Origin of the sequence: Streptomyces sp. NPDC048604 (assembly GCF_043199435.1) — a bacterium.
In the GTDB taxonomy this organism is placed as follows: Bacteria; Actinomycetota; Actinomycetes; order Streptomycetales; family Streptomycetaceae; genus Streptomyces.
This window is the reverse complement of sequence record NZ_JBICVX010000002.1, coordinates 398,730-455,729: the sequence shown is the minus strand read 5'-3', so window position 1 is coordinate 455,729 and position 57,000 is coordinate 398,730. Positions and strand designations below refer to the sequence as shown.

The window sequence follows — 57,000 nt, the reverse complement described above, 5'->3', positions numbered from 1 at the left end:
CCCCGGGCACGGGGCGGCCACGCACTACGTGGTCGGCAAGGACGGCCGGATCGCGCAGCTGATCCGGGAGCTCGACGTGGCGTTCCACGCGGGGAACCGGGACATGAACGAGCGCAGCGTCGGGATCGAGCACGAGGGCTTCGTGGACCGCCCCGAGGGCTTCACGCCCGCGATGTACGCGGCGTCGGCGACGCTGACGGCCGGGATATGCGCGCGGTACGGCATCCCCGTGGACCGCAGGCACATCATCGGCCACGTGGAGGTCGAGGGCTCCGACCACACGGACCCGGGCCCGCACTGGGACTGGGACCGGTACATACCGATGGTGCGGGCGGCGAGGGCGAAGCTGGGCTGAGCGGGGGCGCGGGCCGGCCGCCGGGCTCAGCTGAGGCCGGCGGTGCGGGCGCGTTCCACCGCGGGGCCGATCGCCTCGGCGACGGCGGCGACGTCCTCCTTGGTGGAGGTGTGGCCGAGGGTGAAGCGCAGGGTGCCGCGGGCCAGTTCCGGGTCGACGCCGGCGGCGAGCAGGACATGGCTGGGCTGGGCGACGCCGGCGGTGCAGGCGGAGCCGGTGGAGCATTCGATGCCGGCCGCGTCCAGGAGCAGGAGCAGCGAGTCGCCCTCGCAGCCGGGGAAGGTGAAGTGGGCGTTGGCGGGGAGCCGGTCGACCGGGTCGCCGCCGAGGATCGCGTCGGGGACGGCGGCGCGGACGGCGGCGACCAGCTCGTCGCGCAGGGCGCCGACCTCGCGGGCGTACGCCTCGCGGCCCTCGGCGGCGAGCCGGCCGGCGACGGCGAAGGCGGCCACGGCGGGGACGTCGAGGGTGCCGGAGCGGACATGGCGCTCCTGGCCGCCGCCGTGCAGCACGGGCACCGGGCTGTACTCGCGGCCGAGGAGCAGCGCGCCGATGCCGTACGGGCCGCCGATCTTGTGGCCGGAGACGGTCAGCGCGGCGAGTCCGGAGGCGGCGAAGTCGACCGGGACCTGCCCGAAGGCCTGCACCGCGTCGGCGTGCAGCGGCACGTCGAACTCGGCGGCGGCGTCGGCGAGTTCGCGGACCGGCATGATCGTGCCGATCTCGTTGTTCGCCCACATCACGGTGGCGAGGGCGACGGACTCGGGCTCGCGGGCGATGGCCTCGCGCAGCGCGTCGGCGTGCACCCGGCCGTACCGGTCGACGGGCAGGTACTCGACGGTGGCGCCCTCGTGCGTGCCGAGCCAGTCGACGGCGTCGAGCACGGCGTGGTGCTCGACGGGGCTGGCCAGCACGCGGGTGCGGCGCGGGTCGGCGTCGCGGCGGGCCCAGTACAGGCCCTTCACCGCGAGGTTGTCGGCCTCGGTGCCGCCGGAGGTGAGGACCACCTCGCTGGGGCGCGCGCCGAGCGCGGCGGCGAGAGTCTCGCGGCCCTCCTCGACGACGCGCCGGGCGCGCCGGCCGGCCGCGTGCAGCGAGGAGGCGTTGCCGGTCACGGCGAGCTGGGCGGTCATCGCCTCGATCGCCTCCGGCAGCATCGGAGTGGTCGCGGCGTGGTCGAGGTAAGCCATGGTGGGTCGATTCTACGAGCCCGCCGGGGGCTCCTCGGCTCCCCCTGGCCGGTTCGGGCCGTACCGGGCGAGCACCTGGGCCGCGGGCGCGAGGCGGTGGGCACGAGTCGGTGGGGCCACCCGGGCTTCTCCCCGGGCTCCGAACGAGTGGACTCGACGGGTTCGGAGGCCGGGGCGCAGGCCCGGCGGGAGCGCGGGTGGTGGTGTGGCGTCCGTTTCCCCCACCCGAGAAGAAGGCGTCCCGTCATGCGACGTGCTCGTACCCGCCGTCTGTTCGCCGCCGCGGTGCTCGTGGCGTCCGTCCTCGCACCGCTGGCGACGGCCCCCGCCTCCGCTCTGCCGTCCGCCGTGCCCGCCGCCGCGAGCGCCGACTGTCCGCCGGGCGGGCTGGGGCCCGAGCTGACCGCGCGGCTCGACAAGGCGATCGAGGACGTACGCGTCCAGGCCGGCATCCCGGGTGTCGTCGTCGGGGTGTGGATGCCCGGCAAGGGCAGCTACGTACGGGCGACCGGCGTCGCGAACACCGCCACCCGCGAGCCGATGTCCACCCGCGGCCTGGTGCGGATCGGCAGCGAGACCAAGACGTTCACCGTCACGGCGCTGCTCCAGCTCGTGGACCAGGGGCGGGTCGGACTCGACGACCCGATCGCCAAGTACATCGACGGCGTTCCAGGCGGCGCGAACATCACGCTGCGCCAGCTCGCCGAGATGCGCAGCGGCCTGTTCCCGTACACCTCCGACGAGGAGTTCTCACACACGCTGCTGAGCAGTCCGGAGCGGTACTTCACGCCGAAGGAGGTGCTGGCGTACGGGTACCGGCACGACAACACCTTCGATCCCGGTGCGCAGTTCGAGTACTCGAACTCCAACCTGGTCCTGCTCGGTCTTGTGATCGAGAAGGTCACCGGCCACCGGCTCGCCGACGTGATCCACAAGCGGGTGCTCCGGCCCGCCGGGCTGCACCGCACGCTCTTCCCCGGCGGGCCCGAGTTCCCCGAGCCGCACCCGCGGGGCTACAGCGACCAGACGCTGAGCGGTGCGGTCGAGGACGTCACGGACTGGAACCCCAGCTGGGCGTGGGCGGCCGGCGCGATGATCTCGGACCTGCAGGATCTGCGCCGCTGGGCCGAGGTGCTCGCCACCGGGAAGCTGCTCAGCCCCGAGACCCAGGCCGAGCGCCTGAAGACCCTGCCGACGGGCTTCCCGGGCACCACCTACGGCCTCGGCATCCTGGAGACCAGCGGCTGGATCGGGCACAACGGCTCGATCCCGGGGTACGAGACGGTGACGGTCTACCTGCCGTCGAAGAAGGCCACGCTGGTGCTGATGCTGAACACCGACACGAGAAGCCAGGGACAGGAGCCGTCCACGCTGCTCGCCCGGGCGGTGACGCAGGTGATCACCCCGGACAACGTCTACGACAGCTCCGTCACCCCGACCTGAGCCGTCCGTCAGCTCCGCGGCGCGCGGGCCAGCTGGCGGGACTGGGCGACGAGCCGGTCCGCGCTGTCCCAGACCTCGGCGTCCTCCTCCAGGAAGCCGCCGGCCAGGTTGCGCGTTGTGATCGAGACCCGCAGCGGTCCGGGGGCCGGACGGCAGCGGATGTGCGTGGTGAGCTCGACGGTCGGCGTCCAGCCCTTCAGGCCCAGCTCGAACGAGGTGGGCGGCAGGGCGTCGACGGTCAGCAGCAGGGACAGCGGGTCGGCGTCGCGGCCGTCGGCGAGGCCGAACCAGGCCCGCATCTCGCCCTTGCCGGACGGCGCGCCGACCGCCCAGCCGACGGTCGCCGGGTCCAGCTTGATGTCCAGCCGGTCGGTGATCTCGGAGGAGCCGGGGATCGCCGGCCGGGCCGGTCCGTCGGACGGCCCGAAGCACTGCTCGCGCGGCGGGATCGCCGGGGGCGTGGCGGTGGTGCGGACCTCGTCCGGGAGCGCGTCGAGGTCTCCGTACGAGGCGAGCACGCGGATGCGCTCGACCTCGGTGCCGTCCTCGGCGTACTGGAACAGCGACGCCTGGCCGGTGGAGAGGGTGCGGCCGGTGCGCACGACCTGCGTCCGGACGACCGCCGGGCCGGGGACGGACGGGGTCAGGTAGTGCGCGGAGACCGAGAACGGGTCCGGGTGCGGCAGGGCGTCGCCGAGGGCGCGGCCCAGCAGGGCCAGCAGATAGCCGCCGTTGACGGCGTGGATGATGGTCCAGCCGGCGGAGAGTTCGGCGTCGTACACGCCGGGCTCGCGAAGGGTGACGGCGGTGTCGCGGTCGAATTCGCTCGCGCCGATGAGGGCGGGGGTCGCCTGAGGTGCTGCCTGTGCCATGTCGTGCACGGTACAACAAACAATTACTGAGCGGTAGCTTTCCTGGAGGCGGCGGCCTCCTCCTCACGGGCGCTGGACCGGCGGTTCCACGCACGCGGGGCGCGCCAGTGGTAGCGCATGGCGAGCAGCCGCAGGGCGAAGGCGGTCAGCACGGCGAGGCCGCTGGTGAGGGCGTTCAGCACGTCGAAGCGGAGGAACAGTACGACCATCGTCGCGCCGACCATGGCCGGGACGGCGTACAGGTCGCGGTCCCAGCGGAGCAGCGAGGGCACCTCGTTGGCGAGCACGTCGCGCAGCACACCGCCGCCGACGGCGGTGGCCAGGCCCATCACGGCGGAGGCGGTGAGACCGAGGCCGTAGTCGTACGCCTTGGTGGTGCCGGTGACGCAGAACAGGCCGAGCCCGGCGGCGTCGAAGACGTTCACCCCGGTCTGGATGCGCTCGACCTCCGGGTGCAGGAAGAAGACGATCGCGGTCGCGGCCAGCGGGGTCAGGAAGTAGCCGAGGTCCGTGAACGCGGCGGGCGGGACGGCGCCGATGACCAGGTCCCGGAAGAGTCCGCCGCCGAGGGCCGTGACCTCGGCGAGCACGGCGATGCCGAAGACGTCGAAGTTCTTGCGCACGGCGAGCAGGGCCCCGGACATGGCGAAGACGAAGATCCCGACGAGATCGAGCGAGTGCTGGACGGACGGGGTGAACAATTCGTGGAACACGCGCCCCATTGTGACGGTGCGCAACGCCGGGACCCGCCTCGCCCGGCCCGGGGCCCGGGGGAAGCCGGAGCGGTGCCGCAGGCGCGCCGGCCCGGCGGGCGCGTCCGGCGTCGGCGCGGACGGCACCGCCCGGAAACGCCGAAGACCCGCCTCCCCCGGCCCGATGGGCGGGGGAGGCGGGTCTTCGAGGTCACTTCCCGGCAGCCTCGGGCGCCGCGTCCTCCGGCTCCGCGCCTTCGCCGGACTCGCCGGACTCGGCAGCCTCCGCCTCGACCTCGTCCGCCACGGTCACGTCGGCCTTCGCGGGCTCCTCCGGCTTCGCGAGAGCCACCGCGTCCACCGCCTCCACCGCGTCCACCGGCTCCGCCTGGGCCGGGACGGTCGCCTTCGGCGACTCGCCCTCCCGCACGATCGTGCCCTCGTGGATCTCACGGGCGAAGTGGCAGGCGACCTTGTGGCCGTCGCCCATGTCCGTCAGCGACGGGCGCTCGGTGGCGCACAGGGTGTCCTGCTTCCACGGGCAGCGCGTGTGGAAGCGGCAGCCCGCCGGCGGGTTCGCCGGGGACGGCAGGTCGCCGTGGAGCAGGATCCGCTCGCGGCGCTCCTCGACCTCCGGGTCCGGGACCGGCACCGCCGACATCAGCGCCTTGGTGTATGGGTGCATCGGCTCCGCGTACAGCGCGTCGCTCGGCGCCTCCTCGACCAGCGAGCCGAGGTACATCACGCCGATGACGTCCGAGATGTGCCGCACCACCGCCAGGTCGTGGGCGATGACCAGATAGGTCAGGCCCATCGACTCCTGGAGCTCCTCGAGCAGGTTGATGACCTGGGCCTGGATGGAGACGTCCAGGGCGGAGACCGGCTCGTCGCAGATGATGACGTCCGGCTCCAGGACCAGGGCGCGCGCGATGCCGATGCGCTGGCGCTGGCCGCCGGAGAACTCGTGCGGGTAGCGGGAGAGGGCGTTGGCGGGCAGGCCCACCTTCGCGAGGATCTCCTTGATCTTCTCCCGCCGCTCGTCCTGGTCCGCGCCGATCCCGTGCGCGGCCATGCCCTCGCTGAGGATCGACTCGATGTTCTGCCGCGGGTTGAGGCTGCCCAGCGGGTCCTGGAAGACCATCTGGAGCCGGCGGCGGAAGGAGCGCAGCTCCTTCTCGGACAGCTTGGCGACGTCCGTGCCGTCCAGCACCACCGAGCCGTCCGTGACGTCGACCAGGCGCAGCACCGCGCGCCCGAGCGTCGTCTTGCCGCAGCCCGATTCGCCGACCAGGCCGTACGTCTGGCCCGCCTCGACGGACAGCGAGATGCCGTCGACCGCGTAGACGTGCCCGACCGTGCGGTCGAAGAGGACGCCCTTCCGGACGGGGAAGTGGACCTTCACTCCCTCGAGTTCGAGCAGGCTCATGCCGGGACCTCCGTCGTGGCCAGGACCGGGTTGGCACAGCGGGCGCGGTGTCCGGCCTCGCGGGGTTCGGTCAGTTCGGGCGTGCCGGTCAGGCACTCCAGTTCGTACCGGTCGCAGCGGGGCGCGAAGGCGCAGCCGTCGGCCCAGGCGATCTGGTCGTTGATGGACCCGCGGATCGGGTGCAGCGCCTCGCCGCGCGGGGCGTCGAGCCGGGGGATGGAGCCGAGCAGCCCGTGGGTGTACGGGTGCGTCGGGTGGGCGAACAGCTCGCGCCGGCCGGCCGATTCGACGACCTTGCCCGCGTACAGCACGTTCACCTCGTCGCACAGGCCGGCGACGACACCCAGGTCGTGGGTGATCATCAGCAGCGCGGTGCCCTCCTGGTCGACCAGGTCCTTGAGCAGTTCGAGGATCTGGGCCTGGATGGTGACGTCGAGCGCGGTGGTCGGCTCGTCGGCGATGAGCAGGCGCGGGGCGCAGGCCACCGCCATGGCGATGAGCGCGCGCTGCCGCATGCCGCCGGAGAGCTGGTGCGGGTACTCCTTCAGGCGCCGGTCCGGGTCGGGGATGCCGACCCGGTCGAGCAGCTGGGCGGCCTCCTTGCGGGCGGCCTCGCCCTTCATGCCCCGGTGCCGCTGGAGGATCTCGGTGACCTGGATGCCGATGGGGACGACCGGGTTCAGCGAGGACAGCGGGTCCTGGAAGATCATCGCCAGGTCGCGTCCGCGCAGGTCCCGCATCTTGCCCGGGGACAGGTCAAGCAGGTCGGTGCCGTCGAAGTCGGCCCGGCCGCCGAGCGTGACGCCCTTGCGCGGGAGCAGGCCCATCAGGGCGAGCGAGGTGACGGACTTGCCGCAGCCCGACTCGCCGACCAGGCCCACGACCTGGCCCTGGTCGACGCTGAAGGAGACGCCGTTGACCGCACGGACGTCCTTGCGGCCGCGGCCGCCGAAGGTGACGGTCAGTTCGTCCACGGTGAGCAGTGGCATGACATCAACCTCGCAGCTTCGGGTCGAGGGCTTCGCGCATGGCCTCGCCGAGCAGGGTGAAGCCGAGGGCCGTGATGATGATGCCGACCGCCGGATACACGGACATCATGGGCGCGTTGTCGAAGAAACGCTGTGCCTGGGAGAGCATGACGCCCCACTCCGGCACGGCCGGGTCGGGGTTGCCGAGTCCGAGGTACGACAGCGCGGCCGCCTCGATGATGGCGGTGGCCAGGCTCAGCGTGGCCTGGACGATCACCGGGCTCAGCGAGTTCGGCATGATCTGGGTGAGCACGATCCGCCGCTTGCGGATGCCGAGCGCCCGCGCGGCGAGCACGTAGTCGCTGCCGCCCTGGGCGAGCATCGAGCCGCGCAGCAGCCGGGCGAAGATCGGCACCTGCACGACGCCGACGGCGATCATCACGGTGGTGAGCGACTGGCCCATCACCGCGGCGATGGACACGGCGAGCAGCAGCGAGGGCAGCGCCAGCATGATGTCGGTGACGCGCATGATGACGGAGTCGATCCGCCTGCCGGTACGTCCGCCGAGGGTGGCGGCGGCGCCGGAGACGGCGCCGACGACCGCGCCCGCGATCAGGCCGATGAGCATGGAGACGACGCCGACGAGCAGCGTCTGGCGGGCGCCGACGAGGAACCGGGAGAACATGTCCCGGCCCAGGTGGTCGAGGCCGAACCAGTTGTCGCCGCGCGGTCCGACGAACTTGCCCTGGTTGGGGAAGACTTCGCCGCGCCAGGTCTGGGCGGTGGGCCCGTGCGGCGCGACCCACGGTCCGATGACGGCGACGACGACGAACAGCGCGATGACCACGGCGCCGATGACGGCCATCTTGCTGGACCGCAGCCGGCGGAACGCCTCGCGCCACAGGCTGGCGCCGCTGGAGCTCTCGGTCTTCGCCGTGAGTTCGGCGAGCCGGTCGAGCTTCGACGTGTTGGTGGATACCAGGCTCATCAGTGCACCCGCACCCTCGGATCGATGACGCTGTACGCGAGGTCCACCAGGAGGTTGATCAGCACGTACACCATCGCGATGAACATGATGAAGCCGACCAGGACCGGGTAGTCGCGGGCGTCGATGGCGGTACGGATGAAGGAGCCGATGCCGCCGAAGGAGAACACCGACTCGGTGAGAACGGCGCCGGACAGCAGGCTGCCGGTGAGCAGACCCACTGCCGTCACCACGGGCAGCATCGCGTTGCGCAGGATGTGCCGGCCGCGGACGACCCGGCGCTCCAGGCCCTTGGACTCGGCGGTGCGGATGTAGTCCTCGCCGAGGACCTCCAGGACGCTGGCGCGGGTCATCCGGACGATGACGGCGAGCGGGATGGAGGAGAGGGCGACGGCGGGCAGCACCAGGTGCATGAGCGCGTCCCACGACGCGTCGAACTCACCGGTGAGGACGCCGTCGAGGACGGCGAAGCCGGTCACCTCGGTGGCGTCGAGGCCGGTGGACAGGCGGCCGAAGCTGGGGAAGAGGCCGAGCTCGACGGCGAAGACGCCCTTGAGCAGCAGGGCGAGGAAGAAGACCGGGATGCAGATCCCGATCAGCGAGCCCGACACCGACGCCACGTCGAGCCAGCCGCCGCGCTTGCGGGCCGCCAGGTAGCCGAGCGGGATGCCGACGGCGGTGGCGAGCAGCATGGCGGCGAGGCTGAGCTCCACCGTGGCGGGGAAGCGCAGCACGAACTCGTCCCAGACGGGCGTGCCCGTCTGCACCGAGGTGCCCAGGTCGAGTTCGAAGAGCCGCTTGAGGAAGCGTCCGTACTGGACGTAGAGCGGCTGGTCGAGTCCCAGCGCGCGGTTGATGCGTGCCACATCGGCTTCGGTCGCCCGCTCGCCCAGGATCGCTGAGGCGGGTCCGCCGGGCAGCCGGTTCAGCCAGATGAAGAGCAGAACCGACAGGCCGAGCAGGGTGGGTATCAGCTGGAGAAGTCGTCGTACGACGAGTCGCAACACCCCGCGTGCCCCTTTCTTGCGTGGAGGGTGGATGTGCGGACGCCCGGTCACGGCAGGAACGCGTGACCGGGCGGACCGCTTACGGGTGTGTTACTTGAAGGAGACCTCGGCGAAGTTCTCCTGCGTCAGCGGGGAGACCTTCGGCGGGTTGACGTCCTTGCCGAACGCGATGGCCGGCGGCGAGGAGGACAGCGGGAGACCCGGCAGGTACTCCATGATCGTCTCGTTGGCCTTCTTGTACAGGTCGGTGCGCTTGGTCGGGTCGCCCTGGAGCGAGCCCGCCTTCACCGCGGCGAAGACCTTGTCGTCCTTGAAGCCCCACTGCTTGTCGTACTCGGCGAACCAGGTGCCGATGAAGTTGTAGCCGTCGTTGAAGTCACCGGTCCAGCCGAGCATGTGCAGGGCGCAGGAGCCGGCCTCGGTGGCGTCCAGGTAGTCCGGGTTCCACTTCATCGGCTTCGGGGTGACCTTGACGCCGGCCTTCTCCAGGTCGGCCTTGATCAGCTCGAAGATGTCCTGCGGGGCCGGCATGTACGGCCGGGTGACCTCGGTCGGGTAGCAGAACTCGACGGAGAGGGCGCTCTCGCCGGCGGAGGCGAGGAGCTGCTTGGCCTTGGCCGTGTCGAAGTTGTACTTCTTCACGTTCTCGGAGTGGCCGGCGATGGTGTCGGGCATGAACTGGGTCGCGACCTTGCCGCCCTCGGGCAGCTGGGTCTTGACGATGTTCTCCCGGTCGATGGCGTGCGCGATGGCCTGGCGGACCGCGGGCTTCTTCAGCGCGGGGTTCTTCTCCTGCGACATGCCGACGTACAGCAGGTTGAAGACGTCGCGGGTCGGCACCTTGAAGCCGGCGCCCTCGAGGGTCTTGATGTCGGCGGGCGCGACCAGGTCGTAGCCGTTGATGTCACCGGCCTGCAGCGCCTGACGGCGGCCGTCCTCGGTGTCGATCGTGCGGAAGACCAGGTTCTTCACCTTGGCCTTCTCGCCCCAGTAGTCGTCGAAGCGGGTCAGGCTGACTTCCTTGTTGCCCTTGTTCCACTTCGTGACCTTGTACGGGCCGGTGCCGGCGACCGTGCCGGCCTCCTGGCTGTACTTGGGGTACGTGATGGCGTCGCCCTTGGCGGTCGCCGACTGCTTCGCGTACTCCTTGAGCGCCTTCGGCGAGTGGATCGCGAGGGCCTGCAGCGAGAAGCCGCCGGGCAGGTTGGCGGAGGGCTCGAGGACCTCGATGACCGCCGTGTTCGCGTCCTTGACCGTGCAGGACTTGTAGTTCGGCTTGGGGGCTTCCTTGTCCTCGTTGGCCTTGAAGCCGCCCATGATGGTCTGCCAGTAGTAGGAGACCGCGCTCGACTGGTAGGTGCCCTTCCAGTTGAACCAGTGGTCGTAGTTCGCGCAGACCGCGGTGGCGTCGAACTTCTCGCCGTCGTGGAACTTCACGTCCTTGCGCAGGTTGAACGTCCAGACCGTGCCCGCGGGGTTGCTGCTCCACTTCTCCGCGAGGCCGCCGACCAGCTTGCTGCCGCCCGACTCGTGCTCGAGGAGCGCCTCGAAGGCCTGTCGGGTGACCCGGAAGGTCTCGCCGTCGCTGGCGAGGGCCGGGTCGAGAGAGGCCGGGTCGCCGGGGGCGCCGAACACGAACGTGTCCTTCGCGCCGTCCTTGCCCTCGTCCCCCCGCTCGCTTGCGCACCCGGTGGCTATGAGGCCGACCGTGAGGGCCGCCGTCAAAGCCCGGGTCGCCCGGGACTTGAATATTCGCATGGGTCCACCCCTGGCTCGCCATACTGCGTGGTCTTGACCGGCCGAACGCTACTGGCGAGTGACAGCACAGAGAACAGTCCGCATAGCGGTGATATCAAGCTGAGACCCGGACAGTTGCCAAATCGGGCGGTTGCGGGACATCGCAGCGTCCACGCCCGAAAGCGGAGCCAAAACCTCAGCTCGGCAAGGCGTTTCGCCCGGACCGCGCACGGCGGCCCGCGGCGGCTCAGCGCGCCGGCGCGGGCGGGTAGCCGTATCCCGGCTGGTGAGACGGGCCGCCCCGGCCGGCGCCGTGCGCCTCGCGGTCGTAGAACGGCCGGGCGGAGGCCCGCAGCCACATCGAGACCGGGTCGTGGGGGTCGGACATCGCGACCGTCGAGACGGGCAGCCCGTCGGGCACGGCGCCCACGGACTGGCGCATCATCGCCCGCACCGACTCGACGGAGGCCGGCGAGGTGTCGTACAGGTCGAGGCCGATGGCCAGGTACGGCGAGCCGAGCACCGGCTGCACCCAGGCGCGGCGCAGCGAGCGGACGGCGGGGGTGCGGTGCGCGTTCTGGGTGAGCAGGGCGTAGAACTGCGGGAGTTCCAGGGCCGGCTCGGACAGCCGCAGGGGTCCGGCGGGCATCCGGTCCAGGCCGGTGGCGATACGGCGCAGATCGGCCCACGGGATGCCGACGCCGCCGCCGGGGGCGTGCGGATTCAGCCAGATGCCCCAGCGGTCGGGGTAGAGGGCACGGGCGATGTCCTGGCCGGTGACGACCTCGTGGTCGCGGGTCCAGCCGGAGGCGGACAGTTCCTGGGCGGAGGTCACGCAGGGCGCGTAGCCGAGGCCGTCGACCTGCATGTTTCCGTACTGGGCGTCGGAGGCGCCGGGCCGGCCGTGCCAGAGCAGCATCCACAGCCGCTCGCCGGCGAGGGCGCCGAGGAGCGCCTCGTACGCGTCGTAACGGCCGGGAGCGACCTGGCGCAGCAGGTGTTCGACCTGTCCGCCGGCCTGCCCGGTCCCTCCGGCCGCAGCGTCGCGCGACGCACTCACCCTGGGTTCCGCCCCTCTTCCGTCTGCCGTTTCGGCTTCGATTATGCGTACACGCGCTGGTAGAAGGGGCGCACCCTCGCCAGCATCCAGTCGGCCACGGGGTCCTGCGCCACGTCGAGCAGGACGATGTTCACCGGCCAGCTCACCGGGACGCGGCCGAGCGCCCGGCCGAGCGCGTCGAGCGGCGCGTCGCGGTCGACGCCGTCGTACACGGCGAGCTGGACGCCGATGAAGAGCGCGGGCTCGCCGCCCTCGACGCGGGCGAGAGCCCGGCGGGCGGTGGTGACGCTGCCGAGGGCGTCGAACTCGGCGGCCGCGGCGGAGAGGAAGTCGACCGGGTCGTCCTGCCAGTCGGGCTCGAACAGGGTGACCCGGCCGCCGGAGGCGGGGCCGTCGAGGGCGCTGCGGCCGGTGCGGCACAGCTCGGCGACGGCGGGCGGGGGCAGCGGGACGCCGACGGTGCCGCCGGGGTTCACGGCGAGGCCGAGCTGCGGGGGCAGTCCGCGGGCGAAGTCGCGGGCGGGGGCGACGGTGTACGACATGTGCGCGCCGACGCAGGCCAGGAACTGCTGCTCGGAGCTGAAGACGGGGACGTACGCGGCACCGTCTATCTCCAGGGTGGGCAGGTCGAGCGAGCGGCTCTGCGGGCTGCCGCCCTCGGGCAGGGGCACCCACACGTGGCTGCGCCCGAGGACCTCGACGAGCCGGGCCCCCGCGTCAGGGGCGCCGAGCGCGGCGGCGAGCGTCTCCTCCAGCTCGTTGCCCGGCCATGCGATGTCCACGTGCTTCCCTTTCGGCGGCGCTTCCTGCGGGCACCTTAACGTCGCGGACCGACAGCGCGGGCACGCTGCCCCCGATTCGGACGCGGTGACTTCTCCCACCAGGACCGCGCCGGGCCGCGGAGGGTTGCGCTCCGTTCCGCCCGGGTCGCTACGGCGCCGGGCGGAAGGCGATCCGGCGCAGGGCGGTGGCGGCGGGCCGGTCGAGCAGCGTGGTGGTGGCGCAGCCGGCCGGCGGGCGCTGCGACTCGGCGGCGGCGAGCAGCCGGGCGACGGCGTGGCGGTGCCGGGTGAAGGCGTAGCCGGAGACGCCCCGGCCCCGGTCGCGCTGGCCGGCGCGGGCGGTCTCGGGGGTGACGTCGAGCAGGATCAGGTGCAGGGAGCGGCCGCGCCGGCGGGCCTCGCGGGCCAGCCAGCGGCGGACCCAGCTCTGCGTGCCGCAGTCGTGGACGACCACGCTCCGGCCGGAGCGCAGGGCGGAGCGCAGTCCCGCGTAGTGCGCCAGACGTACCAGGGGGCGGTAGACGGCGTACGGCAGGAAGCCCGGCATCTTCGCCTCCCAGCGCTCACGCACGTCCTGCGAGTCGATGGCCCGGCCCTCGGCCGTCCGACGGATCAGCGTCGACTTCCCGCTGCCGGGGAGGCCGGAGACCACCACCACGTCGCCCTCCGCGAAGGCGAGCACGCGGGGGCCGCGGCCGTCCCGCTCGCGCAGATCGCGCAGGACACGGGCCGACCGGCGCCGGGCTGCGCCCCGCACCTGCTGGGCCGGTATTCCCGTTCCTGTCGCCATCGCGCCGGTTCGCTGCCAGGTCATCGCTACTCCCCCTGCCGGGTCCATCCAGGACCCTTGCCCACAAAGTGTAAAGAGACGGTAATGAGGCACAAGCGATTTGCCGATGAGATCCCGCATGCAATGATGTGCGCGCCAAGCGCACACAACCACATACCGGCCGCTCGAATCCGCGCGGGAGAGTCCCGGACCGGAGCAATCCGGACCGGGCGCCGAAGGAGCAAGACCCTCCCTTGAATCTCTCAGGCCCCGATACCGCGTGGATGAGGCAGATCTGAAAAGCGGGCCGCGTCGTCGCGGTCCCACCCAAGGTGCAAGCCGGGGATGCCCCCGGTGAACCTCTCAGGTTCCATGACAGATGGGGAGGATTGTCCTCACCCGTCATGCACGTCGTGCCCTGCACGCCACGCCCCTGGGACCCGGGAGCCACCCGATGAGCACTGCCCCCCGCCTCACCGCCCTCGATGCGCTGCATCGTTCGCTGGGCGCGACCATGACCGACTTCGCCGGCTGGGACATGCCGCTGCGGTACGCCAGCGAGCGCGACGAGCACAACGCCGTCCGCACCAAGGCCGGCCTCTTCGACCTCTCGCACATGGGCGAGATCACGGTCACCGGCCCGCAGGCCGTCGAGCTGCTCGACCACGCCCTGGTCGGCAACATCTCCACGGTCGGCGCCGGCCGCGCCCGCTACACGATGATCTGCCGGGAGGACGGCGGCATCCTCGACGACCTGATCGTCTACCGGCTCGGCGAGACCGAATACATGGTCGTCGCCAACGCCTCCAACGCGCAGATCGTGCTCGACGCGCTCACCGAGCGCGCCGCCGGCTTCGACGCCGAGGTCCGCGACGACCGCGAGGCGTACGCGCTGCTCGCCGTCCAGGGCCCGGAGTCCCCCGGCATCCTGAAGCAGCTCACCGACGCCGACCTGGACGGGCTGAAGTACTACGCCGGCCTGCCCGGCACCGTCGCCGGCGTCCCCGCGCTGATCGCCCGCACCGGCTACACCGGCGAGGACGGCTTCGAGCTGTTCCTGAAGCCGGAGCACGCCGAGGCCGTGTGGCAGGCGCTGACCGAGGCCGGCGCGCCCGTCGGCCTGGTGCCCTGCGGGCTTTCCTGCCGCGACACGCTCCGCCTGGAGGCGGGCATGCCGCTGTACGGGCACGAGCTGACCACCGCGCTCACCCCGTTCGACGCCGGTCTCGGCCGGGTCGTGAAGTTCGAGAAGACGACCAACGAGGGCCGCTTCATCGGCCGTGAGGCGCTGGAGAAGGCCGCCGAGCGCGCCGAGACCGCCCCGCCGCGCAAGCTGGTCGGCCTGATCGCCGAGGGCCGCCGGGTGCCCCGCGCCGGGATGTCCGTCGTCGTGGGCGGCGAGGTCGTCGGCGAGGTCACCTCCGGCGCCCCGTCCCCGACGCTCGGCAAGCCGATCGCCATGGCGTACGTCGACGCGGCGCACGCCGAGCCCGGCACGGCCGGCGTCGGCGTGGACGTCCGCGGCACCCACGAGCCGTACGAGGTCGTGGCGCTGCCGTTCTACAAGCGCCAGAAGTGACACTGAGCACGTCTCGTCCGGCACTCACTCCCCCGTTCACCAGCACTCCCCCGCGTACAGGAGAATTCAGGTCATGAGCAACCCCCAGCAGCTGCGTTACAGCAAGGAGCACGAGTGGCTGTCGGCCGTCGAGGACGGTGTCGCGACGGTCGGCATCACGGAGTTCGCGGCCAACGCGCTCGGTGACGTCGTCTACGCCGACCTCCCCGAGGCCGGCACCACCGTGGCCGCGGGCGAGACCTGCGGCGAGCTGGAGTCCACCAAGTCCGTCAGCGACCTGTACTCCCCGGTGACCGGTGAGGTCGTCGAGCGGAACCAGGACGTCATCGACGACCCGTCCCTGGTGAACTCGGCTCCCTTCGAGGGCGGCTGGCTCTTCAAGGTGCGCGTCGCGGAGGAGCCGAAGGACCTGCTCTCCGCCGACGAGTACGCCCAGTTCTCCGGCAACTAAGGACCCCTCCCGATGTCGCTTCTGAACACCCCTCTCCACGAGCTGGACCCGGACGTCGCCGCCGCCGTCGACGCCGAGCTCCACCGTCAGCAGTCCACCCTCGAGATGATCGCCTCGGAGAACTTCGCTCCGGTCGCGGTCATGGAGGCGCAGGGCTCGGTCCTCACCAACAAGTACGCCGAGGGCTACCCCGGCCGCCGCTACTACGGCGGCTGCGAGCACGTCGACGTCGCCGAGCAGATCGCCATCGACCGGGTGAAGGACCTGTTCGGCGCCGAGTACGCCAACGTCCAGCCGCACTCCGGCGCCTCCGCCAACCAGGCGGCGCTGTTCGCCATGGCCCAGCCGGGCGACACGATCCTGGGCCTGGACCTGGCCCACGGCGGTCACCTCACCCACGGCATGCGGCTGAACTTCTCCGGCAAGCAGTTCGACGTGGTCGCGTACCACGTGGACGAGGCCGGTCTGGTCGACATGGCCGAGGTCGAACGCCTGGCCAAGGAGCACCGCCCGAAGGTGATCATCGCCGGCTGGTCGGCGTACCCGCGTCAGCTGGACTTCGCCGAGTTCCGCCGGATCGCGGACGAGGTCGAGGCGTTCCTGTGGGTCGACATGGCCCACTTCGCCGGCCTGGTCGCCGCGGGTCTGCACCCGAACCCGGTGGAGTACGCGGACGTGGTCACCTCCACGACGCACAAGACCCTGGGCGGCCCGCGCGGCGGCATCATCCTGGCGAAGAAGGCGTTCGCGAAGAAGCTGAACTCCTCGGTCTTCCCGGGCTTCCAGGGCGGTCCGCTGGAGCACGTGATCGCCGCCAAGGCGGTCTCCTTCAAGGTCGCGGCCTCGGAGGACTTCAAGGAGCGCCAGCAGCGCACCCTGGACGGCGCCCGGATCCTCGCCGAGCGTCTGACCCGGGCCGACGTCACCGAGCACGGCGTGTCGGTGCTGTCCGGCGGCACGGACGTGCACCTGGTCCTGGTCGACCTGCGCAACAGCGAGCTGGACGGCCAGCAGGCCGAGGACCGCCTCCACGAGGTCGGCATCACGGTCAACCGGAACGCGATCCCGAACGACCCGCGTCCGCCGATGGTCACCTCCGGTCTGCGGATCGGCACCCCGGCCCTGGCCACCCGCGGCTTCGACGCCGAGGACTTCGCCGAGGTCGCCGACGTGATCGCGGAGACCCTGAAGCCCGGCTTCGACGCCGAGGCCCTCAAGGCCCGGGTCACCGCGCTGGCCGACAAGCACCCGCTGTACCCCGGCCTGAAGTAATTTCGTACCCTTTTGTTCCGCGGTCCGTCCGCGGGCGTTGGTACGGACATCCGGGGCACCGCGCACACTGGACAGTGAGCGCGGTGCCCCGGCCCATGCCACCCCCACGTTTCTGCACCACCCCGGCAGACAACGGCGTCTACCACCCCACAAGGAGTTTCCCGTGGCCATCTCGGTCTTCGACCTGTTCTCGATCGGCATCGGCCCGTCCAGCTCCCACACGGTGGGCCCCATGCGGGCGGCCCGGATGTTCGCGCGCCGGCTGAAGAACGAGGGACTGCTGGCCCCGACCGCGTCCATACGCGCGGAGCTGTACGGCTCGCTGGGCGCGACCGGCCACGGCCACGGCACCCCGAAGGCGGTCCTGCTGGGCCTGGAGGGCAACTCGCCGCGCACGGTCGACGTCGAGACGGCGGACGAGCAGGTGGAGCGGATCAAGAGCAGCGGCCGCATCAACGTGCTCGGCGCGCACGAGATCCCGTTCGACTTCGACGAGGACCTGATCCTGCACCGCCGCAAGGCGCTGCCGTACCACGCCAACGGCATGACGATCTTCGCGTACGACGCGGAGGGCGCGCTGATCCTGGAGAAGACGTACTACTCGGTCGGCGGCGGCTTCGTCGTCGACGAGGACGCCGTGGACGGCCAGAGCCCGATCATCCCCGACGACACCGTCCTGAAGTACCCCTTCCGCACCGGCGACGAGCTGCTGCGGATGGCGAAGGACACCGGACTGTCGATCTCCGCGATGATGCTGGAGAACGAGAAGGCCTGGCGCACCGAGGCCGAGATCCGGGCCGGCCTGCTCGAGATCTGGCGGGTCATGCAGGCCTGCGTTTCGCGCGGCATGGCCCGCGAGGGCATCCTGCCGGGCGGCCTGAAGGTCCGCCGCCGCGCCTCCGCCCTGGCCCGCAAGCTGCGCTCCGAGGGCGACCCGAAGGCGCACGCGATGGAGTGGATCACCCTCTACGCGATGGCCGTGAACGAGGAGAACGCGGCCGGCGGGCGCGTGGTGACCGCCCCGACGAACGGCGCGGCCGGCATCATCCCCGCGGTCCTGCACTACTACATGAACTTCGTGCCCGGCGCCGACGAGGACGGCGTGGTCCGCTTCATGCTGGCGGCCGGCGCGGTCGGCATGCTCTTCAAGGAGAACGCCTCGATCTCCGGCGCCGAGGTCGGCTGCCAGGGCGAGGTCGGCTCGGCCTGCTCGATGGCCGCCGGCGCGCTGGCCGAGGTCCTCGGCGGCACCCCGGAGCAGGTGGAGAACGCCGCCGAGATCGGCATGGAGCACAACCTGGGCCTGACCTGCGACCCGGTCGGCGGCCTGGTCCAGATCCCGTGCATCGAGCGCAACGGCATGGCCTCGGTGAAGGCCGTCACCGCCGCCAAGATGGCCATGCGCGGCGACGGCAGCCACCTGGTCTCCCTCGACAAGGTCATCAAGACCATGAAGGAGACCGGCGCCGACATGTCGGTCAAGTACAAGGAGACCGCGCGCGGCGGTCTCGCGGTGAACATCATCGAGTGCTGAGCACGTACTGATCGAGTGCTGAGAGCCCCGGGCCCTGCTGATATCCGGTATCTCGCCTGATATCTGACGGATTCCCCCTGATTTCCGGTCCGCACGGCCGGAATGGATCGTTCGGCGTGCCAGTCTGCGGCCGTCCGCCTGCCGTCGGCAGGCCGTTTCCAGGGGGGAATCATCATGCTGTCCAGACGTACGCTCATGCGCGCAGGCGCCGCGACCGGTGCGGCCGGGGCCTTCGCCGGCGGGGTGCTGCCACTGGCCGGGGCGGTGGCGGAGAGTGTGCCGTGGGGGAGGCTGCGGGGGCGGCTCGGCGGGGAGCTGGTGCTGCCGGGCGACCCGGGGTACGAGGTCGCCAAGCAGCTGCAGATGGCGCGGTACGACGTGGTGCGGCCGCGGGGCGTCGCGTACTGCGCCTCCGCGGCCGACGTCGCGGCCTGTCTCCGGTTCGCGCAGGACCACGAGCTGCCCGCCGCCGTGCGCAGCGGGGGGCACAGCCAGGCCGGGTACTCGACGTCGACCGGGCTCGTCGTCGACGTCTCCCGGATGAACGGGGTGCGCCCGGCGGGGGCGACGGTGCGGATCGGGGCCGGCGCGCAGGGCGTCGACATCGTGAACACGCTGTCCCCGTACGGCCTCCAGGTCGCCTCCGGCACCTGTCCGACGGTCGCCATCGGCGGCTGGCTGCAGGGCGGCGGCTTCGGGCTGGCCGCGCGCAAGTTCGGCATGGGCGCCGACCGGCTGGTCTCGGCGCGGGTGGTGCGCGCCGACGGGACGTCCGTACGCTGCTCCGCCGGCGAGCACCCCGACCTGTACTGGGCGCTGCGCGGCGGCGGCGGGGGCAACTTCGGCGTGGTCACCGAGTACGAGGTCCGGCCGGTGCGGATCCCGTCGCTCAGCCTCTACAACCTGACCTTCGACGGCGCGGACGCGGTGGAGGTGGTGCTGGCCTGGCAGGAGTGGATCCGGCAGGCGCCGCGCGAGCTGTCCGCCGAGCTGTTCCTGCTGCTGCCCGAGGACTCCCCGGCGGGCACGCTGCCGACCGTGGTGCTCTCCGGCGGGTTCATCGGCCCGCAGGCCGGCTGCGACCGGCTCCTCGACGGTCTCGTGAACGGGCTCGGGCGCCGTCCGGTGAGCCGCGAGGTCGCCGAACTGCCCTTCCAGCAGGCGATGATGAAGGTCTTCGGCTGCGCCGACAGCACCGTCGAAGCCTGCCACCGGATCGGCTACTCGCCGCACGCCCGGCTGCCCCGGGAGAACTACGCCACGTACCGCAACGTGTTCTTCGCCCGCCCGTGGACCCGGGCCACCGCCGAGTCGGCGGTCGCCGCGCTGGTCGGCGGGCCGGTGCCGGGCCAGTTCCGTTTCCTCGGCCTGTTCGCGTACGGCGGCCGGGTGGGCGACCTCGCGCCCACGGAGACCGCGTTCGTCCACCGCGACGCGCTCTTCGAGGCCGGCTACCAGGTCGGCCTGCCCGTCCCGGACCCCTCGCGCGAACAGCGCGAGCAGGCCCAGGCCTGGGTCGACGGCGGCTACGCCACCCTCTACCCGGCCTCCACGCGCCGCTCCTACCAGAACTACATGGACCCGGCGCTCACCGGCTGGCGCGAGGCGTACTACGGGTGCAACTACCCGCGGCTGCGGGCGGTGAAGCGGGCCCACGACCCGCACGGGTTCTTCCGCTTCGCGCAGGGCGTCGACTGAACGGCGAAACGTTTCATGCCGTCATGACGCCGCCGCGCAGGCCAGCCGGCGCGCGGTCAGGGTGCGGACGCCCAGCCGGCCCACCGCACCACGGCGTCCGGGGTCGGTGTGCCGGCCCCGGGCGCTGTTGGCGAAGGCGAGCCGGAACAGCTGGGGGACGCACAGCAGATGCTCGCCGTTCCACACCGCGGGACGGATCACGTGGAAGGCCGCGAGCAGTTCGACGGAGCGCTCGATGGAGGGGACCGAGCGGTGCAGCCGGCGGGCGAGGTACGCGACGGTGACGTCGACCCGCTCGGCCCGGCTGATCTCGGTGAGCACGGCGCGGGCGCTGTGCGGCAGCCGGTCGGCGGACTCGACGAGATAGCGCCGCACGTCCAGGTGCGGGCTGCTCAGCTCTTCCAGCCGTACCTGGTCGTCGGCGAGCCGGGCCGCGAACTCGGCGAGGCTGCGGCCCGGCCAGGCCGCGATCCGGCTGCCGACCGCGCGGATCGCGGCCGGCAGGCCGCCGCACCAGGCCACCACGTCCGCCACGGCGCCCGGCTCGGGGGCGGCCCGCTCCTCGCCGATCACGCGGGCGAGCAGCCGCCGTCCGTCGGCCTCCACCAGGGGGCCCAGTCCGACGGAGGTGACCGTGCCGGGCAGCCCCTCCAGTCGGCGCCGGGAGGTGACGATCACGGCGTTGCCCGGACCGGCCGGCAGCAGCGGGCCGAGCTGTTCGGCGTCCGCGGCGTCGTCGAGGAGCAGCACCATGCGGCGGCCGGCTGCCCAGCCGCGGAACAGCCGGGCCAGGTCGTCGGTGCGCTCGGGCAGGTCGGCCCGGTCGTGGCCGGCCGCTGCGAGCAGTTCCCGCAGCGCCTCGGCGGGCCGCTTCGGCGTGCCGTCCTCCAGGTGCAGGGACGCCTTGAGCTGCCCGTCGGGGAACGAGCGGCGCATCCGGTGCGCCACCTGCAGGGCGACCTCGGTCTTGCCGACGCCCAGGCCGCCGGTGACGGTGACGATCCGCACTCCGGCGGGCTCCACGCCCTCGGGGAACGCGCTCGGGGCGAGGCCCATGGCGATGTGCCGCATCTCGGGGCCGCGGCCGACGAAGCCGGCGATGGCGGGCGGGAGCTGGCAGGGCACCGGGCCGTCGGCGGGCCGGGCCGGGGCGGCCGGGCGTTCGTTCCCGCCGGCCAGCACGGCGCGCTGGAGCTCCTGGAGCCGCGCGGACGGTTCGAGGCCGAGCTCCTGCGCCATGGCGCGGCGCAGCCGGGCGTACGCGGAGAGGGCCTCGCCGCGCTGGCCGCAGCGCCGGGCCGCGGTCATCAGCTGGGCGCAGAACTCCTCGTGCAGCGGGTACTCGTAGGTCAGGTCGCGGGTCTCCTCCAGGACGGCCCGGTCGTGGCCGAGCGTCAGGTCGGCGGCGATGCGCCGCTCCAGCGCCTGGATCCGCAGGTCCTCGACGCGGGCGGTCTGCGCGGCCAGCACCGGGCCGGTGTCGACGTCCTCCAGGACGCCGCCGCGCCACAGGTCGAGCGCCCGGCGCAGCGCCTCGGCGCCCTCGCGGGCCCGGCCGCGGGCGAGGGCGTCCTTGCCCTCGCGCACCAGGTGCTGGAAGTCGAGCAGGTCCAGCGCGCCGTCCCGGACCGGGAGGCGGTAGCCGTGCGGGTGGGTCTCCACCGGGTCGGCGCCCCGGTTGTCGCCGTCGCGGCCGGCCAGAGCCTTGCGCAGCTGGTAGATGTACGTCTGGACCGTCTTGCGGGCGCATTTGGGGGGCTGGTCGTCCCAGAGCTCTTCGATGAACCGCTCGGTGGGGACCACGCGGTCGCCGTGCGCCAGCAGTACCGCGAGCACCCGGCGGGCCATGGGCGCGGTCGGCGTCCGCAGCTCCCCGTCGACTCGTACCTCCATCGGACCGAGCAGGGCAAAGTGCAGCATCAACGGTGTCCTAACCGGTGGTTGACTTCGGTGACTCGTACACAGGCCCCGGTGACGCCGGTTCGCTCCCACGCGCGGGCGGCGGGACCGCCGGGGCCGGCGCGCACGGCGCCGGCCCCGACCGGTCAGGGGAGCCGCACCGACAGCGCGTGGCGGAAGACGTCGCGCGGGTCCCAGGCGGCCTTCACCGTGCGCAGCCGGCCGGCGTTGCCGAGGAAGTACAGCTCCTCCCACGGGACGCCGGAGCCGTTCCACTCGGGGTCGGCCATGTCGATGTCGGCGAAGTTGACGTAACAGCCCTGGTCGGCGTCGCCGGGCGCCGGGACACCGCCGGTCTTGGCGTACAGGTCCCGGTAGAGGCGGGCCATCCAGGCGAGCGCGGCGCCGTCCTGCGCCGCGTCCTGCCAGGTGTTCATGAAGAACGCCTGCATGACGGAGTCGCGCTGGGCGGAGGCGGTGGCCCCGGCCGGCACGGTGTTGATCCGGCCGCCGTACGACTGGAGCGCGATCAGGGCGCTGTCGTGGTCGTGGTCGGTGCTGTCGAGGTAGTCGTACAGGGTGTCGATCTGGTCCGCGGTCCAGGCCCGGCGCAGGAAGCTGGACTTGACCTTCTGGCGGCCGGTCTCGGCGTCCTGCGCCTGGGCGAGCGCCTTCTTCGCCTCCAGCCACGGCACCACCTCGGTGGGCAGGACGACGGGGAAGTCGCCGAGGCCCTCCGTGACGGCCGCGAGGTAGTCGCTGAGCAGCCGGTCGGCGTCCGGGCGGGTGGCGTCGACGTGGGCGAAGACGACGGCGCCCATGCCCGGATCGTCGGTGCGGGGGCGGCCGTTGAGGATCAGACCGGAGAAGAGCGAGGCGTACGGGGAGTCGGCGGCGCTGTTCTCCTCGTGCCACCGGCCGAAGTTGCCGGCCAGGGTGTGCAGGGCGGCGCGGTCGAGGCCGGCCCGGTTGAACAGGACGGTGCCGGTGAGCACGGAGGCGGGCGGGACCGGCAGGGCGGTGCGCGGGTCGTCGCCGGCGGCGTCCAAGGAGCGGAACCAGTAGCGGGTGACGACGCCGAAGCTGCCGCCGCCACCGCCGGTGTGGGCCCACCACAGGTCGTGGTGCGGGTCCTCGGGGTCGCGGGTGGCGACGATCGCGCGGACCTCGCCGTCGGCGTCGGCGACGACGACCTCGACCGCGAGCAGGTGGTCGGCCGCGAGGCCGGCGCTGCGGCACAGCGAGCCGAAGCCGCCGCCGGCGACGTGGCCGCCGAGGCCGACGGTGGCGCTGTCGCCAGCCGGCAGGGCGACGCCCCAGTTCTCGTACAGGGTGCGGTAGAGGTCGGCCATCCGGACGCCCGGCTCCACAGCGAAGGCGCCGCGCTCGGCGTCCCAGGCGATCTCGCGCATCTCGCCGAGGTCGAGGACGATCCGGACCTCCGGGTCGCCGACGGTGTTCTCGTAGCCGTGGCCGCCGCTGCGGACGGCGATCCGCTTGCCGTCCCGGACGGCGTCGCGGACGGCGACGACGACCTGGGCGGTGGTGGCGGCGACGTGGAACGCCTCGGGCTCGGCGGTGAAGCGCTCGTTCAGGCCCCTGGTGGCCAGGCCGCGGTAGGCGTCGTCGCCGGGGCGGACGATGCCGGGGGCGGGGGTGTGCTCGGTCATGCCGGTCCTCAATCGTCGGATGGAGTTGGTCGGTTCGGGCCGCCCGCCGGGCGGGCGGCCCGGGGCCTCATTCCGCGGCGGTGGCGGCGGCGGTCGGCGCGGTGCGCCGGACGCCGCCGAGCACCAGCAGGGTGACCAGGGCGAGGCCTGCGCCGATCCACAGCACGCTCGTGGTGGAGATGCCGTCGACGGCGAAGCCGCCGAAGAGGGCGCCGAGGGCGATGGAGAGGTTGAACGTGGAGACGTACAGCGAGGAGGCGGCCTCGGTGGCGTCGGGTGCGGCGTCGAGGATCCAGGTCTGGAAGGTGACGGGCACGGCGCCGTAGCCGAGGCCCCACAGGATGAGCAGGGCGCCCGCGGTGAGCGGGCTGTTGCCGACGAGGGCGAACAGCACCATGGCCGCGGTGAGCACGATCGAGATGCCCACGACGGTCTCGCGCAGCCGCTTGGCGATGACCGCGCCGGCGATGAAGTTGCCGCAGATGCCGGCGACGCCGAAGGCCAACAGCAGGCCGCCGATCATGCCGTCGGCGATGCCGTCGTCCTGCAGGATCGGCCGGACGAAGGTGTACGCGAGGAAGTGACCGGTGATCACCAGGAAGGTGATGGCGATGCCGGCCCGGACGCCCGCGTTGCCCTTGAAGACCTTGGGCAGGTCGCCGAAGGTGATGGTCTGCTCGGCGGGCACCTTCGGCATCAGCACGACCATGGCGGCCAGCGAGACCAGGCCGAGGATGCCGACGGCGGCGAAGGCGGTGCGCCAGCCGCTGAGGTCGCCGATGATGGTGCCGGTGGGGATGCCGAGGACGGAGGCGGTCTCCACGCCGCCGAAGATCACGGCGGTGGCCCGGGGCACGTGCTTCTCCGGGACGAGGCGCAGCGCGATGCCGCCGGCGATGGACCAGAAACCGCCGACGCTGATGCCGATGAGGAAGCGGGCCACCAGCACGACGGCGAAGCTGGTGGCGAAGGCGGACGCGAGGTTCGCCAGGCCGACGATCCCGATCAGTACGACGAGGACGAGCCGGCGGTCGACGCGGCCGGTGATGACGGTGACCAGGGGCGCGGAGATCGCGGCCACGAGGCCGGGGACGGTCACCATGAGGCCCGCGGTGCCCTCGGAGACGTCGAGGGCGGAGCCGACCGGGGTGAGCAGGCCGACCGGCAGGAGCTCCGAGGTCATCAGGGAGAAGATGCCCAGGGTCACGGCCAGGACGGCGAGCCAGCCCTTGACGGGCGAGCGGTCGTCCGTCGGCGGGGACGCCGGGGTTTCGAGGGTGGTCACGGCAGGATCAGCCCTTCGTGAGGCGGGGACGGGGGTGGGGGCCCGCTCTGCCGAGCGGGCCCCGGCGGGACGAGCGCGGCGGCCCCGTGGGGGCGGCCGCCGCGCTCGGGGTGGTGCGGCAGGTCACTCGGTGCCGGGGGTCTTGCGGGTGGCGACGTTCATCCGGTTCCAGGCGTTGACGGTGAAGATCAGCGCGATGAGCTGGGCCAGCTCCTTGTCGCCGAAGTACTCGGCGGCCTCGTCGTAGACCGCGTCCGGCACGCCGTCGGGGAGCTTGGTGACGGCCTCGGTGAGGGCGAGCGCGGCCCGCTCCTGCAGGGTGTAGAGGGAGGACTCCTCCCAGCCGTTGAGCTGGTAGATGCGCTCCTCGGTCTCGCCGGCCTTGCGGGCGTCGGAGGTGTGGTAATCGATGCAGTAGGCACAGCGGTTGATCTGCGAGGCGCGGATCTGCACCAGCTCGAGGAGGACGGGGTCGATGCCCTCGCGGGCGGCGGCGTCGAGGGCCAGGACGGCCTTGAACACCTTGGGGGCGACGGTCGAGAAGTTCATGCGCTGAGGCACTTCGTAAGCGGTCATGGAACGACCGTAGGCCCGGAATCGGCCCACGCTATGGTTCATTCCCGTGACAGAACAGTGGGTCAATCACGAGCAGTCGCACGACGGCGCGGGATTGCCGGACGACGTCGCCGGCACCGATTTCCACCTCGCGCTCTCCGGCGAGGGAGGTTTGCGTGAGCAACTCATGGACGCCGTACGGGAGGCCATCCGGTCCGGCCGGCTGGTGCCCGGCACCCGGCTTCCCCCCTACCGCAGCCTCGCCCAGGACCTCGGCATCGCCCGCAACACGGTGGCCGACGCGTACGCCGAGCTGGTGGAGGAGGGCTGGCTGGCGGCCCGTCAGGGCTCCGGCACCCGGGTCGCCAAGCGCGCCGCCCCGCTGCGCCCGGAGCAGTCCGGCGGGCCCCAACGCATCACCAGACGACGGATCCTGCACGATCTGATGCCCAGTTCGCCGGACGCGGCCGCCTTCCCGCGCAGCGCCTGGACGGCGTCGGCGCGGCGCGCGGTCGGGGCGGCGCCCAACGACGCGTTCGGCGTGGGCGATCCGCGGGGCCGGCCGGAGCTGCGCCGGACGCTCGCCGAGTACCTGGCGCGGGCCCGCGGGGTGCGCACGGAGCCGGACCGGATCGTGATCTGTTCAGGGTTCGCACATGCGATGAAGCTGCTGGGTACGTTCCTCGAGGGCGCGGTGGCGGTGGAGTCGTACGGGCTGGACTTCCACCGCGAACTGCTGCACGACGCCGGGCTGCCCACCGTGCCGCTGACGGTGGACGCGCACGGGGCGCTCACCGACGAGCTGCCGGGCACCGGCGCGCGGACGGTGCTGCTGACGCCGGCGCACCAGTTCCCCACCGGCGGTCCGCTCCATGCGGAGCGGCGGGCGGCGGTGGTGGACTGGGCGCGCTCCGGCGGCGGCCTGGTCGTGGAGGACGACTACGACGGCGAGTTCCGCTACGACCGCCAGCCGGTCGGCGCGGTACAGGGCCTGGACCCGGACCGGGTGGTGTACATCGGCTCGACCAGCAAGAGCCTCTCCCCCGCGCTGCGGCTGGGGTGGATGGTGCTGCCGGGCTGGATGGTGGACCGGGTGGTGGCCGCCAAGGGGCCGCGCGAGATGTGGTCCGGGGTGATGGACCAGCTGACGCTGGCCGACTTCATCGCCTGCGGCGCGTACGACAAGCACCTGCGCAAGATGCGGCTGCACTACCGGCGCCGCCGCGATCTACTGGCCTCGACGCTCGCCGAACGCGCCCCGCACATCGCGGTGAGCGGCGTCGCGGCGGGCCTGCACGCCGTCCTGGAACTGCCCCCGGGCACCGAGGAGGCGGCCCTGCGCGCCGCCCGCCGGGCCGGCCTGGCCCTGGACGGGCTGGGCCCCTACCGGCACCCCGACAGCACGATGCCGCCCCGCGACGGTCTGGTCATCGGGTACGGCACCCCGCCGGACCACGCCTTCGGGGCGGCGCTCGACGCGCTGTGCCTCGCGCTGCCGGACCTGCCCGAGGACGGCCCGGCGACCGCGCGGCGCACCCCCCGCCGCCGCTGACGCTCAGCGGGCGCCCGGGACCAGCCCGACGGCGAGCTCCTTCTCCAGCCGGTCCAGGTCCCGGGCGTGGCCGTGGGCCGCGATGTGGCCGTCCGGGCGCACCAGGTGGTAGCCCGGGCGGGGGCACAGGCCGCGGGTGCCGGCCGGCAGGTGCGTGACCCGCACCTGCGGGAAGCGGGCGGTGATGTGGGAGGTCTCGGTGAGCCAGCGGGCGTCCGCGGCGCGCAGCAGCAGCGTCCAGACCGCCGGTTCCGCGCCCGGTCCCGCGGTGCCGAGGGCCAGCCCGGCGGCCCGGGGGACGACGGCGCCGGGTCCCGTCGCGGCGGACAGCCGGCCGCGCAGTCCGCAGCCGCCCCGGCCCGACGGACGCTGGGTGGCGCGCTCGGGGGTGTAGGCGAGCCGGCGGCCGGCCAGCACCGGCGCGTAGAGCCGGGCGGCCGCGCCGGAGCGGTCGAACAGGGTGAGGGCGGCGTCGCGGACGGCCGCCCGGCCCGGGGTGCGGGCGGTGAGGGCCCGGGTGTGGACGTCGGTGTCGCGGACGATCCGGCGGGTGGCCTCGGCGCGCTCGGCGCCGTAGCTGTCCAGGAGCGTCGCCGGGGAACGGCCCTGGAGCACGGCGGCCAGCTTCCAGGCGAGGTTGTGGGCGTCCTGCAGGCCGTTGTTCATGCCCTGGCCGCCGGCCGGGCTGTGCACATGGGCGGCGTCCCCGGCGAGGAAGACCCGGCCCCGGCGGAAGTCGGTGGCCCGCCGGGCGTGCACCCGGAAGACGGTCTCCCAGACCGGCTCGGTGATCCGCACCCCGCGCGGGCCGCGGGTGTCGATGATCTCCTGCATGATCTCGCGGGACATCGTGCCGCCGGCCGGCATGACGGACAGGAAGCGGAACACCCCGCCGGGCTGCGGCACGACCACCAGGGTCCCCTTCAGGGTCTGGTAGTACGCGATCTCGTCCGGCGGCAGATACCCGTCGATGCGGGTGTCGACCAGCGCGAACGCCATCTCGTACGTGCTGCCCTCGAAGCCGATGCCGAGCTGTCCGCGCACCGCGCTGCCGGCGCCGTCGGCGCCGATCACGAACGGCGCCCGGTGGCGCTCCACCGTGCCGTCGTCGTGCTCCAGGACGGCGGTGACCGTGCCGCCCGGCTCGATCCGGTCGGAGAAGTCGACGTCGTCGAGGCAGAGCAGCCGCACCCCGCGCTCGACCTTGCCGCCGAGCGCGTGCAGCCGTTCGGTGAGGATGCGCTCGGTCTCGTACTGCGGGAGCTGACGGGCCGCCAGCTCCTCGGTGAAGGTGAGCGTGGCGACCGGGCGGCGGTCGGAGAAGTACCGGAAGGCGTGCACCGGCACGGAGACGCGGCGCACCTCCTCGCCGGCCCCGAGGTCCGTGAGGATGTCGCGGACCCGTGGCCACAGCGACAGGGCCTTGGGCACGCCCAGCCCCTCGTGCGCCCGGTCGACCATCCGCACCCGCACCCCGCGGCGCAGCAGTTCGCACGCGGTGAGCAGCCCGGTGGGCCCGCTGCCGACGATCAGGACGTCGGCGTCGCCCGGGGTGGTGTCTGCCGTGGTCATGGGTGTCCGCTCCTCTCCGTCGCCCGGTCCGCCGCGGTCAGTTCGCCTGCTCGGCGGCGCGCGCCCGCAGCCGGGCGGCGAGCTCGATGCGCTGCACCTTCATCGTGGCCGTGCGGGGCAGCTCGGCCAGCTTCATCTGGACGGGCTCGGCCAGCGTCGGCCACTCGGTGGTGGCGGCGCGCCAGCGGGCCCGGTCCAGCGGCTGGTCGTCGCGGGTGCACAGGACCGGGACGGGCTCCTGGGCGGGGCCGGGTACGACGACCAGTTCGGTGAGCTCGTCGAGGCGGCCGAGGACGGTGTCCTCGATCTCCAGGGTGGAGGCGATGCCGGGGATGGCGTCCACCTCGCGGTCGAGCAGGTGCAGACAGCCCTCGTCGGTGCGGTAGCCGAGGTCCATGCCCCGCCACCAGCCGCCGTGGACCTGGGTGTCGTACCGCTCGCGCTCGCCGAAGTAGCCGAGGCAGCGGCCGGCGGCCTGGACGTCGATGTAGCCGGGGTTCTCCCGGGTGACCGGCTGCCCGTTCCGGCTGACCAGCTTGAACTTGGTGTCGCTCGGGAACGCGTAGCCCTGGCAGCGGCCGTCGGCGCCGTGCGCGGTGGCGCGGGTGAAGCCGCGGCCGACCAGCGGGCCCGTCTCGCTCTGGCCGTAGATCTGGTAGAAGAGCGGCGAGCTGCGCTCGCTGGCGTGCAGCAGCTTGTCCATGGTGCTCGGGTGGATGGCGTCGAACGTGGTGCTGAAGTACTTCACGTTCGCCAGCGGCTTGAGCGGGTGCTCGGCCAGCACCTCCCACTCCATGAAGGAGTTGGGGTGGGACTCGATGAAACCGGGCCGGGTCTCGGCCCACAGCGCGGCGGCCTTCTCCGGGTCGGCATCGTTCATGACGAGCATCCGGTTGCCGCGGGGCAGCAGGACGGCGAGGGCGAGCGGCATCCGCGAGTGCACGTACGAGACGTGCAGCGCCACGGTCTCGGTCTCGCGGATCATGTCGAAGAGCTTCGCCTGGGGCCGGTAACGGCCGTGCAGGGTACGGGCGGAGTGGACGACCAGCTTCGGCAGGCCGGTGGTGCCCGAGGTGTGGGTCATCAGCGCCGGCAGGTCCGGGTGCGGCACGACCGGCTCCTGCCGGGGCGCGCCGGCCAGGTCGGCGATCGACACCGTGCCGGGGCGCGAGCCGTCCGCCACGAGCACCGCGCTGGTCAGCTCGGCCAGCGGGGCGTCGGCGAAGGCGCCGTCGAGCTTCGCGGTGTCGGTGATCAGGTACGGGCCGCCGAGGCGGCGCAGCAGCGCGAGCACGCTGTCGGCGTCCAGGTACGGCGAGAGCTGCACCGGGACCGCGCCGATGCGGGACACGGCGCTGGAGAGGATGTTGATGTCGAAGCCGTTGGACTTGTGAACGGCGACGTGGTCGCTGCGGCGGATTCCCGCCGCGTACAGCCGGGCGGCCATGTCGTCGATGTGCTCGGCGAGTTCGGCGAAGGTCAGCCGCCGGCCGGCGTCCGGAAGCAGATCCAGGTCGTGGTCGAGAATGATCAGCTGATCACCGTGTTCGGCCGCGGCCCGTTCGGCCACCAGGCCCATGTAGAGGCCCTTGTCACTGGCCCGGACAGGAAGCATGAGCAGGCTCCTCAGGTCGTGTTTCCGGCGGCGGATGGAAATGCCCGTGCAGGAAAGAGTGTTCGGGATTCGGAGGCGGTCGAAGAAGACCGGTCCGGGCGATCCGTCATATGGACCGCAAGGAATGGATGATCCGTCATGTCCGCACCCGCGAATTCGTCGGAAAACCCGGTGACGGAGAAATGCGGCGGGCGATTGCCCCGATCGCCCGCCGCACGGCAGGTCATCGCAGGCTCTGGCGGCCGCGGTTCAGGAGATCGGCGATCTCGACGGTGCGGCGGGCCTGGTACTCGATGGCCGCGAGGTTGTCGTCGTCGACGTTGCCGCCCTGGTTGCGCGAGACGCTGCTGACGCCGTAGGGGTTGCCGTTGGTGGGCGCGAGCTGGATGTCGTCGGCGACGCCGGGCGGGACGATGAGCGCGCCCCAGTGGTAGAAGGCATTGTTGAGGGCGAGGATGGTGCTCTCCTGGCCGCCGTGCAGGGTCGCGGTGGAGGTGAAGGAGGACATCACCTTGTTCACCAGTCCGCGCTTCATGTGCAGCGGCAGGGTCAGGTCGATGAACTGCTTGAGCGAGGCGGCCGGCAGCCCGTAGCGGCCGGAGGTGCCCCACATCACCGCGTCGGCCCACTCCAGGTCCTCCAGGGTGGCCTCCGGGATGTCCTTCACGCTCTCCAGGTGGTCGGCCCAGACCTGGTTCCAGGTGTCGTTGCCGGGGACGATGCTCTCGGTGGTCAGCTCGGCGGTCCGGCGCAGCCGGACCTCGGCGCCGGCCTTCTCGCCGGCGGCGGCGGCCGCGGCGGCGAGCTTGTGCACGTTGCCCTGGGACGAGTAGTAGATGACGGCCAGCTTGGTGGTGGTCATGGCAGTACTGCTCCTTGGGTGAAGGCGGGACGAGTTCGTCGGCGGGATCGGTGAGCGGGCGTACGCGGGCGCGGTGCGCCTGGGTGGGTACGCGGGGTCGGTACGCGGCGTCGGTACGCGGGGTGTCGGTACGCGGGATCGGGACGCCGGGCCGCTGCGCGGTGTCAGACGGCGGGCCGCAGCGCGCGGCCGGTGCGGCCGGAGAGCATCGCGACCGCGTGCGCGGCGGAGGCGAGCGTGGCGTGGCGGTGCCAGCCGGTGAAGGAGCGCCCGGTGAAGTCGCGGATGCCGACCTGCTGGGCGACGTCGGCGAGGTCGTGCTCGACACGGCGGGCGAGGCGGGTCAGATGCCGCAGTTCGCCGATGCCGTGGGTGGTGAGGTCGGTGAGCCACAGTTCGGCGGGCCAGCGCCCGCCCTCGGCGACGCCCATCAGGAGCAGGGAGCCGGCCGGGCGCTCGGGCCGCTGCCCGGGCGCGGGGGCGGGAGAGGAGCCGGAGAGCATGACCCGGACGGTGACGACCGGGCTGCGCAGGCCGGGCTCCTCGCCGGGGCGGCGCACCGGGCGGCGCATGTGCCAGACGGTGGACATGATCTGCTGCGCCGTCACGCTGACGCCGCGCCGGGGGAAGACGGGTTCGTCGACGGCCAGCCGCAGGGCACCGTCGACGCGCAGCATCATCGGGGTGTCCGCGGCACGCAGCCGGGCGACCACGGCGGCGACGTCCGCCTCGCGGGCGTCCATCACGACCGGCCGGACCGGAAGCCGGCTCTTGGTGAGGAGCTCCTGGCAGGCCCGGACCGAGCACTGCGCGAGGCTCTCGGGCACTTCGCCCTCGGGTATGGACGCCTGGCGGGCCTGGTCGGGGTCGGCGAGCCAGCGGGGAGAGAGCTGCAGCCGCCAGTTCAGCGGGGTGCTCCACTCGTGGGTGGCGGCCCAGACGCCCACCGCCTGCTGGGCGTTGACGACTTGCCCGAGCGCGGGGACGAAGCGCCGTTCCACGCCCACGGAGGTGTCCCCGGCCTTGGGGATCACCATGGGGTGGACGACGTACGCGTGCGGCTGGGCGACGCGTTCGACGTACTGGGCGAGCGCGCGGCGCACCGGGACCCAGTCCCAGGTGGAGCTGGTGATGAAGTGGTGCAGGCTCTGTTCGATGGCGTCGCCGCCGAAGAGGGCGGCGATGTTGCGGATGGACTTGCGCCCCTCGGCCTCCAGCAGGCCCCTCAGGTAGACCATCCCCTTGGTGCGCTGGTCGCGGCGGGACATCGAGGAGAACAGTTCGGACCCGAGCTCCGCGAGCAGGAGCTCGCGGAGCCCGTTCCGGGCGGTGCGGTCGGTGGGCGTGTCACGTCTCAGCAGCGCGACGGTCATGGTGGTTCCCCCAGTGCGGCCGGTGCGGTGTCGGTTGCGGGCGAGCGTGCCCCTCGCCGCCCACGTCCCGGAGCCTCACACGGGGTGACCAACAGGCGACCTAGGACCGGCAAATCCCCAGGTCAGGACCTTGCTTCCGGCCGCATGCCGGGGTGCCGGCCGGTCAGGCGTCCGCGTACTGCTTCTCGATGACGACCTTGATACGGGCGAGGGTCTCGTCGAGATCCCGCTCGAGCTTCGCCGTCCAGTCCACGACGAAACGCTCGCGCGCGGCCTCGTCGAGATCCGCGACGATCTTGTGAATTCCCTCGGTGGCGCGGCTCATCCGGAAGTGGTGGGTGAGGATCGCGCCGTCGCCGTCGGCCTCGATGTCGAAGCCCCAGACGGAGTCCTGGTTCTCGCGGGTGTGGGTGAGCATCGCCCAGCGGAAGGTCCGGCCGGGCTCCGCCGCGGTGATCCGGGCCTCGGTGTACCAGGTGCCGCGGACCAGCGGGGCCCAGGCCACCACGTCCTCGCTGCGCAGGTTCTCGCCGCGGAAGACGGCGCCGACGGTCGACGGCTCGCCGATCCACTCGCCGCCCATGCACTCGGGACTCCATTCGGAGCTGCGCGGCAGGTCGCTGACGACGGCGTAGACCTCTTCGGGGCGCGCGGAAATTCGGGTGCTCGCGCGCAGCTCGAACAACGGGTTCTTTTCGATGATGGTGTTCGCCATGACAATGATGTTTCCCGCGCCCGAGAACTCCGGTCAATGAGCGAAATACTATCCGTCAAGTGTTTCCGATGACCCGTCAAAAGAATAACGCCCCGTCGAGAATGCCGGCCGCCGGCCGTTTCTCTTCGGGGCGATTCGGCGCGGTGCGCCCGTGCGTCAGGCCTTGCTGAGGTGCGCCCAGAACTCGTCCCAGGAGAGCTTGCCGTCGCCGTTGTCGTCCCGCTGCTTGATCAGCGCGTCCGCGACGGACTCGGTGACGTTCCAGTCCCCGAGCTGCGCCATGACGCTCTTGTACTCGGCGGCGGTGATGTAGCCGTCCCCGTCCACGTCGTACTTGTCGAATGCCGTGCGTGCCGACTCGATGTCCGCCACTGGTCCACCCCTTCTCGGTGCGTTTTGCCGGGGGTCAGGTTATCGGTCCGGGCGGACCGCCCGGCTGCGGGGCCATGGGCGATCATGGAGTCATGAGCAGCGACGACGTGGCACGGATCCTGGCAGCGGCGGCGCGCGGCGACTTCCCGCCGCCGGACGGCTCGGCGGTGGTCGTGCCGCAGCCGAGCCGCCGGGACGCAGGCGTGCTGGCCTTCACGGCGCACTCGGTGATCTTCACCGACGAGGACCCCGCGTGGGTGCACGCGGCGCTGGCGGCGACGGACGCCGATCCGCTGGCCGCCTCGATGAACCCGGTGTTCCTGACCGGTCTCCTCGCGAAGACCGGCCGCCGGATGAACACCGTCGACCTGCTGACCGTCGCGGACCGGCTGCCCGGCGAACCCGGCCTTGAGCTGCGGGAGATCCAGGACGCGTCGCATCCGCGGGTGGCGCGGGCCCTGAAGTACCGGGACGACGTCCGGGTCTGGACGGTGGACGGCGGCGTGCTGATCCTCGGCCGGGGCGTGGCGGGCCGCTGGGAGGCCGCGATCGAGGTGGACGAGCACGTCCGGCACCAGGGGCTCGGCCGGGCGCTGGCCCGGGCCGCCCGGCACCTGACGCCGGGGCCCGTGGTGTGGGCCCAGCAGTCGCCGGGCAACGCGCGCAGCGTGCGGACGTTCCAGGCTGCGGGGTACCGGCCGGTGGCCTCCGAGGCGCTGTTCGTGGCGGGCTGACGGCATGCGCACGGCCCCGGTCCCGTCGTGACGGGCCGGGGCCGGAACGGACGCGCCGGGCGTCAGCGGAAGACGCCGGTGTGGCCGAGCGAGTAGCGGCCGGGCTGCGGGTAGACCGCGAGGCCGTGCGGGCCGCCGCCCACCGGGATCCGGGCGAGCTGCTTCCCGGTGGCGGTGTCGATCGCGTACACCTCGGAGTCGTACCGCCCGGACAGCCACAGGACCTTGCCGTCGGCCGAGACGCCGCCCATGTCCGGGGAGCCGCCGTCCGGCAGGTGCCACTTCTTGGTGAGCTTGTTCTGGGCGAAGTCGAAGACCGAGATGCTGCCCTCGCCCCGGTTGGGGATGTACATCTCCTTCGAGTCGCGGGAGATGTAGAGGCCGTGCGCGCCCTTGCCGGTGGGCAGCAGGGTCGGCGTGGTGAACTTCTCGCCGTCGAGGACCCACATGCCGTGGGCCATCATGTCGGCGATGTAGAAGGTCTTGCCGTCCGGGGAGATCTTCACGTCCTGCGGCATCGCGCCCTCGAAGGGCAGCTTCTGCTGGCCGATCACCTCCAGCTTCTCGGTGTCGACCTTGAGCAGTTCGCCGGAGAACTCGCAGGACACGACGAAGTAGCGGCCGTCGGCGGAGAAGTCGGCGTGGTTGACGCCGTAGCAGGAGACCGGGACGGTCTTCTTGCGCTCCATGGTGTGCGGGTCGCGGAAGACCAACTCGCGGTCCATGGAGGCCATGACGACGGCGTACTTGCCGTTCGGCGTGAAGTAGAGGTTGTACGGGTCGTGCACCTCGACCGGCTTGCCCGCGACGCCGGTGGCCGGGTCGATCGGGGTGAGCGTGTGGCCGCGGTTGTTGTTGACCCAGAGCGTCTTCAGGTCCCAGGAGGGGACGACGTGCTGGGGCTGGATGCCGACCGGGATGGTCTCGATGACCTTGTAGGTGGCCGGGTCGATGACCGAGACGGTGTTGGAGTTGGTGTTGGGCACGTACACCCGGGACGGGAAGCCCTTGACGACCGGGGAGAGTTGATTGGGCCGGTCGGCCGCGTAGACGTCCTTCGGGTCGAGGACCGGCGGCATGCCGGGCAGCCCGGCGGGGACGGCCGGCTTGGGCTCCGCCGGCCGCGGGGCGGCCTTGGCGCCGCGGCCGCTCGGGGGCCGGCCGTCGTCGGAGCCGCAGCCGGCGAGGGCGGCGAGCAGGCAGCCGGCGAGCAGCGCGCCGGCGCGGCGGGTGAGGGACAGGGTGTGAGGTGGCATCAGGTCAGCAGCTCCGTCGTGGTCACCGCGCGCAGTCCGCGGCGGTCGAGGTCGGCCAGGAGGGCGGGCAGCGCGGCGACCGTGTCCGCGTAGCCGAAGTGCAGGCTCACCACGGATCCGTTGCGGACCGTCCCGGTGACGTTGCGGACGACGGCCGATGCGCCGGGCGAGGTGAAGTCGAGGGAGTCGACCTCGTACGAGAGGACGTGCGGGTAGCCGGCCCGGGCGGCGGCCCGCCGCACGTGCGGGCTCGCGTGCGGGGCGCGGGAGGGGCGGAACCAGGCGCCGATGGAGCCGGTGAGCCGGCGCAGCCGGCGTGCGCAGGCGTCGATCTCCGCGTACGCCTGCGCCTCGGTGAGGGCGTTGACGTCGAGGTGGCGCTGGGTGTGGTTGCCGAGTTCGTGGCCGCCGTCCAGGATCCGCCGGGCGAGCCGGGGGTACTGGTCGAGCCAGCCGCCGACGGCGAGGACGGTGACCCGGGCGCCGGCCCGTTCGGCCTCGGTGAGCAGGGCGCCGGCGAGGGCCGGATCGCCCTGGCCGTGGAAGGTGAGGGCGACCCGGGCGCGGTCGCGGGGGCCGTGGGTGATCTCGGCGGGAGTGCCGGGGAAGCGGCGGGGTCCGGACGCCACGGGGTGCGCCGGGGACGGCGTGGCGGGGGGCGGGGTCCGGGCGGGCCGGTCCGTGCCGCAGGCGGGGGTGAGCGCGCCGGTGAGGGCGGCGGCCGCGCCCGCCCGCAGTGCGCCGCGGCGGTCGGTCGGTGTCACGCGACCATTTAAGGGGTGGTATGCCCGAAAGGTAATGATTGAGCCAATTAAGGACGTTTGACGTCGCCGCGACACGGAGGCTCACGCGGGGGTTCACCGATGAAACAATCGATGAACACCATACTTATTCACCCTTTATAAGGTGGGTGCCCTACGTCACCAATGATTCACCAGGCGATTGTCCTGTTTTGACCGAATCTGTACCCATAGGAACTTTTGGCGACATGGCCCCGGGTCTGCCATAGTCGGAGCCACGACCCCCATTGACCCGGGCCAGGTCGTCTTGCACGCCGTGGATACACCCCCTTCATCCACGGCGCCCCACATGAAGCCCCCCACCGGGGGCTTCTGTGCGTTCAGGGGCGGTCGGCGACGCGCATCTCGAACCAGGTGGTCTTGCCGCGCGGTAACAGGTCGACGCCCCAGCGGTCGGAGAGCTTGTCGACGAGGAAGAGGCCGCGCCCGCTGGTGTCGAGCTCGTGGACCGGCATCAGACAGGGCAGCCCCCGGGACGGGTCGCGCACCTCGATCCGGATCCAGCCACGGCGGCGCAGCATCCGCAGCCCGAAGATCCGGGCACCGGTGTGCCGGACGGCGTTGCCGACCAATTCGGAGACGAGCAGGACGGCGTGTTCGGCGATCTGCGGGGAGAGCCCCCAGTGGCGCAGGACGACGGACTGGGTGAGCCGGCGGGCCGTCGCGGCCGACTCCGGCAGGGACGGCAGACACACCTCGCCGTCCGCCGGATTGCCGTACAACTCCTCGGCCTTGACGGCCCGTTCGTCCTCCGTGCCCGGTACCCACCGCGCGGCGGCCGAGCCGCCGCGCTGCCGTGGTTGCTCAACACCCTCCAGGCCCGCCATGCCCTCCATGATGGCCGCCCACAAGCGCCCGCGGGGCCGTTCCGGAGGAATAGGTACCGGAGAGATCAGGACCCTTCCGAGACCATTAGGCATATGCCGGAGGCAGTAAACAGCCCTGGAAACCAAGGCTGACCTGCGGCGACGCACCGTGTTCACATGATCACGGAAGGGTCGACTATCGGCCAGGGAAGAAACCTCCCTTGTGGCGGCGTCGCACGGAACAGCCGGTTGACGCCGCCCACCGCGCTCCCGTCAGAGGAACTTGGCCTTGCCCGGGCCCTCCTCCACGAAGCTGCGCATGCCGCGCTCGCGGTCCTCGGTCGCGAACAGTCCGGCGAACCAGTTCCGCTCGATGGCGAGACCGGTGTCGATGTCCGTCTCCAGGCCCGCGTCGATCGACTCCTTCGCGGCGCGCAGCGCCAGCGCCGGGCCCTGGGCGAGCTTCGCGGCCCAGGCGTGCGCCTGCTCGTACACCTCGGCGGCCGGGACGACCCGGTCGACCAGGCCGAGCGCGAGCGCCTCGTCGGCCTTGACCATGCGGCCGGTGAAGATCAGGTCCTTGGCCTTCGAGGGGCCGACGAGCCGGGACAGCCGCTGGGTGCCGCCGGCGCCCGGGATCAGGCCGAGCAGGATCTCCGGCTGGCCGAGCTTGGCGTTGTCGCCGGCGATCCGGTAGTCCGCGCAGAGCGCCAGCTCGCAGCCGCCGCCCAGGGCGTACCCGGTCACCGCGGCCACGACCGGCTTGGGGATGCGGGCGACGGCGGTGAACGCGTCCTGCAGGGCGCGGGACCGCTTGACCATGGCCGCGTGGTCCATGACCTGCATCTCCTTGATGTCCGCGCCGGCCGCGAACACCTTCTCCCCGCCGTAGAGGATCACCGCGCGCACGTCGTCGCGGTCGGTCGCCTCCTGGGCCAGCTCGCGCAGCCGGTCCTGGGTGGCGATGTCCAGCGCGTTCATCGGGGGGCGGTCGAGGCGGATCGTGCCGACGCCTTCGGCGACTTCGAGGTTCACAGTCATGACAGGCAGGTTAGCCCTCGTTAACGCGGACGGACCCGGTGCCGTTGCTCACAGGAGCGAGCGACAGCACCGGGTCCGCGGCGGTCCGTGCGGAGGGATCTACTTGATCCACTCCTCCCACGACATGTTCCAGCCGTTGAGGCCGTTGTCCGGGCGGATCTGCTTGTCCTTGGAGTTCTTCACGACCACCACGTCGCCGATGATCGAGTTGTTGTAGAACCAGGCCGCCGGGGTGGAGCCGTCGCCGGCGCCGCGCGCGTCCCGCAGGCCGACGCAGCCGTGGCTGACGTTCGAGTTGCCGAAGGTACCGGCGGAGGCCCAGTAGTTGCCGTGCACGAAGGTGCCGGAGGTGGACAGGCGCATCGCGTGCGGCACGTCCTTGATGTCGTACTCGCCGCCGAAGCCGACCGTGGCCCCGTTCATGCGGGTCACCTTGTACTTCTCGCTGATGACCATCTCGCCGTTGTACGTGGTCGTGGACGGCGCGCCCGCGGTGATCGGGACGGTGCGGATGAGCTTGCCGTCGCGGACGACCTTCATGGTCTTCGACTTGGCGTCGACGGTGGAGACCTGGCTGCGGCCGATGGTGAAGTTCACCGTCTTCTTCTGCTTGCCGTACACGCCGGGCCGGCCCTCGACGCCGTCCAGGTTGAGCTCGACGGTCACCTTGGTGCCCGCGGCCCAGTACTCCTTCGGCCGGAAGTCGAGGCGGTCGTTGCCGAACCAGTGGCCCTCGATCTCGACGTTCGGGACCGCGGTGACCTTGATGCCCTTCTCGACGGCCTCGGGGTTGGTGATGCCCCGGGTGAAGTTGATCGAGACCGGCATGCCGACGCCGACGGTCGAGCCGTCCTCGGGCGTGTAGTGGCCGACGAAGGTGTTCTTCGGGACCAGGGTGGTGAAGGTGGTGTCCTTCGCCGACTCGCGGCCCTCGGCGTCCTTGGCAATCGCGTGGACCTTGTACTGCGTCCCGGCGGCGAGGTGCCGCGCGGGCTCCCAGCTGGCGCCGTCGGCGGCCAGCTTGCCCTCGACCGGGGTGCCCTTGGAGTCGGCCACCGTGACGGTGGTCAGCTTGCCCTTCTCGGCGGTGACCTTCAGCGCACCGCTGGTGGCGACGTCGTTCGCGCCGTCCTTCGGCAGGATCGTCACCACGGCCTGCGAGGCCGTGTTCTCGACCTGACCGCCGCTCTTGCCCTGGTCCTTGTTCGGTACGTCGGTGTCCCCGCCGCCGCATGCGGTCACGAGGAGCAGCAGCGCCCCCGCCGCCAGTGCCTTCAGCCGCACGCCCCTACGGCCGGCCACGGCCGATGCCCCCGATATCGGCTGCCCGTTCACTCTGGTTCACTCCCCTCGCGGCCTGGCCCCGCCACGGTCCGCACCCCCGGCGCACTCCACTCGCGCGCACGGCGCTAGATAATCACACCGCAGCCATGGAAAGTTCACTCGGAATGTCACCGTTCAGTCCCAACTGCTCCGGGACGTCGGCGGGTGCCGCGGGGCGGGTGCGGACGGGGGCATGACGCCGGTTCAGCGAAGGGCGGAGCCGGTCTTCCAGCTGTTCCAGTCCATGTTCCACCCTCCCAGGCCGTTGTCGGGAGCGACCTTTCGGTCACGCGAGTTCACGACCTCGACGACGTCGCCGATGAGGGTCCGGTCGAAGAACCAGCCGGCCGGGCTGTCGGAGCTGCCGCCCTTCTCGTCCTCCAGACCGACGCAGCCGTGACTGACGTTGGCGTTGCCGAAGGTGTCCTCGGAGGCCCAGTAGTTGCCGTGCAGGAAGGTGCCGGAGTTGGTGAGCCGGACGGCGTGCGGCACGTCCTTGATGTCGTACTCGCCGCCGAAGCCGACCGTCCGGCCGTCCATCCGGGTCACGTCGTACATCTCCGTGACCACCATCTTCCCGTTGTACGTGGTGGTCTTCGGGGCCCCCGCGGTGATCGGCAGCGTGGCCAGGACCTCGCCGTCCCGGCGCACCTCCATGGTGTGCTCGGCCGCGTCCACCAGCGAGACCTGGGAGCGGCCGACGGTGAAGCCGACGGTCTTGCGCTGGATGCCGTAGACGCCGGGCGCGCCCTCGACGTCCCGCAGGGCCAGTTCGACGCTGACCTCGGTTCCGGGCTGCCAGTACTCCCGCGGCCGGAAGTCGAGCCGTTCCTTGCCGAACCAGTGGCCGACGACCTCGACCGGCGGATCCGAGGTGATGCGGATGGCCCGTTCGACGGCGGCGCGGTCCTCGATCGGCCGGTTGAAGCCGAAGGAGACGATCATGCCGGTACCGACCGTGGAGCGGTTCTCCGGCTTGAAATAGCCGATGAAGCGTTTCTCGGGGACGACGGTGGCGAAGGTGGTGTGCCGGGCGGAGCGCCGGCCGTCCTCGTCCAGCGCGACCACGTCCACGCTGTACTTGGCGGCCAGCGCCAGACGGGCTCCGGCGGCCGGGCGCCAGCGCAGTCCGTCCTCGCTGATCGTGCCCTCCAGCCGGGCCGGCCGGGCGTCCTCGATCTGGACCACGGACACCCGTTCGAGCCGTCCGCCGTCGATGGCGATCTCGACCGGCCCGTCCGCCGGAACGCCCTTCGCGCCGTCCACCGGGCTGATCCGGATGACGTCGCCGGGGGCCTTGGCCCGGCCCGGCAGCGGGAGCGCGAGGCCGCCGCCCTTCTCCCCGCCTGATCCGCCGCCGGATCCGCCGTCGCCGGTGCAGCCCGTCGTCCCGGTCAGAAGGCCGGCCGCCGCCAGCGCGAGGCCCAGGCAGGTCCTGGCCCGCTTCAGTGCATGTCTCACGCCCGGCCCAACGACTGCCCCCCTCCAGGGGAAACGTGGGCGCGGGTCATGTTGGGAGCACGGCGGTCCGGGCAGAACAGGTGGGAGGACCCCGTGCGGGGGGCGGCGGCCGGGACGCCGCCCGCTCCCTGACGGCACGGGGCCCGGCGAGCCGCGGGAGGCCGAGGGGTGTCGAGCGCAGCCGAACAGGAGGCGGTGCGGGAGGGAGTGGCGCCCTCCCCTGCCGTGGAACAGCCCCACGGGCCGCCGGACCCGGTGGTGTGGCCGGGCGCGCCGACGCCGCTGGGGGCGCGCTGCCGGGTCGGCCCGGACGGGGTGGCGGGCACGAACTTCGCGCTCTGGGCGGGCGGTGCGGAGGCGGTGGAGCTGTGCCTGTTCGCGCCGGACGGGACGGAGACGCGGCTGCCGCTGACCGAGCTGACCCACGAGATCTGGCACGGCTTCGTGCCGGGCGTCACGGAGGGGCAGCGGTACGGCTACCGGGTGCACGGCCGCTGGGACCCGTGGACCGGGGCCCGCTGGAATCCGGCCAAGCTGCTGCTCGACCCGTACGCGCGGGCGGTCGACGGAGACTTCACGCTGCCGGCCGAGGTGTACGGGCACGTCCGGGACTGGCCGCAGCAGCACGTCGCCGACACGGTCCGCGACGAGCGGGACTCGGCGCCGTACGTCCCCAAGGGCGTCGTGGTCCAGGACGACGACGACTGGGCGGACGACCGGCGGCCGAAGACCCCGTGGCCGGACTCCGTCATCTACGAGCTGCACGTGAAGGGGTTCACGCAGCGCCACCCGGGGATCCCCGAGCACCTGCGGGGCACGTACGCGGGCCTGGCGCATCCGGCGGCGATCGAGCACCTGGTGAACCTCGGGGTGACGGCGGTGGAGCTGCTGCCGGTGCACCAGTTCGCGCACGAGGACCATCTGCTGCGGCGCGGACTGCGAAACCACTGGGGCTACAACTCGATCGGGTACTTCGCCCCGCACGCCGGGTACAGCGCGTCGGGCACGGCCGGGCAGCAGGTCGGCGAGTTCAAGCGGATGGTGCGGGCGCTGCACGCGGCGGGCATCGAGGTGATCCTCGACGTGGTCTACAACCACACCGCCGAGGCGGGCGAGCTCGGGCCGACGCTGTCCCTGAAGGGCATCGACAACCGGGGCTACTACCGGCTCCAGTCCGACGCCCGCCGGTACGCCGACTACACCGGCTGCGGCAACACCCTGCACGTGGTGCAGCCGCAGGTGCTGCGGCTGATCACCGACAGCCTGCGGTACTGGGTGACCGAGATGGGCGTGGACGGCTTCCGCTTCGACCTGGCGGCGGCGCTGGCCCGCTCCATGCACGACGTCGACATGCTCTCCCCGTTCCTCGCCGTCATCGCGCAGGACCCGGTGCTGCGCCGGGTGAAGCTGATCGCCGAGCCGTGGGACGTGGGCAACGGTGGCTACCAGGTGGGCGCGTTCCCACCGCTGTGGACCGAGTGGAACGACCGCTACCGGGACGCGGTACGGGACTTCTGGCGCGGTGCGCTGCCCGACGTGCGCGACCTCGGCTACCGGCTGTCCGGCTCCAGCGACCTGTACGCCTGGGGCGGCCGGCGGCCGTACGCCTCGGTCAACTTCGTCACCGCGCACGACGGGTTCACGCTGCGGGACCTGGTGACGTACGAGCGCAAGCACAACGAGGCCAACGGGGAGGGCAACCGGGACGGCACGAACGACAACCGGGCCTGGAACTGCGGGGTGGAGGGCGAGACCGACGACCCCGCGGTCAACGCGCTGCGCCGCCGGCAGATCCGCAACCTGCTGACCACGCTGCTGCTGTCGACCGGGGTGCCGATGCTGGTCGCGGGCGACGAGATGGGCCGTACGCAGGGCGGCAACAACAACGCGTACTGCCAGGACAACGAACTGGGCTGGGTGGACTGGTCGCTGCCGGAACAGGAGGACCTGCGCGGGCTGCTGGCACTGACCCGGCGGCTGCTCGCGCTGCGGCACCGCCATCCGGTGCTGCGCCGGCGGGCGTTCTTCGACGGCCGCCCGCAGGGCGCGGACGGGCTGCGGGACCTGGCCTGGTTCACCTCGGAGGGCTCGGAGATGACCGAACGGGACTGGTACGCGCCGACGGCGACGCTCGGCCTGTACCTGTCGGGCCGCGACATACCGGGCCGGGACGCGCGCGGCGCGCAGGTCACCGACGACAGCTTCCTGGCGGTGCTGCACGCCGCGCCCCGGCCGGTGGAGTTCACGCTGCCGGGCCCGCCGTGGGCGGAGTCGTACGAACTGGTCGTGGACACCGCCCGCGAGGACCAGTCCCGCGCCCCGGGGACGGTGCACCGGGGCGGACAGCGGTTCACGGTGGCGGAACGGTCGGTGGTGCTGCTGCGGGTGGCGGGTTAGGGGTGTCCGACGGACGGGCCCTACGGCCGGGGGCCTTGGCCGAGGATGCCGCGGTCGTAGCCGGCGGCGACCGCGGCGGCGCGGTCCTTGGCGTCGAGTTTCGCGAAGATGTGCGTGAGGTGGGTCTTCACGGTGGCCTCGCTGATGAACAGCTCCGCCGCGATGGCCTTGTTGGAGGTGCCCCGGGCGACCAGCGCCAGCACCTCGGCCTCGCGGGCGGACAGGGTCGTGTCGACGGGCCGCGGGGCGGCGGGCGCGCGGACGCGGGTGACGAGCCGGGAGGCGACGGCCGGCGAGAGCACGCTGCGGCCGTCGGCGGCGGCCCGTACCGCGGCGAACAGCTCGTCGCGGGGCGCGTCCTTGAGCAGGTAGCCGGTCGCGCCCGCCTCGATCGCGGGCAGGGTGTCGGAGTCGGTGTCGTACGTGGTGAGCACGAGGACCCGGGAGCGGGCGCCGCGCCGGGTCAGCTCGGCGATCGCGTCGACGCCTCCGCCGCCGGGCATGCGCAGGTCCATCAGGACGACGTCCGGGTCGAGTGACAGGGCGAGTTCGACGCCCTCGACGCCGTTCGGCGCCTCGCCGAGGACGGTGAACGCGGGGTCGGCGGCGAACATGCCGCGCAGGCCGTCGCGGACGACCGGATGGTCGTCGACGATCAGCAGGGTGATGGTCCGGGGCTCAGTCATGACGGACCAAAGGTACGCGGGCGCTGACCGCGGTCCCCGCGCCGTGCTCGGCCTCCACCGCGACCTCGCCGGCGATCCGGGCGGCGCGCGCCTTCATGCCGTCCAGGCCGAACCCGCCCTCGGCGGTGCGCCCTTGGCGGGCGGCCGGGTCGAAGCCGCGGCCGTCGTCGCGTATGTCGAGGGTGACCTCGTCGCCCATGTAGGAGAGGGTGACGCCGGCCCGGCCGGCCGCCGCGTGCCGGGCCGTGTTGGCCAGGGCCTCCTCGGCGATCCGCAGCAGGGTGGCGGCCACCTCGTCGTGCAGCGGCTCCTCGGCGCCGGTGACGGTGAACCGGGCGTCCACGCCGGTGCGTTCGGCCCACGCGGCGACGGTCTTCTTCAGCGCCTCGGGCAGGCTGTCGTGCTCCAGGGCCGCCGGGGCGAGGTTCTGCACGGAGCGGCGGGCCTCGCCGAGGGAGTGCCGGGCCAGGGCCTGGGCGCGGTCGAGATGGACGCGGGCGGCCTGCGGGCCCTCGGCGGCGGTGACCGCCTGGAGCTGGGCGATGATGCCGGTCAGGCCCTGGGCGAGGGTGTCGTGGATCTCGGCGGCGAGCCGGCGGCGCTCGTCGGCGACGCCGGCCTCGCGGGCCTGGACGACGAGCTGGGCCTGCAGCGCGGCGTTCTCGTCGAGGGCGCGCTCCAGGGCGTCGATGGTGGCGGCCTTCTGCCTGGCGTGCTCGGCCTCCTTGTTGCTGATCTGGCCGAACACGGTGGAGAGTCCGGCGTTGACGACGAACAGGCCTCCGAAGAGCAGCCATTGGATCGCCGAGCCGGGCGGCAGCCCGCCGGACTGGGAGCCGGCCATGGTGACCGCGACGACCAGCAGGGCGGGCCGGAAGAACCGGGCCCGGAGCAGGTTGGCCACGTCGAAGTAGCCGATCGAGGCGTAGACCGCGAAGAGCGGGTTGAGCCAGGTGAGCGCGAAGGCCAGCGCGGTGCGCACGCCGTAGTAGAGCTCCCCGCGCGGGGAGGGGGTGGGCAGGCCCGGCGGGGAGGTCCGCTGCCACCACACCTGGAGGGCGAGTGCCGCAAGGACCAGCACCCCGACCGCGTACGACTCGCCGGGGGTCATGAACTCGTCGGCGGCGGCCGCGCCGACGGCGGACGAGACGGCGAGCAGGGCGTAGGGGCCGTGGCGGAAGAACTGGATCCAGCGCTGTTCGGCCGTGGTGATCGTGCCCGTCGTCGTCATCCGCCCCCGCCTCTCACATCATTCCCAGGTGAACCGGCGCCGGGCCACGGCGACCAGGAGCACGGTCCAGGCCGCGGTCACCGCGAGGTGGGTCCAGCTCGGCCACTGGCCGGCCATGGCCTGGTCGAGGGCCTGCGCGGAGGCCCCGAACGGGGTGAGGCCCACGATCTGCCGGACCGTGTCGGGCATGACGGCGACCGGCACCCACACCCCGGAGGTGAACATCGCCGGGAAGAATACCGCCGACCCGACCGCGTGGGTGATGTTGGTGGTGCGGCTGATCGCGGAGACCGTCGCGCCGAGCGCGAGGGCGGAGAGCCCGGCGAGTACCAGGGCCAGCAGGTAGCCGAGGAGGTGGCGGGGCAGGGCCACGCCGAAGACCAGCCGGCCGACGGCCAGGGCGAGCAGCGCGGAGCAGACGACGGCGGCGCCGTGCAGCACGATCTGGGCGTTGACGAGGGCTCCGGGCCGCATCGGGGTGGTCCCCATGCGGCGCAGGATGCCGCGCTCGCGGTAGCCGGTGAGGACGGGCGGCATCGACTGGATGCCGGACGTGATCATCGCGAGCAGGACGACGACGGGGACGTAGAGGTCGACGGTCCGCAGGCCGCCGAGGTCCGGGGACGGCTCACGGAACGCGGGGATGCAGCCGATCACGACGAGGAGCAGGGTCGGAAAGGCGAGGATCCAGAACAGGGCGCCGGGCTCGCGGGTGAAGAGGCGGGCCTCGGCCTTCAGTACGGCGGTGCCGGTGCTCATGAGTCGGTTCCCGTCAGGTCGAGGAAGGCGTCGTCGAGGGTGGTGTCCGCGACGCGGAGGTGGTGGGCGGTGACGCCCTGCTGCGCGAGGTGCGAGAGGACGGCGCCGGCGGTGTCGTCGCCGCCGTGGACGGTGATCCGGCCGTCCCGCGCCTCCTCGACGGAGGCGACCGCCGGGAGGGCGGACAGGGCCCCGATGTCGAACGGCGCGGAGGGCTGGAAGGAGACGACCGTGTTCGCCGAGGACCGCTCGATCAGCCGGCCGGGGGTGTCGAGGGCGGTGATCCGGCCCTGCTCGACGATCGCGATGCGGTCGCAGAGGCGCTGGGCCTCCTCCATGAAGTGGGTGACGAGCAGGACGGTGACGCCGCTGTCGCGGATGTCCTCGACGAGCTTCCAGGTGTCGCGGCGGGCGCGCGGGTCGAGGCCGGTGGTCAGCTCGTCCAGGACGACGGCGCGGGGGCTGCCGATCAGGGCGAGGGCGATGAACAGCCGCTGCTTCTGGCCGCCGGACAGCTTCCCGAAGCGGGTGTCGAGCCGCTCCGTCAGACCCAGCCGTTCGGCGAGTTCGCGCCAGTCGGCGGGGTTCGGATAGCAGGCCGCGTACAGCTCGAGGGCCTCACGGACCGTCAGCTTGGCCTGCAGTTCGCTCTCCTGGAGCTGCGCCCCGAGCAGCAGGGTGACCTGGGCGCGGTCGGCGACGGGGTCGTACCCGGCCACCCGTACCGTGCCGGAGTCGGGCGTCCGCAGCCCCTCCACGCACTCCACGGTGGTGGTCTTCCCGGCCCCGTTGGGCCCGAGGATCCCGAAGATCTCCCCCTCGGCGACCTCGAACGACACCCCGTCCACGACCTTCCGGCCGCCGTACGACTTGTGCAGTTCCCGTACTTCGATCATTGCCATGCCCTCAGCCTGCCGAGCGGCGGGGGTCCGCCGCATCGGCCGATCCGCTCGTCGTACGGATCAGCCGATCGGCTGATGGCGGGCCGGAAATGGGGATGGGGAGTGTCAGTGGCCAACCCTAGGATCGGCCCTGATGCCCGAGACACGTGTGCCCGCCGGAAGCCGGTCCGCCTTACGCTCGCTGCTCCGCCTCTGGCCGTATTTCCGGCCGGTGCGGCTGCGCTGGGGGGCGGCGGCCGTGGTGGCCGTCGTCGCCTCGTATCTGGGGCTGGTGATCCCGCTGGTCCTGAAGTGGATCGTGGACGGTCCGGTGACCGAGCAGGACCCCGGCGGGGTGTGGCTCGGCGCGCTGTACGTGCTGCTGCTCGGCATCGCGGAGGCGGGGCTGTTCGGCGTGCGACGCTGGCTGACGGCCCGCCCGCTGGCGGGCGTCGAGGCGGCGATGCGGGCGGATCTGTACCGGCGGCTGCAGCGGCTGCCGATCTCCTTCCACGACCGCTGGGCCTCGGGGCAGCTGCTGTCGCGCGGGACGGGCGACCTGGCGCTGCTGCGGATGTTCCTGGCGTTCCCGCTGACCTTCCTGTTCGTCAACGCGGTGACGATCCTGGCCGGGTACGTGATCCTGCTGAGCCAGCAGTGGACCCTCGGCCTGATCCTCCTCACCCCGGTCGCGCCGCTGGTGGCGCTGTGCTGGTGGTTCGAGACGCGGTACGCGGTGGTCGCGCGGCGCGCCCAGGACCAGGCCGGCGACGTGACGACGGTGATCGAGGAGAGCGTCCTCGGCATCCGCGTCGTCAAGGGCTTCGGCCGCCACCGCAGCCAGCTGACGGCCTTCCGCGCCCTGACCGGCCGGCTGCACGGCACCGAACTGGACAAGTCCCGGCTGCTGGCCTGGATCTGGGCCGTGATCACCGCCCTGCCCGAACTCGCGGTGGGCGCGGCCCTGGTGATCGGCACGCTGCAGGTCGCCGACGGCACGCTCTCGGCGGGCACGCTGGTGGCGTTCCTGGCGACGACGCTGGCGCTGCGCTGGCCGGTGGAGTCGATCGGCTTCCTGATCGCCATGAGCCAGGAGGCGGCCACGGCCACGGAACGCTTCTTCGAGGTGATGGACGAGGCGGAGGAGGAGACGCCGGGGGCCGGGGACGCCGTGCCCGCCGGAGACGCGGTGGGGGCCCTCGGCGGGCGGGACGGGGTGCGGTTCGAGAACGTGTCGTTCCGGTACCCCGACGCCCCCGCGGACGCGCGGCCGGTGCTGGACGGCGTCGATCTGCACATCCGCGCCGGGGAGACCCTGGCGCTCGTCGGCGCGACCGGCTCCGGCAAGACCACGCTCACCGCCCTCGTACCGCGGCTGCACGAGGCCGGCGGTGGCCGGATCCTGCTGGACGGCGAGGACATCGCGGCGATGCCTCGGGAGCGGCTGCGGACGCTGGTGTCGATGGCGTTCGAGGAGCCCACGCTGTTCTCGGCGAGTGTCGGCGAGAACGTCCTGATGGGCGCCGGGCCGCAGGACGACGACGAGGAGGCGCTGTGGCGGGCGCTCGCCGTGGCGCAGGCCCGGGAGTTCGTCGCCGCGCTGCCCGAGGGCGCCGCGACACAGGTCGGCGAGCAGGGGCTGAGCCTGTCCGGCGGTCAGCGCCAGCGCCTCGCGCTGGCCCGCGCGGTGGTCGGCCGGCCCCGGTTCCTGGTGCTTGACGACCCGCTGTCCGCCCTGGACGTGCACACGGAGGCCCTGGTCGAGGCGGCGCTGCGGGAGGTGCTGCGCGACACGACCGCGCTCGTCATCGCGCACCGGCCGTCCACGGTGCTGCTCGCGGACCGGGTCGCCCTGCTGTCCGGCGGCCGGATCGCGGCGGTCGGCACCCATCACGAACTGCTGCGCGAGCACGCCGAGTACGCCTGGCTGATGTCCGGGGACGCAGAGGACCGGGGGATCGATCCGCGATGACCGCCGCAAAAGCCACCCACGCCGCCGAAGCCACCGACCCGTTCGACCGGGACGACCTGCCCACCCCGCCGCGCACGACGGGCCGGCTGCTGGGCTCGCTGCTGGCCCCGCACCGCGCCCGTGTCGTGTTCGCCACCGTGCTGCTCCTGCTGCAGCAGGCGGCGGTGCAGGCCGGCCCGCTGCTCGTGGCGTACGCGATCGACCGCGGCGTGCCCGCGCTGCGCCGCGACGACCACGGCCCGCTGATCGCGGTGGCGGCCGGCTACCTGCTCTGCGCGGCGGCGGCGGGCCTGCTCCAGTACGCGTTCATCCGGGTCTCCGCCCGGGTCAGCCAGGACGCGCTGCGCGAGCTGCGGGACCGGATCTTCCGGCACGCGCAGGCGCTCAGCCTGGACTTCCACGAGCGCTACACCTCCGGCCGGCTGATCGCCCGGGCCACCGCCGACGTCGAGTCGCTGCGCGAACTCCTCGCGTCGGGTCTGCGGGAGCTGGTCGGCGTGGTGCTCGCGTTCGTGTACATCTCGGCGACGCTGCTCTGGCTGGACCTCGGGATCGGCGTGGTGGCGGTCGCCTCGTTCGGCCCGCTGTACCTGCTGATCCGGCGCTACCGGCGGCGCGCGTCGGCGGTGTTCGCCGAGCGGTCGACGGCGATCGCCGGGGTGATCGTGAAGTTCACGGAGACGATGAACGGGATCCGGCCGGTCCGGGCGTTCCGCCGGGAGCGGGTCAACGACGCCGAGTTCGACCGGCTCAACCACCGTCACGAACGCGCCAACGGCGACGCGCTCCTGGAGATGATGCAGTACGTGGTCGGCTCCCGGCTCGTCGCCAACACGGCGGTCGCGGGCATGGTGCTGTGGGGCGCGTACCGGGTGGCTGGCGGCACGCTCGCGCTGGGCGTGCTGGCGGCGGCCGTGCTGTACGTGCGGCGGCTGTACGACCCGATCGACCGGCTCGGCATGTTCCTCAACTCGTACCAGTCGGCGGCCGCCTCGCTGCAGAAGATCGCCGGGCTGCTCGCGCAGACCCCGACGGTGCCGGAGTCCGCCGCGCCGCGCGCGCTGCCTGCGCGGGCGGACGGCGTGCCCGGGCGGGCGGTGGCGTTCGAGGGCGTCCGGTTCGCGTACCGGACGGGCGGCGAGGTGCTGCCGCGCTTCGACCTGACGATCCCGGCCGGGCAGACGGTGGCGGTGGTCGGCTCGACGGGGGCGGGCAAGTCGACGCTGGCGAAGCTGCTGGCCCGGTTCTACGACCCGACGGACGGCCGGGTGCTGCTCGACGGGGTCGACCTGCGCGAACTGGCCGCGCCGGAGCTGCGGCGGGGCGTGGTGATGGTGACCCAGGAGGCGTTCCTGTTCTCCGGCACGGTCGCGCAGAACATCGCGATCGGCCGCCCGGAGGCAAGCCGTGAGGAGATCGAGCACGCGGCGAAGGCGATCGGCGCGCACGACTTCGTCGCGAGCCTCCCGGACGGCTACGACACGGACGTGCGCAAGCGCGGCGGGCGGATCTCGGCGGGCCAGCGCCAGCTGGTCGCCTTCGCGCGGGCGCTGCTCGCCGACCCGGCGGTGCTGATCCTGGACGAGGCGACGAGCTCCCTGGACGTCCCGGGCGAGCGTGCGGTGCAGCGGGCGATGGACACGGTGCTGGCGGGCCGTACGGCGGTGGTGATCGCGCATCGCCTGTCGACGGTCGAGATCGCGGACCGCGTCCTTGTGGTGGAGGGCGGCCGGATCGTCGAGGACGGCGCTCCGTCCGAACTCATCGGCGGCGATGGCCGGTTCGCGGGGCTGCATCGCGCCTGGCGGGACAGCCTGGCCTGAGCGGCGCGACCCCGTCGTCCGCACGGCAGGCGTCCGTTCAGCGAACGGCGGCTTACGGGCAGCGGACAATTTCCGGCCAAGTTTGCGCCGCGGTCATGACAGGTACCCGTCATCCCTGTCACTCTCTCCCCGGCTCTTCGCATCACAGTTCGCGTGCCACAGCTCTGTTTGCTCCGCCCGGACGGTCCACCCAACCGCCCGGTACCCCCCTCGCAAAAGGAGTTCGCGTGAGATCCACGCCAAGCCGTCGTGCCACCGCGACGGGCGCTCTGATCGCGGCCGCCGCGATGCTCGCCGCAGGCTTCCAGGGTTCCGCCACCGCCGACGCCGGTGGCCTGTCCGCCGCGCCCAAGGCGCAGGCGGCCGGGAAGGCCAACCCCGGCAAGCTGCCCGCCGCCCTCTCCCCCGCCGAGCGCACCGCGCTCATCAAGGCCGCCGACGCCGACAAGGCGAACACGGCCAAGGCCCTCGGCCTCGGCGCGCAGGAGAAGCTCGTCGTCCGTGACGTCGTCAAGGACCGCGACGGCACCACGCACACGCGCTACGAGCGCACCTTCGCCGGGCTGCCCGTCCTGGGCGGCGACCTGATCGTCGCCGAGTCCAAGGCCGGGGCCACCCAGTCCGTCCGCAAGGCCTCGCGCGCCGAGCTGAAGAACGTCGACATGACCGCCGACGTCGCCCCGGCCGCCGCCGTGAAGCAGGCGCTGACCGCGGCCAAGGGCGAGGGCTCCAAGGCCACCGCCGCCGAGCGCGCCCCGCGCAAGGTCGTCTGGATGGCGCAGGGTTCGCCCGTCCTCGCGTACGAGACCGTCGTCGGCGGCCTCCAGCACGACGGCACGCCCAACGAGCTGCACGTCGTCACCGACGCGACGACCGGCGCGAAGCTGCACGAGTGGCAGGCCGTGCACACCGGCACCGGCAACACGCAGTACAGCGGCCAGGTGACGCTGGGCACCGCGCCCTCGTACACGCTGACCGACACCACCCGCGGCAACCACAAGACGAACAACCTCAACCGCGGCACGTCCGGCACCGGCACGCTGTTCTCCGGCGCCGACGACATCTGGGGCGACGGCACCCCGCAGAACCTGGAGACCGCCGGCGCGGACGCGCACTACGGCGCGGCGCTCACCTGGGACTACTACAAGAACGTGCAGGGCCGCTCCGGCATCCGCGGTGACGGCGTCGGCGCGTACTCCCGGGTCCACTACGGCAACGCGTACGTCAACGCCTTCTGGCAGGACTCCTGCTTCTGCATGACGTACGGCGACGGCGCCGGCAACGCCAAGCCGCTGACGTCGATCGACGTCGCCGCGCACGAGATGACGCACGGCGTCACCGCCAACACGGCCGGTCTGGTCTACAGCGGCGAGTCCGGCGGCCTGAACGAGGCGACCTCCGACATCTTCGCGGCGGCCGTCGAGTTCTACGCCAACAACGCGCAGGACAAGGGCGACTACCTGGTCGGCGAGAAGATCGACATCCGGGGCAACGGCACGCCGCTGCGCTACATGGACAAGCCGAGCAAGGACGGCTCGTCCAAGGACGCCTGGTACTCGGGCATCGGCGGCATCGACGTCCACTACTCCTCGGGTCCGGCGAACCACTGGTACTACCTGCTCTCCGAGGGCAGCGGCACCAAGACGATCAACGGGGTCACCTACGACTCGCCGACCTCCGACGGTCTGCCCGTCACCGGCATCGGCCGGGACAAGGCCTCGCTGATCTGGTTCAAGGCGCTCACCACGAAGTTCAACTCGAACACCAACTACGCCGGCGCCCGCACGGGCACCGTCGCGGCGGCCACCGAGCTGTACGGGGCGGGCAGCCCCGAGGTGACCGCGGTGGAGCACGCCTGGGCCGGCATCAACGTGGGCTCCCGCCCCGGCGGCGGCAACCCGGGCGGCAAGGTCTTCGAGAACACCGCCGACGTGTCCATCCCGGACTCCCCCGGCGCCGCGGTGACCTCCTCGGTGACCGTCACCGGTGTCACCGGCAACGCCCCGAGCAACCTCTCCGTCGGTGTGAACATCGTCCACACCTACAAGGGTGACCTCGTCGTGGACCTCGTCGCCCCCGACGGCTCGGTCTACAACCTGCACAACCGCTCCGGCGGCAGCGCCGACAACATCGACCAGACCTACACCGTGAACGCCTCCAGCGAGGTCGCCAACGGCGTCTGGAAGCTGCGCGCCCAGGACAAGGCCGGCATCGACACCGGCTACATCAACAGCTTCAAGCTGACCTTCCCGTAAGCCGGGAGCGGCTCCGCCGAAGTGACCTGCGGCCCGGAGGGATCCTTCCCTCCGGGCCGCTTCGCGCGTCGCGCACTAGACCGGCCGCCTCACCGCATCAGCACTCCCGCCCCCGCGCCCGTCGCCTCCGGCGGCAGGGCCGTGAGGCCGAGGTCGGTGGGGTTCGGCAGGAGCGGGTGCGACGGGAGGGCGCGGACCGTGCAGCCGAAGGGGCCGGTGCGGTCCAGGACGAGCGGGCCCTCGTAGAGCCGGCGGCCCTCCAGGTCCGGGGTGCCCGTCGGTTTCAGGACGCTGACGCGGGCGCCGGTGAGCGTGTCGTCCGGGTCGACGCGGCCGGCGACCGCCTGCACCTCGACGTCGTCGGGGCGCAGGGAGCCGAGGGCGACCCGTACCCGGACCAGCAGCGTCGCACCGAGCTCCGCCTCTCCGAGGTCCTCGCCGAACTCCACGTGGTCGACGGTGACCTGCGGCCACGCGGCCCGGACCTCGGCCTTCCACGCGGCCAGCCGGCGCGCCGCCCCGGGCTCCAGCGCCCGGTGCGCCTCGGCGGCGGGGGCGTACAGCCGCTCCACGTACTCGCGGACCATGCGGTCGGCGAGGACCTTCGGGCCGAGGTCGGTCAGCGTCCGGCGGACCATCTCGGTCCACCGGACCGGGACGCCGTCCGCGCCGCAGTCGTAGAACCGCGGCGCGACCCGCTTCTCCACCAGCTCGTACAGTGCGTGCGCCTCCAGGTCGTCCCGCCGCTCCTCGTCGAGCGCCGCCGCGCCGTCCGCCGTGGGGATGGCCCAGCCGAAGTCCGGCTCGAACCACTCGTCCCACCAGCCGTCGAGCACCGACAGGTTGAGCCCGCCGTTGAGCGCGGCCTTCATGCCGCTGGTGCCGCAGGCCTCCAGCGGCCGCAGCGGGTTGTTGAGCCAGACGTCGCAGCCGGGGTAGAGCCGCCGCGCCATGCCCATGCCGTAGTCCGGCAGGAACACGATCCGGTGCCGCACCTTCGGGTCGTCGGCGAACCGCACCAGCTCCTGGACGAGGCGCTTGCCGCCGTCGTCCGCCGGGTGCGCCTTGCCCGCGACGACGATCTGGACGGGGCGTTCGGGGTGGAGCAGCAGACTCGTCAGGCGCTCCTTGTCGCGGAGCATCAGGGTCAGGCGCTTGTACGAGGGGACGCGGCGGGCGAAGCCGATGGTGAGGACGTCCGGGTCGAGGACCGAGTCGATCCAGCCGAGTTCGGCCGAGCCGGCGCCCCGCTGCCGCCAGGAGGCGCGCAGCCGTTCCCGTACCTCCGCCACCAGCTGTTCGCGCAGGGTGCGCCGCAGGTCCCACAGTTCGCGGTCGGGGACGTCCGCGGCCCGTCCGCAGAGGCCGGCCAGCTCGGGGGCGACCCAGGTCGGCGCGTGGACGCCGTTGGTGATCGAGGTGATCGGCGCCTCCTGGGAGTCGAATCCCGGCCACAGTCCGGAGAACATCTCCCGGCTGACCGCTCCGTGCAGCGTGGACACGCCGTTGGCGCGCTGGGCGAGCCGCATCCCCATCACGGCCATGTTGAACACGCCCGGGTCACCGCCCGGATAGGTCTCCCGGCCGAGCGTCAGCACCCGCGCCACATCCACGCCGGGCAGCTCGCCGTCGTCGCCGAAGTGCCGGGCGACCAGCTCGCGGTCGAAGCGGTCGATGCCGGCCGGCACCGGGGTGTGGGTGGTGAACACCGTCCCGGCCCGCACCGATTCGAGCGCCGCGTCGAAGTCGAGCCCGGCGCCCATGAGTTCGCGGATCCGCTCCAGGCCGAGGAAGCCGGCGTGGCCCTCGTTGGTGTGGAACACCTCCGGTTCCGGCCCGTCGGTGAGCCGCGCGTACGCCCGTACCGCGCGCACGCCGCCGATGCCGAGCAGCATCTCCTGGAGCAGCCGGTGCTCGCTGCCGCCGCCGTACAGCCGGTCGGTGACGTCGCGTTCGGCGGGCCCGTTCTCCTCCACGTCGGAGTCGAGCATCAGCAGCGGCACCCGGCCGACCTGGGCGACCCAGATGTGGGCGTGCAGCCGCCGGCCGCCGGGCAGCGCGAGGGTGACGCGGGCGGGGCTGCCGTCGTGTTCGCGGAGCAGGGTGACCGGCAGCTCGCCGGGGTCGAGGACCGGGTAGTGCTCCTGCTGCCAGCCGTCCCGGGAGAGCGACTGGCGGAAGTAGCCGTGCCGGTAGAGCAGGCCGACGCCGGTCAGCGGAACACCGAGGTCGCTGGCGGCCTTGAGGTGGTCCCCGGCGAGGATCCCGAGGCCGCCGGAGTACTGGGGCAGGGCGGCGGTGACGCCGAACTCGGGCGAGAAGTACGCGACGGCGGCCGGCAGCCGCTCGCTGTGCTGGGCCTGGTACCAGCGGGGTTCGTGCAGATAGCGGTCGAGGTCGTCGGCGGCCGACGCGAGCGCGGCGAGGAAGTCCGGGTCGGCGGCGAGTTCGGTGAGCCGCGCGGCGGTGACGGTGCCGAGCAGCCGCACGGGGTCGCCCTCGGCGGCCTTCCAGCCGTCGGGGTCGACGGAGCGGAACAGCTCCCGGGTGGGTTCGTGCCAGGACCAGCGCAGATTGCGCGCGAGGTCGCTGAGGGGTCGAAGGGTGTCGGGGAGGACGGGACGCACGGTGAATCGACGGATTGCCTTCACGCGTTCCACCTTCGCAGGGGAGGTACGTTTCGGAGTGGACGCACCACGCTGTGCGACCGGTGTTCCGCACCCGAAGGTAGGACACGGGGCGGTTGCGGACCACGGCGCACAGGGGTCGCGCACACCCGTGCCGCGAGCCTCCGGTTCACCACCCACAACACCACGGCCCGTTTCTTGTCCGGGAGATGCTGTTGCCGGGGGCGCGACGCCCGAGTAGTTAACAAAGCGGCCGGATTGCCCTCCCGAATCCTGTGGGAAGGCTCCCCGGTGCGTACCAGAAGCCACCCGATCCCAGCCACCGATGTCAGCCATCCGAGTGAACGCGGACAGGAGCGGCCATGCCCGCAACCCCTCTGCCGTCGACGGAGCTACAAAGAGCGCACCACCACCCGCACCCCCGTGAGCAACCCCCAGGTGATGCCGTGAACCCGCTGATTGGTCGTATCCCCGTCCTCGACGTCCGCCCTCTGGTCGAATGCGGACGCCGCCCCGCGAAGGCGGTGGTCGGGGAGACGCTCGACGTGACCGCCACCGTCTTCCGCGAGGGCCATGACGCCGTCGCCGCGAACGTGGTGCTCACCGACCCCTCCGGGCGGTCCGGCCCGTGGATCCCGATGCGCGAACTCGCGCCGGGCACCGACCGCTGGGGCGCCGCGATCACCCCGGACGCCGAGGGCCGCTGGACGTACACCGTGGAGGCCTGGAGCGATCCGGTCGCCACCTGGCGGCACGCCGCCCGGATCAAGATCCCGGCCGGCATCGACACCGAACTCGTCCTCGCCGAGGGCGCCGAGCTGCACGAGCGCGCCGCGAAGGGCGTGCCGAAGAAGGGCGGCGGCCGCGAGGCGGTGCTGGCCGCCGCGGACGCGCTGCGGGACGACGGCCGCCCGGCCGCGGCCCGGCTCGCGGCCGCGCTCGCCCCGCAGGTGACCGGGGCCCTCGACGCCCATCCGCTGCGTGAACTGGTCAGCTCCTCCCGGCCGTTGACCCTGCTGGTCGAGCGGGAGCGCGCGCTGTACGGCTCCTGGTACGAGTTCTTCCCGCGCTCCGAGGGCGCGCGCCGGGTCCGCGGCAGACTGGTCCCGGGCACCTTCCGCACGGCGGCCGAACGGCTCCCGGCGATCGCGGCGATGGGCTTCGACGTGGTCTATCTGCCGCCGGTGCACCCCATCGGCGAGACCCACCGCAAGGGCCGCAACAACGCGCTGTCGGCGGGCCCGCAGGACGTCGGCGTGCCCTGGGCGATCGGCTCGCACGAGGGCGGGCACGACGCCGTCCACCCGGACCTGGGCACCCTGGAGGACTTCGACGCGTTCGTGGCCCGGGCCGGCGAGCTGCGCCTGGAGATCGCGCTGGACTTCGCGCTGCAGTGCTCCCCGGACCACCCGTGGGTGGACAAGCACCCGGAGTGGTTCCACCACCGCGCCGACGGCTCGATCGCGTACGCGGAGAACCCGCCGAAGAAGTACCAGGACATCTATCCGATCGCGTTCGACCGGGACATGGACGGCATCGTCGAGGAGACGGTGCGGGTGCTGCGGCACTGGATGGACCACGGGGTGCGGATCTTCCGTGTCGACAACCCGCACACCAAGCCGGTGGTGTTCTGGGAGCGGGTGCTCGGCGAGATCAAC

General features: G+C 72.4%; 46 protein-coding genes and 1 riboswitch (2 of these 47 running past the window's edge). Of the genes, 14 read left to right on the top strand and 32 right to left on the bottom strand.

Annotated features, from left to right (window positions below; genetic code table 11):
* Positions 1–355 carry the 3' portion of an N-acetylmuramoyl-L-alanine amidase gene (locus ACGFMM_RS05925; RefSeq protein WP_393643522.1) on the top strand. 296 nt of this gene lie to the left of the window's left edge, so only the last 355 of its 651 coding nucleotides appear in the window; its start codon lies off the left edge, out of view; it ends in the stop codon at positions 353–355.
* A 26-nt stretch (positions 356–381) separates the two neighbouring features.
* Here the strand turns inward: ACGFMM_RS05925 and ACGFMM_RS05920 are convergent, their stop codons facing one another.
* The gene (locus ACGFMM_RS05920; RefSeq protein WP_393643520.1) at positions 382–1,545 is read right to left on the bottom strand and encodes a cysteine desulfurase family protein; all 1,164 of its coding nucleotides are present in this window, start codon (positions 1,543–1,545) and stop codon (positions 382–384) included.
* A 246-nt stretch (positions 1,546–1,791) separates the two neighbouring features.
* Here ACGFMM_RS05920 and ACGFMM_RS05915 point away from each other — a divergent pair, with 246 nt between their 5' ends.
* Positions 1,792–2,988, top strand: a complete 1,197-nt coding sequence (locus ACGFMM_RS05915; protein WP_393643518.1) for a serine hydrolase domain-containing protein — start codon at positions 1,792–1,794, stop codon at positions 2,986–2,988.
* A gap of 8 nt (positions 2,989–2,996) precedes the next feature.
* Here ACGFMM_RS05915 and ACGFMM_RS05910 read toward each other — a convergent pair whose 3' ends face one another.
* From ACGFMM_RS05910 to ACGFMM_RS05865, 10 genes are all read right to left on the bottom strand, one after another.
* The gene (locus ACGFMM_RS05910; RefSeq protein WP_393643516.1) at positions 2,997–3,860 is read right to left on the bottom strand and encodes a thioesterase family protein; all 864 of its coding nucleotides are present in this window, start codon (positions 3,858–3,860) and stop codon (positions 2,997–2,999) included.
* A 23-nt stretch (positions 3,861–3,883) separates the two neighbouring features.
* Entirely contained in the window at positions 3,884–4,573 is a 690-nt protein-coding gene (locus tag ACGFMM_RS05905; protein ID WP_393643514.1) for a trimeric intracellular cation channel family protein, read from the bottom strand.
* A 190-nt stretch (positions 4,574–4,763) separates the two neighbouring features.
* Positions 4,764–5,978 (bottom strand): ABC transporter ATP-binding protein, encoded by a 1,215-nt coding sequence (locus ACGFMM_RS05900; protein WP_393643513.1) that lies wholly within the window; start codon positions 5,976–5,978, stop codon positions 4,764–4,766.
* Positions 5,975–6,967 carry an ABC transporter ATP-binding protein gene (locus tag ACGFMM_RS05895; RefSeq protein WP_393643512.1) on the bottom strand — a complete coding sequence of 331 codons (993 nt, stop codon included), beginning with the start codon at positions 6,965–6,967 and terminating at the stop codon, positions 5,975–5,977. The genes ACGFMM_RS05900 and ACGFMM_RS05895 overlap by 4 nt, the downstream gene beginning before the upstream one ends.
* A 4-nt stretch (positions 6,968–6,971) precedes the next feature.
* On the bottom strand, positions 6,972–7,934 hold the full coding sequence (locus ACGFMM_RS05890; RefSeq protein ID WP_393643510.1) for an ABC transporter permease: 963 nt from the start codon (positions 7,932–7,934) through the stop codon (positions 6,972–6,974).
* A complete protein-coding gene (locus ACGFMM_RS05885) occupies positions 7,934–8,938 on the bottom strand; it encodes an ABC transporter permease (protein WP_393643509.1) in 1,005 nt (334 codons plus the stop codon). Before ACGFMM_RS05885 ends, ACGFMM_RS05890 begins: the two co-directional genes overlap by 1 nt.
* Before the next feature lie 90 nt (positions 8,939–9,028).
* Positions 9,029–10,696: an ABC transporter substrate-binding protein gene (locus ACGFMM_RS05880; protein WP_393643507.1), complete on the bottom strand. Its 1,668-nt coding sequence runs from the start codon at positions 10,694–10,696 to the stop codon at positions 9,029–9,031.
* A 226-nt stretch (positions 10,697–10,922) separates the two neighbouring features.
* Positions 10,923–11,672: an enhanced serine sensitivity protein SseB C-terminal domain-containing protein gene (locus ACGFMM_RS05875; RefSeq protein WP_393643764.1), complete on the bottom strand. Its 750-nt coding sequence runs from the start codon at positions 11,670–11,672 to the stop codon at positions 10,923–10,925.
* A gap of 104 nt (positions 11,673–11,776) precedes the next feature.
* Complete coding sequence (locus tag ACGFMM_RS05870) at positions 11,777–12,517, bottom strand: enhanced serine sensitivity protein SseB (RefSeq protein ID WP_393643505.1); 741 nt, start codon at positions 12,515–12,517, stop codon at positions 11,777–11,779.
* A 148-nt stretch (positions 12,518–12,665) separates the two neighbouring features.
* A complete protein-coding gene (locus ACGFMM_RS05865; RefSeq protein WP_393643503.1) occupies positions 12,666–13,331 on the bottom strand; it encodes an AAA family ATPase in 666 nt (221 codons plus the stop codon).
* A 141-nt stretch (positions 13,332–13,472) separates the two neighbouring features.
* Positions 13,473–13,575: riboswitch (glycine riboswitch) on the top strand.
* A 165-nt stretch (positions 13,576–13,740) separates the two neighbouring features.
* Here ACGFMM_RS05865 and gcvT point away from each other — a divergent pair.
* The 5 genes from gcvT (at position 13,741) to ACGFMM_RS05840 (ending at position 19,820) form a co-directional block, all read left to right on the top strand.
* Complete coding sequence (gene gcvT, locus ACGFMM_RS05860; protein ID WP_393643502.1) at positions 13,741–14,865, top strand: glycine cleavage system aminomethyltransferase GcvT; 1,125 nt, start codon at positions 13,741–13,743, stop codon at positions 14,863–14,865.
* Between the two features lie 73 nt (positions 14,866–14,938).
* Positions 14,939–15,316, top strand: coding sequence for a glycine cleavage system protein GcvH (gene gcvH, locus ACGFMM_RS05855; RefSeq protein ID WP_393643500.1), 378 nt, complete (start codon positions 14,939–14,941; stop codon positions 15,314–15,316).
* 12 nt (positions 15,317–15,328) lie between these two features.
* Positions 15,329–16,588, top strand: coding sequence for a serine hydroxymethyltransferase (glyA, locus tag ACGFMM_RS05850; protein ID WP_393643498.1), 1,260 nt, complete (start codon positions 15,329–15,331; stop codon positions 16,586–16,588).
* 163 nt (positions 16,589–16,751) lie between these two features.
* A complete protein-coding gene (locus ACGFMM_RS05845; protein WP_393643496.1) occupies positions 16,752–18,122 on the top strand; it encodes an L-serine ammonia-lyase in 1,371 nt (456 codons plus the stop codon).
* A gap of 174 nt (positions 18,123–18,296) precedes the next feature.
* The gene (locus ACGFMM_RS05840) at positions 18,297–19,820 is read left to right on the top strand and encodes an FAD-binding oxidoreductase (protein ID WP_393643494.1); all 1,524 of its coding nucleotides are present in this window, start codon (positions 18,297–18,299) and stop codon (positions 19,818–19,820) included.
* A 21-nt stretch (positions 19,821–19,841) separates the two neighbouring features.
* Here the strand turns inward: ACGFMM_RS05840 and ACGFMM_RS05835 are convergent, their stop codons facing one another.
* The 4 genes from ACGFMM_RS05835 to ACGFMM_RS05820 all read right to left on the bottom strand — a co-directional run bounded on the left by ACGFMM_RS05835 (position 19,842) and on the right by ACGFMM_RS05820 (position 25,250).
* Complete coding sequence (locus ACGFMM_RS05835; RefSeq protein WP_393643492.1) at positions 19,842–21,740, bottom strand: BTAD domain-containing putative transcriptional regulator; 1,899 nt, start codon at positions 21,738–21,740, stop codon at positions 19,842–19,844.
* A 125-nt stretch (positions 21,741–21,865) separates the two neighbouring features.
* The gene (locus ACGFMM_RS05830) at positions 21,866–23,389 is read right to left on the bottom strand and encodes an FAD-binding oxidoreductase (RefSeq protein ID WP_393643490.1); all 1,524 of its coding nucleotides are present in this window, start codon (positions 23,387–23,389) and stop codon (positions 21,866–21,868) included.
* A gap of 67 nt (positions 23,390–23,456) precedes the next feature.
* Positions 23,457–24,674, bottom strand: a complete 1,218-nt coding sequence (locus tag ACGFMM_RS05825) for an MFS transporter (RefSeq protein WP_393643488.1) — start codon at positions 24,672–24,674, stop codon at positions 23,457–23,459.
* Positions 24,675–24,797: 123 nt separating this feature from the next.
* Positions 24,798–25,250 carry a carboxymuconolactone decarboxylase family protein gene (locus ACGFMM_RS05820; RefSeq protein WP_393643487.1) on the bottom strand — a complete coding sequence of 151 codons (453 nt, stop codon included), beginning with the start codon at positions 25,248–25,250 and terminating at the stop codon, positions 24,798–24,800.
* A gap of 46 nt (positions 25,251–25,296) precedes the next feature.
* Between ACGFMM_RS05820 and ACGFMM_RS05815 the strand changes: the two genes are divergently transcribed.
* Complete coding sequence (locus ACGFMM_RS05815; protein WP_393643485.1) at positions 25,297–26,781, top strand: PLP-dependent aminotransferase family protein; 1,485 nt, start codon at positions 25,297–25,299, stop codon at positions 26,779–26,781.
* 3 nt (positions 26,782–26,784) lie between these two features.
* Here ACGFMM_RS05815 and ACGFMM_RS05810 read toward each other — a convergent pair whose 3' ends face one another.
* From ACGFMM_RS05810 to ACGFMM_RS05785, 6 genes are all read right to left on the bottom strand, one after another.
* The gene (locus ACGFMM_RS05810; RefSeq protein ID WP_393643483.1) at positions 26,785–28,353 is read right to left on the bottom strand and encodes an FAD-dependent monooxygenase; all 1,569 of its coding nucleotides are present in this window, start codon (positions 28,351–28,353) and stop codon (positions 26,785–26,787) included.
* A 37-nt stretch (positions 28,354–28,390) separates the two neighbouring features.
* On the bottom strand, positions 28,391–29,968 hold the full coding sequence (locus ACGFMM_RS05805) for an AMP-binding protein (protein ID WP_393643481.1): 1,578 nt from the start codon (positions 29,966–29,968) through the stop codon (positions 28,391–28,393).
* A 223-nt stretch (positions 29,969–30,191) separates the two neighbouring features.
* Positions 30,192–30,830: an NAD(P)H-dependent oxidoreductase gene (locus tag ACGFMM_RS05800; protein WP_393643479.1), complete on the bottom strand. Its 639-nt coding sequence runs from the start codon at positions 30,828–30,830 to the stop codon at positions 30,192–30,194.
* Between the two features lie 164 nt (positions 30,831–30,994).
* The gene (locus ACGFMM_RS05795) at positions 30,995–32,203 is read right to left on the bottom strand and encodes an IS701 family transposase (RefSeq protein ID WP_393643477.1); all 1,209 of its coding nucleotides are present in this window, start codon (positions 32,201–32,203) and stop codon (positions 30,995–30,997) included.
* Positions 32,204–32,366: 163 nt separating this feature from the next.
* On the bottom strand, positions 32,367–32,918 hold the full coding sequence (locus ACGFMM_RS05790) for an SRPBCC family protein (RefSeq protein ID WP_393643475.1): 552 nt from the start codon (positions 32,916–32,918) through the stop codon (positions 32,367–32,369).
* Positions 32,919–33,074: 156 nt separating this feature from the next.
* Entirely contained in the window at positions 33,075–33,290 is a 216-nt protein-coding gene (locus ACGFMM_RS05785; RefSeq protein ID WP_393643474.1) for an EF-hand domain-containing protein, read from the bottom strand.
* A 92-nt stretch (positions 33,291–33,382) separates the two neighbouring features.
* Between ACGFMM_RS05785 and ACGFMM_RS05780 the strand changes: the two genes are divergently transcribed.
* Positions 33,383–34,024, top strand: coding sequence for a GNAT family N-acetyltransferase (locus ACGFMM_RS05780; protein WP_393643472.1), 642 nt, complete (start codon positions 33,383–33,385; stop codon positions 34,022–34,024).
* A gap of 62 nt (positions 34,025–34,086) precedes the next feature.
* Here ACGFMM_RS05780 and ACGFMM_RS05775 read toward each other — a convergent pair whose 3' ends face one another.
* The 6 genes from ACGFMM_RS05775 to ACGFMM_RS05750 all read right to left on the bottom strand — a co-directional run bounded on the left by ACGFMM_RS05775 (position 34,087) and on the right by ACGFMM_RS05750 (position 40,711).
* A complete protein-coding gene (locus ACGFMM_RS05775; RefSeq protein WP_393643471.1) occupies positions 34,087–35,280 on the bottom strand; it encodes a YncE family protein in 1,194 nt (397 codons plus the stop codon).
* A complete protein-coding gene (locus tag ACGFMM_RS05770; protein WP_393643469.1) occupies positions 35,280–36,044 on the bottom strand; it encodes a polysaccharide deacetylase family protein in 765 nt (254 codons plus the stop codon). Before ACGFMM_RS05770 ends, ACGFMM_RS05775 begins: the two co-directional genes overlap by 1 nt.
* Positions 36,045–36,400: 356 nt before the next feature.
* Positions 36,401–36,907, bottom strand: a complete 507-nt coding sequence (locus tag ACGFMM_RS05765) for an ATP-binding protein (RefSeq protein WP_393643467.1) — start codon at positions 36,905–36,907, stop codon at positions 36,401–36,403.
* A 252-nt stretch (positions 36,908–37,159) separates the two neighbouring features.
* Positions 37,160–37,927: an enoyl-CoA hydratase/isomerase family protein gene (locus ACGFMM_RS05760; RefSeq protein WP_393643465.1), complete on the bottom strand. Its 768-nt coding sequence runs from the start codon at positions 37,925–37,927 to the stop codon at positions 37,160–37,162.
* A gap of 99 nt (positions 37,928–38,026) precedes the next feature.
* Positions 38,027–39,262 (bottom strand): Ig-like domain-containing protein, encoded by a 1,236-nt coding sequence (locus ACGFMM_RS05755; protein ID WP_393643464.1) that lies wholly within the window; start codon positions 39,260–39,262, stop codon positions 38,027–38,029.
* Positions 39,263–39,454: 192 nt separating this feature from the next.
* The gene (locus tag ACGFMM_RS05750) at positions 39,455–40,711 is read right to left on the bottom strand and encodes an Ig-like domain-containing protein (RefSeq protein ID WP_393643462.1); all 1,257 of its coding nucleotides are present in this window, start codon (positions 40,709–40,711) and stop codon (positions 39,455–39,457) included.
* A 168-nt stretch (positions 40,712–40,879) separates the two neighbouring features.
* Here ACGFMM_RS05750 and glgX point away from each other — a divergent pair, with 168 nt between their 5' ends.
* Positions 40,880–43,108 carry a glycogen debranching protein GlgX gene (gene glgX, locus ACGFMM_RS05745; protein WP_393643461.1) on the top strand — a complete coding sequence of 743 codons (2,229 nt, stop codon included), beginning with the start codon at positions 40,880–40,882 and terminating at the stop codon, positions 43,106–43,108.
* Between the two features lie 20 nt (positions 43,109–43,128).
* Here the strand turns inward: glgX and ACGFMM_RS05740 are convergent, their stop codons facing one another.
* Genes ACGFMM_RS05740 through ACGFMM_RS05725 form a run of 4 tightly spaced genes read right to left on the bottom strand, consistent with a single transcriptional unit; the run spans position 43,129 to position 46,686 of the window.
* Complete coding sequence (locus ACGFMM_RS05740) at positions 43,129–43,794, bottom strand: response regulator (protein WP_393643459.1); 666 nt, start codon at positions 43,792–43,794, stop codon at positions 43,129–43,131.
* Positions 43,787–45,025 carry a sensor histidine kinase gene (locus ACGFMM_RS05735; protein ID WP_393643457.1) on the bottom strand — a complete coding sequence of 413 codons (1,239 nt, stop codon included), beginning with the start codon at positions 45,023–45,025 and terminating at the stop codon, positions 43,787–43,789. Before ACGFMM_RS05735 ends, ACGFMM_RS05740 begins: the two co-directional genes overlap by 8 nt.
* Positions 45,026–45,043: 18 nt before the next feature.
* Positions 45,044–45,784 (bottom strand): ABC transporter permease, encoded by a 741-nt coding sequence (locus ACGFMM_RS05730; RefSeq protein WP_393643456.1) that lies wholly within the window; start codon positions 45,782–45,784, stop codon positions 45,044–45,046.
* Positions 45,781–46,686 (bottom strand): ABC transporter ATP-binding protein, encoded by a 906-nt coding sequence (locus ACGFMM_RS05725; protein ID WP_393643455.1) that lies wholly within the window; start codon positions 46,684–46,686, stop codon positions 45,781–45,783. Before ACGFMM_RS05725 ends, ACGFMM_RS05730 begins: the two co-directional genes overlap by 4 nt.
* Before the next feature lie 133 nt (positions 46,687–46,819).
* Between ACGFMM_RS05725 and ACGFMM_RS05720 the strand changes: the two genes are divergently transcribed.
* The 3 genes from ACGFMM_RS05720 (at position 46,820) to ACGFMM_RS05710 (ending at position 52,715) form a co-directional block, all read left to right on the top strand.
* Entirely contained in the window at positions 46,820–48,637 is a 1,818-nt protein-coding gene (locus ACGFMM_RS05720) for an ABC transporter ATP-binding protein (RefSeq protein WP_393643454.1), read from the top strand.
* Positions 48,634–50,460: an ABC transporter ATP-binding protein gene (locus ACGFMM_RS05715; RefSeq protein ID WP_393643452.1), complete on the top strand. Its 1,827-nt coding sequence runs from the start codon at positions 48,634–48,636 to the stop codon at positions 50,458–50,460. Before ACGFMM_RS05720 ends, ACGFMM_RS05715 begins: the two co-directional genes overlap by 4 nt.
* A 227-nt stretch (positions 50,461–50,687) precedes the next feature.
* The gene (locus ACGFMM_RS05710) at positions 50,688–52,715 is read left to right on the top strand and encodes a M4 family metallopeptidase (protein WP_393643450.1); all 2,028 of its coding nucleotides are present in this window, start codon (positions 50,688–50,690) and stop codon (positions 52,713–52,715) included.
* Between the two features lie 89 nt (positions 52,716–52,804).
* On the opposite strand, the gene glgP is transcribed toward ACGFMM_RS05710, so the two are convergent.
* Positions 52,805–55,366 carry an alpha-glucan family phosphorylase gene (gene glgP, locus ACGFMM_RS05705; RefSeq protein ID WP_393643449.1) on the bottom strand — a complete coding sequence of 854 codons (2,562 nt, stop codon included), beginning with the start codon at positions 55,364–55,366 and terminating at the stop codon, positions 52,805–52,807.
* Between the two features lie 431 nt (positions 55,367–55,797).
* Here glgP and ACGFMM_RS05700 point away from each other — a divergent pair, with 431 nt between their 5' ends.
* Positions 55,798–57,000, top strand: the 5' portion of a protein-coding gene (locus tag ACGFMM_RS05700) for an alpha-1,4-glucan--maltose-1-phosphate maltosyltransferase (protein ID WP_393643762.1). The gene runs 786 nt beyond the window's last position; the window shows 1,203 of its 1,989 coding nt (coding positions 1–1,203); its start codon is at positions 55,798–55,800; its stop codon lies beyond the right edge, outside the window.

Excerpts from the sequence above, each read along its gene's own strand:
- ACGFMM_RS05920 (WP_393643520.1), bottom strand. The coding sequence starts at position 1,545 with ATGGCTTACCTCGACCACGCCGCGACCACTCCGATGCTGCCGGAGGCG.
- ACGFMM_RS05915 (WP_393643518.1), top strand. The coding sequence starts at position 1,792 with ATGCGACGTGCTCGTACCCGCCGTCTGTTCGCCGCCGCGGTGCTCGTG.
- ACGFMM_RS05910 (WP_393643516.1), bottom strand. The coding sequence starts at position 3,860 with ATGGCACAGGCAGCACCTCAGGCGACCCCCGCCCTCATCGGCGCGAGC.
- ACGFMM_RS05900 (WP_393643513.1), bottom strand. The coding sequence starts at position 5,978 with ATGAGCCTGCTCGAACTCGAGGGAGTGAAGGTCCACTTCCCCGTCCGG.
- ACGFMM_RS05895 (WP_393643512.1), bottom strand. The coding sequence starts at position 6,967 with ATGCCACTGCTCACCGTGGACGAACTGACCGTCACCTTCGGCGGCCGC.
- ACGFMM_RS05890 (WP_393643510.1), bottom strand. The coding sequence starts at position 7,934 with ATGAGCCTGGTATCCACCAACACGTCGAAGCTCGACCGGCTCGCCGAA.
- ACGFMM_RS05880 (WP_393643507.1), bottom strand. The coding sequence starts at position 10,696 with ATGCGAATATTCAAGTCCCGGGCGACCCGGGCTTTGACGGCGGCCCTC.
- ACGFMM_RS05865 (WP_393643503.1), bottom strand. The coding sequence starts at position 13,331 with ATGACCTGGCAGCGAACCGGCGCGATGGCGACAGGAACGGGAATACCG.
- gcvT (WP_393643502.1), top strand. The coding sequence starts at position 13,741 with ATGAGCACTGCCCCCCGCCTCACCGCCCTCGATGCGCTGCATCGTTCG.
- gcvH (WP_393643500.1), top strand. The coding sequence starts at position 14,939 with ATGAGCAACCCCCAGCAGCTGCGTTACAGCAAGGAGCACGAGTGGCTG.
- glyA (WP_393643498.1), top strand. The coding sequence starts at position 15,329 with ATGTCGCTTCTGAACACCCCTCTCCACGAGCTGGACCCGGACGTCGCC.
- ACGFMM_RS05840 (WP_393643494.1), top strand. The coding sequence starts at position 18,297 with ATGCTGTCCAGACGTACGCTCATGCGCGCAGGCGCCGCGACCGGTGCG.
- ACGFMM_RS05835 (WP_393643492.1), bottom strand. The coding sequence starts at position 21,740 with ATGCTGCACTTTGCCCTGCTCGGTCCGATGGAGGTACGAGTCGACGGG.
- ACGFMM_RS05830 (WP_393643490.1), bottom strand. The coding sequence starts at position 23,389 with ATGACCGAGCACACCCCCGCCCCCGGCATCGTCCGCCCCGGCGACGAC.
- ACGFMM_RS05820 (WP_393643487.1), bottom strand. The coding sequence starts at position 25,250 with ATGACCGCTTACGAAGTGCCTCAGCGCATGAACTTCTCGACCGTCGCC.
- ACGFMM_RS05810 (WP_393643483.1), bottom strand. The coding sequence starts at position 28,353 with ATGACCACGGCAGACACCACCCCGGGCGACGCCGACGTCCTGATCGTC.
- ACGFMM_RS05805 (WP_393643481.1), bottom strand. The coding sequence starts at position 29,968 with ATGCTTCCTGTCCGGGCCAGTGACAAGGGCCTCTACATGGGCCTGGTG.
- ACGFMM_RS05800 (WP_393643479.1), bottom strand. The coding sequence starts at position 30,830 with ATGACCACCACCAAGCTGGCCGTCATCTACTACTCGTCCCAGGGCAAC.
- ACGFMM_RS05795 (WP_393643477.1), bottom strand. The coding sequence starts at position 32,203 with ATGACCGTCGCGCTGCTGAGACGTGACACGCCCACCGACCGCACCGCC.
- ACGFMM_RS05790 (WP_393643475.1), bottom strand. The coding sequence starts at position 32,918 with ATGGCGAACACCATCATCGAAAAGAACCCGTTGTTCGAGCTGCGCGCG.
- ACGFMM_RS05780 (WP_393643472.1), top strand. The coding sequence starts at position 33,383 with ATGAGCAGCGACGACGTGGCACGGATCCTGGCAGCGGCGGCGCGCGGC.
- ACGFMM_RS05775 (WP_393643471.1), bottom strand. The coding sequence starts at position 35,280 with ATGCCACCTCACACCCTGTCCCTCACCCGCCGCGCCGGCGCGCTGCTC.
- ACGFMM_RS05765 (WP_393643467.1), bottom strand. The coding sequence starts at position 36,907 with ATGGCGGGCCTGGAGGGTGTTGAGCAACCACGGCAGCGCGGCGGCTCG.
- ACGFMM_RS05760 (WP_393643465.1), bottom strand. The coding sequence starts at position 37,927 with ATGACTGTGAACCTCGAAGTCGCCGAAGGCGTCGGCACGATCCGCCTC.
- ACGFMM_RS05740 (WP_393643459.1), bottom strand. The coding sequence starts at position 43,794 with ATGACTGAGCCCCGGACCATCACCCTGCTGATCGTCGACGACCATCCG.
- ACGFMM_RS05735 (WP_393643457.1), bottom strand. The coding sequence starts at position 45,025 with ATGACGACGACGGGCACGATCACCACGGCCGAACAGCGCTGGATCCAG.
- ACGFMM_RS05730 (WP_393643456.1), bottom strand. The coding sequence starts at position 45,784 with ATGAGCACCGGCACCGCCGTACTGAAGGCCGAGGCCCGCCTCTTCACC.
- ACGFMM_RS05725 (WP_393643455.1), bottom strand. The coding sequence starts at position 46,686 with ATGGCAATGATCGAAGTACGGGAACTGCACAAGTCGTACGGCGGCCGG.
- ACGFMM_RS05720 (WP_393643454.1), top strand. The coding sequence starts at position 46,820 with ATGCCCGAGACACGTGTGCCCGCCGGAAGCCGGTCCGCCTTACGCTCG.
- ACGFMM_RS05715 (WP_393643452.1), top strand. The coding sequence starts at position 48,634 with ATGACCGCCGCAAAAGCCACCCACGCCGCCGAAGCCACCGACCCGTTC.